The organism is Rheinheimera sediminis, assembly GCF_004005375.1.
Taxonomy (GTDB): Bacteria; Pseudomonadota; Gammaproteobacteria; order Enterobacterales; family Alteromonadaceae; genus Pararheinheimera.
The window spans coordinates 1-57,052 of sequence record NZ_RZUF01000021.1 but is presented as its reverse complement, the minus strand read 5'-3'; the positions used below and the strand labels follow the sequence as shown (position 1 = coordinate 57,052).

The window sequence follows — 57,052 nt, the reverse complement described above, 5'->3', positions numbered from 1 at the left end:
AGTACTAATGTCAAAGGACGTAATTTCAGGCTCATAACAGCTCCAAGATGAGAATAATTATCATTGGAGAGCATTCTGGCGAAACAGCGGGTCAGAACAAAGAACTTTTACAATCGTTACATTTGCGGTAATTCAATTTCCATCACCAAGCCGGAACCTGGTTGATTCAGTGCCCGGATCCGACCACCGCAGGCATTGATTAATCGCTGGGTTAAGGCCAGGCCTAAACCATAACCTTTGCCATAATGCTCAGCACCGGGTAATCGGAAAAAGGGGTCGAATAAACGTTGCAGCTCAGCTTCTGGCACTCCGGGACCTTGATCGCACACCCTTATCAACCAGCCACACTCCGTAGCCTGCACCTGCAGCCGTACTCTGCCTCCTACAGGAGTAAAACGTAAGGCGTTACGCAGCACATTCTCCAGAGCCTGACTCAACCATAAAGTGCGGCCACAGTTGAGTTGCAGTTCTGCCGGATAATCAGTCTCTAACTCCCGATCCGGATATTCAAAACGGGCGTTGTCACACAAGGTGTCTAGTAGCGCTGGTAAATCAGTCTGCTCCGCGATTTGACTTTCAGTTTCACTATCCAGCCAGGCCAACGTCAGCGCATTAGCAACCAGTTGCTGCATAGCCTCTGTTTCCTGGCGCAGCCGCTGTGGTATAGCTTGAGTATGAATACCCTGCTCCAGACAATCCAGAGCCAGACTAAAACGGGTTAAAGGAGTGCGTAATTCATGCGACAAATCAGCCACAAACTGGCGTTGCCTTTGCAGTTGCTGCTGCACTTGCTGCGCCATTTGATCAAAACTATCCGCAAGCTGACTTAATTCATCCTGTCGTTGCCCCATAGCTGGCCGCAATGGTTGATGGGGTAAGCCTTGCTCCATAGTCAGTGCGGCTTGCTGCAATTGCCGGATAGGCCGCATCAAATGCTGATAAATCAGATAACAAAGTGCAAGCAGTAAGCACAAAGGCAACAACAGTTGTAACAACCATTTTAATGGCCGCCAGGCATCACCGGGTCGCAAACGATGCGGCAACTCAATCATTAAATGGCCATCACTGCTGACAAAAGGTAAATCCATCACAGGGTTGTAATCCAGATACAAATGAATAGGCCAATCGATACTGCGCCCCAAAATAAAACCATCGGTAAAACGCGCTTTCAGGTCAGTTTGGTCCACACTATCCACTCTGACATTGGCCACTGTGACCCAGACCTTTTCCTGCTGCCTTAATTGCTGCAACCACAGTGCTAGCTGCGATGGGTCCCGCCGAGATAAAAGTTCCGCCTGATCACGCCAGTCCAGCAATTGCTGACGCGACTCCTCACTGAGCATACTCAGTTCGCGCTCTGTGTTGTCCAGCAGCAAAGCTATGGCCCAGAACAAAGCCACTGTGCCAAGCGCCAGCAACAACCAGAGTTTGAGTAACAGCGGTTTGTTCATATCAGCCGATAGCCTTTGCCATGCACTGTAATCAAGCGCTCAGACGGAAAACCGGCCTGCACCAGCTTACGTTTCAGCCGGCTCCAGTGCATATCCAGACTGCGATCATAGTCGGTCAGGCTGCGCTCCAGCACCAGCGGATATAGCAGACGTTTGGATAATAATTGCTGAGGCTGAGCCATCAATTGCCACAATAATCGGGCTTCAACAGGTGTCAGCTCAACTTGCTGCTCCCCTACCCAGAGTTGTTGACTGCTGATATTTAACTGCAGCTGTTGGTAATTCAGTTGTTGCTCACCTGGAGCTTCTGGCTGGCTGCGTCTGAGCACGGCTTCAATCCGTAACATCAGTTCAGTCCAGTTAAAAGGTTTAGCCAGATAGTCATCAGCACCATGCCGCAATCCGGTGATCCTGTCCTGCTCAGCACCCCAGGCGGACAAAATAATCACAGGAGTACTACGGCGTTGCCTGAGTAGCTGCAAAACACTCAGACCGTCCAACGAGGGTAAGCGGACGTCCAGCAAAATCAGTCCGAAATGTTTTTCCAGCGCCAATTCAGCACCTTGTTCGCCATCCGATGCCTGAGTCACCTCAAAGCCGTGATGCGTTAACAAAGCACAAAGCTGCTGCGCCAATTCAGTATCATCTTCAATTAACAACAATGGGACAGAAACAAAGCGGCGTAAACCACTCTGGGATTGTTCATTAAACGCTGACGCTTCGACTCTGGCTATGTTCATGGATGAGATCAAAAAATCCCGGAGTCTGACACTCCGGGACTTTTATCAGAACTTATACCGCAGGTTAGCGCTGATAGCGCGGCGCTGACCATAGAAACAATCACCACGCACCAGACAGGAGGTGATCACTGTTTTATCCGTCAGGTTTTGTACCTGCAGACTGATATCATAGCGCCCCATTTCATAACCAAGCATTGCATCCAACAAGGTATAAGAAGGAGTGGTCAGCGGGTCGTTCAGCACCACACCATTCATGGCGACAAAAGCGCTGCCATCTGAGGTTTTTCCGACATGGCGTACACCACCACCTACTTTCAAGCCATCAACCATAGCCAGACGCCAGGTGGCCCATACAGAAGCCTGCTGCTCTGGCACGGCTGACAAAGTAGCGCCTTCTTCACCCATGGTATTACTTTGGCTGACATAAGCGTCTGTATAGGCATAGCTAGCGTAAACATCAAGTTGCTGCCATGCCAGTTGAGCTTCCAACTCCACACCTTTAGCTGTGACTTCACCGCCCTGAATTTGACCATTGGGATCAATCAGATCCGGGTCATTCAACTGGCCGGCAGCCAAAGTGGTAGTGCGATTTTGCTCTTTAATCTGATACACAGCGGCTGTTAACAGATGTTCTGTGTTATCAGGCTGATACTTCACCCCTGCTTCCCACTGCTCACCAGTTTGCGGTTTAAAGGCTTTGCCATAAGCATCTGCACCAAGCAGCGGCTCAAAAGACTCGCTGTAGCTGATATAAGGTGACACACCAGCCTCCATCAGATACATCAGGCCCAAACGACCCGTAGTGGCGTATTGAGTTTCAGCATCGGCTCTTTCTGTGCGACTGACAGTGCGATCACGGCGTAGGGCTGCAGAGACCATCCAGCTATCAGCAATTTTCATAGTGTCCTGCAGATACAAGCCACTCTGATACACCTTGTTTGCCGCATAGTCAGTCACATCAGCATCTGTTGGTAAATCTGTTACCTGACCATAGACAGGCTTGTACAGGTCCAGCAAACCGCCGCCTGTGGGTGAGTAAAATGAATCATTGTCTGTGTAGGCATTTTGGTAATCAAAACCCATCACCAGTTGATGTTCCACTGTACCTGTTTGTACCTCGCCATGCAGCTGAACATCACTGGTAACAGCGCGGGCATCGGCATTACTGACGTAAGCCACACGAGAAATAGTGCGGTTATCTGCCTGCAACACCGGAGGCCAGCCATACATAGTGTCGTAATCGGCGTGGCTGTCGCTGTATCGGCTAGCGACTCGTAACTCCCAGTCATCAGTCAGATTGTGCTCCACGATCACGGTAGCAGCTTGTTGCTCTGTGTCATAACGGTCAAAACCTGGTTCGGATACAAAACGGTTGCTTGGGATCTGACCAAATTCATTGGGCAAAACAGTACCTTTATGAGGAAAAAACTGCGTACTGGAGCCAGATTCTTTTTCCTGCCAATTACCCAGCACTGTGACTTTCGTATCGTCGCTAGCTTGCCAGCTAAAAGAGGGGGCCAAAGCTTTGCTATTATCCGGTACAAAGTCAGTCTGAGTATCACTGTCGCGCCATACGCCAACTAAACGGCCTTGCAGTGTTTTATCGTCATTCAGTGAACCAGTGATATCGCCAGCCAATTGTTTACGTGAATAGTTACCCAACTGTGCCCATAACTGACCACTGGTAGCAGCCTCAGGTTTTTTGCTGACTAAATTGACGATACCGCCGATAGACCCCTGCCCATACAACACTGAGCTTGGGCCTTTGAGAATTTCAATTTGCGACAAGGCAAAAGGCTCGGTACGCACATTATTGTAATAACCAAACAAAGATTTCAGGCCGTCCAGATACTGCACAGGCGACACACCGCGGATCACCGACCAGTCGCCTCGGGTATCCAAACCATAAGGCCCATTATATAAACCCGACACATAACCCAAAGCATCCTGAACCGTCAAAGCGCCCAAATCCGCAATGCGCTCTTCGGTCAGTACTGACACAGAAAGCGGAGTTTCAATAATAGGAGTATCAGATTTCGCACCTGACGCACTGATGTAAGAAATCAAACCACGCTGGCTTTTTACCGTGATCACTTCAATTTCTTTTTCATCATTGGTTTTATTAGTTTCCGCCATCAAGACTGTCGAATAACAACCTGCAGCGACAGCCAGAGCAACTAATGACACTTTTTGGAGTTTAAACAACGACATGGCACATTCCTCTAAATATAGTGCCAAAATTCTAAATGAAAATAGCTCTCAATTGCAAAGCAATTAATAACAAATATCATTTGCATTATCCTGCATTGGGATAATGCGTGTCGAATACTCTGGATTTAACCCACTAAATCAGTCAGAGCAGCTAACTTAATCGAGCAGCTCAAGTCTTTCTTCACTGAATGGGCAGATTTTTGCGCTGACCAAGGCGCTATGTCTCAGGCTATAGCAAGCTATCGCCATACAGAGCAACGCAGCGGCGAGAAAATAGAACCAGAGGCTTATTCTGTGACGCTGCTTGCGCCAAATTCATCAGCCTATTCAATACTCTAAAGCGTCTGCTCCTTTCACTTGCTATAGCGACGCATTATGGCAACTTTGCCAGCTTCAAGTTCCAGCACATCCAACGCAGTTTTAGCATAACTAAACTCTGAACCGTCGGCTCGTTTTCCTCTGGCTGCAAACTTGTGTTTAATAACCACAGCATTGTAGCCAACTTCATAACTTATCAGTTCAGCCTTGTATTCAGTATGCACACCTAAATAACGGCTCATTCCCTTACGCATCAACGCTTTGCCGTCAGGCTCGCGAGAATCGTCAGGCGCATTAGGAAAATGCTGATTGCCCACGTCTTCGGTTAAAAAAGACAGGTAATACTCTAAATCCTCTTTGGTTGCGTCTGGCTGCTGAGTCGCCACCTGAGCCTGATAATAAGCTTTTACAAAGGCATCATAGTCAAAATTATCAGCAACAACATGTGCATGATAAAAAGCAACCAAGCCAACCAGCGCTACCACTATCTTTTTCATCTAAACTCCCTTTATTGACTATTAATGACGAACAGCGTTTAACTCACAAGATGTGTCACCATAACTAACACATTTACGCCTTTGGCTTCAACTTTGGTTACAGGTACAAACCCATGACGAGCATACAGGCCTCCCGCCAAATCTTCGGTTTGTAAATACAGCCGTTTTATGCCCAAATGTCGGGCTCGCACCAGCGCTTCCTTCACCAACGCCGAAGCCACACCAGCACCCCGGGCTTGTGCCGTGACATAAACCCCGCCAAGCCAAAATTCGTAGTCTGGAAAGAGTTCCATTTCACGAATTTTAAGCTCGGCGGCACCAACCCACTCTTGGTTAAGTCTGGCTAAAATAAGCATCGGAGCCTGATTTCTGTTGGTTGCAGCCAAAACTTTAGCCAGCACTTGCTCTTTAGTGTAACGACCTGAATCCCGGCACCACTGCTCAAAATACCAGGACGCGACTAGCTCTGCAGCAGAGGGCTCTTCTGCAAGTAATACAAATTCCATAACATCCTTATATAAAACAAGATAGCTAACTGCCTGCTTTACTCTGACTTATCTATCAGTAACTGCAGTTCACTCAGCACCAATTGTGGCTCATCAAACTGCACATAGTGTCCGCTTTTTTTTGTTAATACAGCCCGGCCTTGCGGAAAGGCTGATGCCCATTGCTGCCACATCTCGCCCCACATCTGGCGGGCCTGATCGGTGAAAAACAAGTTGCTTGGCTTATCATGAGTTTTGACCGAAGCAATAACTGTGACTGGCATATCTTTGATTTGCGGGTAATCCGGCAGTGGCCTTTTGCTCCAGAAATCCAGATACTGATTCGACATACCATTGGCCATATCATCCAGCTTAATTTGCGCTATTTCACGATTCGCTCGCTGCAAATCGATGGCGCGCATAATATCCACATCATGTTCAGAGGAAGGGTCTAGCAGCAAGAGTGCTTTCACCTGCGTAGGGTAAGTGGCGGCAAAATCCCGGGCTATACTGCCACCATAGGAATGCGCCACCAGTATGACAGGCGCTGTGATATTCAGTTTGATCAGCAGCTCGCTGGCATACCAGGCGTAGTCACCTGAGGTAAAATGGCGCTTTATAGCAGTGGAGTTACCGTTGCCAGCTCTGGAGTAACGGATCACAGTGGCCTGCTTTGCCATCTGCTGAAATACCGGTTCCCAGTCTGATAGTGCAGCACCACCACCGGCTTCCAGCAAAATAACGGTTTTACCGCTTCCCGCCATTTCATATTCAAGTTCAGCATCTTTCACCTGTACTAATGTGCTGCCTACAGCAGAAAGGGAAAAAGACACCAGTGCACACATCACCAGAATAAACTTCAAACTAACTCCTTACTCAAACTCAAACTCAAACTCAAACTCAAACTCAAACTCAAACTCAAACTCAAACTCAATGATAAAGCACCGACCAGAACAAGGCGCACTCACTAATAACGAATCAAACGCAGAATTTCTTTTTTACTTTCAGCGTTATCAGTGATCAGTAAAGTAGTACAGTCTGGGCTTTTAAGCTGAACTGGCACAAAAGCATTGATATCTGCTGAATAGATATCGCCAGACCAGAGATTAGGCTGCGCAACGTCAGGAAGCAGATTTTTCACCACAGTTAAGCCTTGTGCCCCGGCGTTCAACGAATGCTGTTTCACTTTAATTGTTTGCAGGCTGGTATCAAGCAGCAGAGAAACATCCTTTTCCGCGTGTTTCCAAATGCCGGCAATATCACAGGACTGACTAAATACAGGAAATGACACAAAAGTAATAATCAAACTCAGTGATATAAATGCGTTGTAAAACATACTCCTCCTTGTTTAAACCACTTTGACGGACAGCAAGATTCTATAGTTGAAAAGCGTTCAGGTGAGCGTTTTTTTCTGCTGCTTAGCCAGATAATGTTCAATTTCGAGTGCCGACTGCTGAATAGTTAATCCGCTGCTGTTGAGATGGAAAGTTTCAACTTCAGCTATATCCACAGAAAAATCGAATCTGTTCAGATAATCTTCAAGATAAAGTTTCGACTGAATTTTATTGGTGTTTTTCCGTTGTTCAGACGTCACCCTAATGATGTGCTCTTCCAGATCACAAGATAATCTGACAAAGTCGGCCTTGATCTGATGCTCATTGAGCAGCTCAAAAAGGCCTTCGATAAAGTAATTGCTGGCTGGATAAACATAACAGAAGGTAAAGACGATTCCAGTGACTTTCTTTTCAATCAGCGTTTGGAATGCGTCCAGGCAAATCTTGCGTTGGTACTTTTCAAACCCGGCATTACCAAAGCCCACAACAGCACAAGCAATATCAAAAGCCAGATGCTGAGGAAATAGATGCAAACCATTTCGTTTTGCCAGCTCACGTCCGACGCTTTCTTTGCCAACGCCTGAGGCACCATAAATCATCACAAATTTCACACTGATCATCCTTGAATAATACAACGCCGCCTAATGCACTGAAACTCAGGAGTTGCCGCTACGGCCTTTTGGCCGAACAACAAACCAGCTTGCCAAAACCAGTAAGCCAAAAGCGCTGTACAACAGAATAAATACCCATTCAGGCGCTGTGTAAAACAGCACCTGATGTAACCAGTGCTGAATAAAAGAGCCTGAGTAAGTCACAGCCCCGGCTTCTTTTCGAAGTGCCATTTCCCAAATAGTTAAAGGGCAAATCACCCCCAACCAGGATTGCAGCACCACTATGCCAATAGCAAACAAATGCAGCAACCGAAAGGCCAGGTTTCTGACCCAAAGCCAGTTCAGGAAATACCCCAGATAAATAGCCACAAGCCCAAAGACGATAAAACAGACAAAAAGCACATGCACCAGCAAAATCGCATCTGCCACTACAAGCAGCAACAGTTCTCTGGACATCGCAGTCCCCTCAGTGTCTGTTTATTGGCAGTAACCAGGCAACAAATAAAACTAGTTCAACGTTACACGCGCTGTTAGTACTGCTCTGCACGACGACCAGAGCTCATTAGTCTGAACGGCAACATAATCAGCATATTTAATAACAAAGCCAACACCACACCAAACAGCAAGCCACTTGCGTTCAGCGGTATACCTACTTTGAAATTCTGAAGCACCTCTTTCACCACATGAACTCTGTCGGGGTGCAGCATAAAAATCATCTTCTCTATCAAATTGCCATCGGCAAAGATATCCATACCCTTGGTTAAGTCCTGCAATAACTGAACAGTGTGCTGCTTTTGTTCTGCATCCGTTCTAACACTGGGTTCAGCGTTTTTCAGGTGGTTATCAATCATAGCGTTGACGTCAGCAAACTGATGAGCTTTTGCCGTGGCTTCATAACCATCCACTTGCCATTTGGTGGCGCTGTAAAGGCCAGACAAATACTGATGATAATGATCAACCAGCAAAGGCATTTGCAGCGCTAAAATTAACGCTGCACCAAAAACCAACTTATCGAGCAGTCTTGCAATCAACATTAAGCTTCCTGTATCCAATGTTCGGGTTAGAAATAGTTATGCTGTGAAGGCAAACACCAGGGCCAGCACTAAAACAGCCAGTCCCCAGGGAAATGGCGACGCCCACCAACTGAATAAGTGTTGCCGCGCCGCAATAGAATCTTGTCGCTGTTGTGTTGTTTTTTCGTGAGTGGGTTCAAACTTTGCTTTTAATTGCGGCCCTGGAAATAAGCCAAAGGCAACCCCCAGCACTATCGCATACCAGCCAGCTTTTGAGTGAGCCGGAAAATACCACAGCATAAAGAGGCCAATGCTTAGCAACCCACAAAAGCTTATCAGTTCAATTTTTTTACTAAGCTTCATCATGTTAACCTATCTGCACCAACAGATTAAAAGGCGGCATTTTGTGACACAGGCAGCGCAGGTCTATGCTCTACAAAGGTTGCTTTAACTCTTTTTGAAACGAGCATATACGGGATCCAAATAAGAGCAGCAATCAAAAGTCGCACAAATTCTTTTGTTGTTTCCGGGTCAAACATTTTTTCATTTGGCAACACTTGTGTCAGCAACCAGGCATCAATAGGAATAAACACCAAAGACACGATCATCAAGGCAATGTAAAAACGGGGAAATAAGTAATGCTTTGAAAAGAATAAATAAATCAGATACAAGGAGGCCAGCACAATCAAAGAATTGTATAAAAGCTCTCCCATTAGAAACGCCCCCCAGAGTGGCAGGTACATATCGGAGCCAACAGTCGTTAACCTCTCCCAGGTTCCATCGCTAAATATCTGGGTATACATTGGAATATAAGTAACCAATAACCTGACTGGCGCTAAGATAACTCCTATCGCAACCAAAATAAGCCAGCCACCAAGTCCCTTTAACTCTTTATCGTTATCCATAGTTTTTCTCCATAGTTATTATCCATAGTTATTATCCATAGTTACTCCATTTATTATCGTGCTAAGCATCTCGGTTCGAGACCTCGGCATCGGATAGCTAAGCTGTCAGTGAGTGTTTAACTTGCGACGAATAGCCACACGGATCTGCTTTTCCGTCTCCACAATAGCAAACAAGGCTACACCTATAGCAAATATCAATATGCCATCCAAAAACGGCACTGCCTCTGTGGCAAACACAGTTTGCAGTGCTGGCAGATAGGTAATAGCAAACTGCGCTGCTGTCACGGCAACAACCGCTATTCATACCACTTTTGTGCCACGTATTGCTTTCCAGGTCAACGAAGTGCCATAGATATTTCTGATAAAAAACAGATGAAAAATCTCCATAGCAACCAGGGTGTTAAGCGCTAAGGTACGGGCAAGCTCCACAGAGTAACCTCTTTCTATGGCGAAATAATAAATACCCTAAACGCCAGCTAAGAACAGCAATGAGACAAAAATGATATGCCATATCAGTTTACCGCCTAACAAAGGCTCACTGCCGGACGGGGCGGCCGGCGCATGGTATGATCTTCAGTGGGTTCGAAAGCTAATGCAATGCCCAAAGTAATGGCGGTAATAAGATTGATCCACAGGATCTGTACCGGCGTGATCGGCAAAGCAATACCTAAAAGTAAAGCCACAATAATCACCATGACTTCACCTGCATTGGTCGGCAGCGTCCAGCTAATCACTTTTTTCAGATTGACATTACACAGTGCGGCCGCCTGGGCCAGTTTACCCAATACCCCATAGTCAGCAGGGGACACATGGCTGTCGCCCAGCGACAGCAGACCTTCAGGTGCATAACCTTCACCTTGCAGACTAAACAAGAGCTCCGAAATCAGGACTGAAGTCACCACCATTTTATTGCGGGTTAAAGTTCCGGTTTTATCTGAACACATCACCGAAACAGCCCCGAGGGTTTCGATGGCTGGCAGTCGTTGTACTATCACCTGTCGTTTAGCCATAGCCTGCACACCAACGGCCAGAGTAATAGTCAGTATGGCGGCTAAACCTTCAGGAATAGCGGCAACAGACAAGCCGATCACAGCTATAAACAAATCAGCGAAGGCAGTGTTGGTCACAAAACAACCATAGAGTAGCAAAAGCGCCGCAATACAAAGGATCAGCGCCGTCAGCCAGGTTGCAAAGACACTCATTTGTTTGACCAAAGGAGTGCTCAGGGTTTCTACTTCCGATAAAAGGTGACTGATCCGCCCTATCTCTGTATTTCCAGCAGTGGCGACTACAACTCCCTTGCCCTGACCAGCAACAACCAGAGTTCCGGAAAATGCCATACAGAGACGATCACCAAGAGTAGCATCCGCTGCTACAGCTTTTGCCTGCTTTTGCACAGGCACAGACTCACCTGTCAGAATAGCTTCCTGTACTGACAGGCCATGGACACTGAGCAAACGTAAATCGGCAAGTACCTTATCGCCAGCCTCAAGCAGTACTATGTCACCTGGCACCAGCTTTTCAGCCTTAATACCGGCACGCTCACCACCCCGAATGACATTGGCCCGAGGCGCAAGCATCTGACGAATTGCATCCATTGCTTTTTCTGCTTTACCTTCCTGAACAAAGCCCATAATGGCATTCGCAACCACAACCGCCAGAATAACTCCGGTATCTATCCAATGCCCCAGCACAGCGGTAATAAAGACAGAACCAAGCAAAACGTAAATGAGAATATTGTGGAAATACAGCAGGAAACTCATCAATACATTGCGTTTTGCCGCTTCAGGTAAGCGATTAGGGCCATTTTTTCCAAGACGGGCTTACGCCTCTTGCGCCTCCAAACCTGAAGTAGAGCTGTTCAATTCAGCCAGCGACGACTCACCAGGCTGAGTATGCCAACTGGTTTTCTGCTTATCCAATTCTGAAGTTTGCATTATTTTCCCTGCCTTGTGTTGCACTCTAAAGTGTCAGAGTTATGGATTTTTGTGCGCTCCTGCCTGACAACTAGGTTGTGAAAAACGCAGATAGCTATAAGGCTGCCACAACAGTCACCATAGCCTGTTAGCTAATTTGCCTGGTTGAACTGGATCAATAGAAATTGTGATAAAAACTAACACTACACTGGTCCAAAGCGGATTCCGAGGTACTGCCAGTCTGGGGTATACTGGCTAAAACGTCGGTGCGTTGCCGTACCAGACACTTTGAGATTTAACTGTTCAGCAAAGAAGCAATAACCTTAGTTTGACTGCATGCGTTCCTTAGCTACAACTGAATCACAGCTAACATATCCTCGCCTTCTTCATCCATGCCTACCTCAACAAAACCAAAGCTGGCATAAAAATCCCTGGCTACCGGGTTTTTGGGGTTATAACAAATTTCAATTTGCTGCAGGCCCGGACTTTGTTTTATCTGCTCCAGTGCAAGCTGTAATGCAATCCGGCCTATGCCTTGTTGTTGATGTTGTTGATCCACCATAAAGCGCCAAATTGACACTTTTTCTCTGGACTCTTTTACCCACATCAAAAAACCAACAGGCCTCTGATGCACACAGATGGCTCGGGTTTCATAACCCTCGTTGAACATAGCCTCGACCAGTGACCACATGTTACTGGCCACATAATCCAGCTGATCTTCTGTCACATCGAGATCACACACAGCTTCATAATTTTCTTTAGTAATTTGCTCTAGCGATACCTGCATTGTTTGTCCTTAAACTTTGGAAAAAGGTCACGGCGCATCCGCGCCAGAATGTAAACACAAAATATGCTCCCCATTAGGCCAAAAGTAGCTTTTACTTTACCAAAAGTATCAGAGCACTAATGATAACAATCCGGGCTGTAATAGACCTGTTACAGCAGTATGGCTCCATCGATGTTTGCCTGCCCTGATAATCAGCTGTTCGCGGTAGCCTCAATAAGGCTCTGCCACTCTTCTCTTTCAAGCCTGTAGTGTTTGACAGCACGTTCAGCACTAACATCATCCCTTACATACTGAAAGCCACTTTTGGTGATCACTCTGCCTGAGGCAGGGTTTTCGGCAAGGTGCCTTGCATCAATACGAGACAAAGCGTAGTGATTAAAACCGAACTCAAGGATCCGCATAGAGGCTTCAGTGCAATAGCCCTGCCCCCAATAAGGCAGTCCTATCCAATATCCCAGATTCCCTGCCTGCCCTGAGACTTGCGTAATACTGACAGCGCCTATAAGTTCGCCGGTTTCCCGAACTACAATAGCAAACACAACCGCAGTTCTGTTTTTATACCAGTTTTCATGCAAGCCAATCCATTCCTCCGCCATAGTATCCAGATAAGGATGAGGTATGTTTTCTGTCATATCAGCAATAACTTTTTCACCGGCCAGCAGCTGAACTCTTGGTGCATCTTCAGCTTTAAAAGGCCGGAGAATTAATCTCTCTGTATCTAATCTTGAAATCATTTTGTTCTCAACTCTATCTATCCATGGGTTCATCTAAGGCTGATACCCGCAGATAATAACTTTTGTTTATCCACTGTATATTCGGCTTTAAAGTGAAGATCGATTCTGATTTACACTAAACAGCTGAGCAAACGGGTTGTGATAAGAGGAAACTCCATAGCTCCAGCAAACGCAACAGTAAATACCAAAGCCGTGGCAAAAACCTGACAGGGGCTGGAAGGCGTAAAAAGATGCTCGTTCGGTGGCGTGGTTTATCCCGAGTGCTGGTTACTTATTAAAAACAAAAAGTACCATAACTTAGTAACTGAGTCAGATTATAGACAGAAAAAAGCCCCGAAATCGGGGCCTTTATTCTGATCACTGATTGGCTGACTTAAGCTCGCTCAGGAATACGCTCCAGCACCGCCAGCAATAATTCCCAGTACTGACCTACAGTAGTGATATTCACCATTTCATCCGGACCATGCGGGAAGCGGATAGTCGGGCCTATCGATACCATATCCATATCCGGATAAGGCTTTTTAAACAAACCACATTCTAAACCAGCGTGGATCACCATAATGACAGGCTCTTTGTGATAAATATCCTGATAGGTATTACGCACTATCGCCATCACTGCTGAATCCGGGTTGGGTTTCCAGCCAGGATAAGCACCGCTGAATTTGACTGCTGCGCCTGATAACTGCGCCAGTGAAGTTAACATGCTTTCCACTTGCTCACGGCCGCTGTCAATTAAAGAGCGGATTAAACAAAGCACAGAAATACTCTGATCTTTAGTGCTGATCACGCCCATATTCAGTGAAGTTTCAGTCACGCCTGCCACTTCATCACTCATCCGCATCACGCCGTTAGGGCAAAGATTCAGTAAGTGGATCAGGGTATGTTGCGTTGCTGCTGTCAGTACTTGAATTGGGGTAACCACCTCAGCCAGACTCAGTTTTAATGCTGGCTCAACAGCGGCTAATTCAAACTGCAGCAAGGCTTCAAACTCTGCCACAGCCTGTTGTAACTGGCTTAACTTAGCTGCAGGAACAGTCAGACTTACAGTCGCTTCCCGAGGTATGGCATTACGCAGCGAACCACCGTTAAAACCTGCGATAGCAAGCTCTAACCCTACTGCATGGTCAGCTAAAAAACGTGCCAAAAGTTTGTTGGCATTACCGCGGCCCAAGTGAATATTCACACCAGAGTGGCCGCCTTTTAAGCCTGTTAGACTTAAATCAACAGCGATCACGCCAGTGGCTGCAGCTTGCCATTGTACTGGCACTGTAAATTCAGCGTCCACGCCACCGGCGCAGCCCATATAAATTTCGCCTTCCTGCTCAGAGTCGGTATTGATCAGAATCTCAGCATCCAGCATGCCAGATTCCACACCAAAAGCACCTGTCATCCCAGCTTCTTCGTCTACCGTTAGCAAAACTTCTAACGGGCCATGCTGAATATCGTCGCTGCCTAAAATAGCTAAAGCCGACGCCATACCTATGCCGTTGTCGGCACCAAGGGTAGTACCGCGGGCTTTAACCCAGTCGCCATCAACATAAGCTTCGATAGGATCAGTAGCGAAATCATGAACTTTGTCGGCATTTTTTTGCGGCACCATATCCAGGTGCGCCTGGATCACTACCACTTTACGCTTTTCAAAACCTGGTGTTGCAGGCTTTTTAATGATCAGGTTGCCCACTTTGTCTTCAACAACAGTCAAGCCTTTGTCACGCGCCCAGTGTTGAATATGCAGGCTTAACGCCTGCTCGTGTTTCGACGGATGTGGAATGGCACAAATTTGCGCGAACCATTGCCATAAAGGCTGTGGGTATAAAGATGATAATGCTGACACAACAACTCCTGATTCAAAGGCTCAGCTAAAAAACGCCGGCATCTTAGCACAAAGAGTAGCTGTCGCTGAATGCCATACACGACAGACCGCAGGCACAGTACGAGGGCTGCCTGCCCTTGCTCAGAGCGACAAAAAATCTTAACTAAATTAACGATTAAAACTATATACACATCAAAATCAAGCGGTTAAACCTGATACCCACAACTTGACTGTACCAACAGAATTTCAGGGGCCGGACTGTGATGAGCAAAACTGTGCAATTTTCTTTACTAAGCTTCAGAGGTGCATTGAGTGTAGTGAGTCTGGTCAGCTGTATCGCCCTCGCCAGCTCCGCAGAGCCTGCCACAACAGCTTTAAAGCTTTGGTACAGTCAACCCGCTGCTTTATGGGAAGAAGCGCTGCCCTTGGGCAATGGCCGCTTAGGTGCCATGGTCTATGGCAAGCCAGCAGATGAAACCATTCAGCTGAATGAAAACACCTTTTGGGCGGGTGGCCCACATAACAACATTAATACAGCGGCACTTTCATCACTGCCTGAGATCCGCCGTTTAATAACCACTGGCGACTATGCCGGTGCTGAAGCGCTGGCGGCCAAAAGTATCACCAGCCAGGGCGCTAACGGCATGCCTTATCAAAGCGCAGGCAACTTACACTTAGAGTTTCCTGCTCATACGCAGTATCAGAATTATTACCGCGATTTGGATCTGGCAAACGCAGTCGCCACCACTCGCTATCAGGTGGCAGATGTGGTCTACAGCCGCGAAGTTTTTACCTCATTGGCCGATCAGGTGGTGGTGGTGAAATTAACTGCCAGCAAACCTGGTAAGCTCAGCTTTAAAGCTTATTTGTCCCATCCGTCCAAGGCGGTTTTTTCACAGCAAAACGCCAATACAGTGTTAATGCAGGTACAGGCTAATGATCACGAAGGCATCAAAGGCCAGCTGCAATTAGCCTCACTGCTTTATGCACAACATAGCGGTGGTCACCTAAGCCAAACCAATCAGCAATTAGAAGTTCAAAACGCCGATTCAGTGCTGCTGCTTCTGTCCATGGCAACCAACTTTGTCAGCTATCAGGATATCAGCGCCAATGCGCTTTCCCGTGCACAAGAGTATTTGGCCAAAGCGCAGCAACAGTTTCAGCACCAGCAGTATCCAGCCCGCAAACTAGCCCATAGCAAGGTTTATAAACACTATTTTGACCGGGTGACTTTAGATCTGGGCCATAGCGAGTTTAGCGCAGAGCCGACGGACCAGCGTATCCGTTTATTCGCACAGCGGCACGACCCGGAGCTGGCCAGTCTGTATTTTCAGTTTGGCCGTTATTTACTGATTTCGTCCTCACAACCCGGTGGTCAACCGGCCAATTTACAGGGCTTATGGAATCATAGACAAGACCCGCCATGGGATAGCAAATACACTCTAAATATCAATGCACAAATGAATTACTGGCCGGCGGAAGTCACCCAACTGACAGAGCTACACCAGCCTTTTATCCAGATGATTAAAGAACTTGCAGTCACAGGGCAGCAAAGCGCTAAAACCATGTATGGCGCCCGTGGTTGGATGGCGCATCACAACACTGATATCTGGCGTATCACAGGAGGGGTCGATTACAGCTGGGGTTCCTGGCCTACCAGCAACGCCTGGTTAAGCCAGCATCTATGGCAAAAGTACTTATACAGCGGCGACAAAACCTATTTGGCTGAGGTCTACCCTGTGATGAAAGCTGCAGTGCAGTTTTTTGAAGACTTTTTAATTGAATCGCCGGATAAACAATGGCTGATTGTGTCCCCTTCCATGTCACCGGAAAATGCCCCTAAAGCAACAGGCACGAAAATCGCTGCTGGGGTGACTATGGATAACCAGCTGTTATTCGACTTGTTTTCCAACACCCTGGCTGCCGCCACTATTCTCAACCAAGACCAAAATCTGCTCCCGGGCTGGCAGCAGATCCTATCCCGCCTGCCGCCTATGCAAATAGGACAACACCATCAATTACAGGAATGGCTACAGGATTGGGACGATCCGCAAGATAAACATCGACATATTTCGCACTTGTATGGGCTTTATCCTGGTAATCAGATATCACCGTTGCGCTCGCCTGAATTATTTAACGCGGCCAAAGTGACAATGGAGCAGCGCGGCGACCCGTCCACAGGTTGGTCGATGAACTGGAAAATCAATCTGTGGGCCCGCCTTTTGGATGGTGACCGGGCCTTTAAACTGATGCGTGAACAAATCAAACCTGCCCTGACTGCAGATGGCAAGATTTCCGAAAGTGGCGGTACTTATCCCAATATGTTTGACGCGCATCCACCCTTTCAGATTGACGGTAATTTTGGCTTCACCTCAGGTTTGGCTGAAATGCTGGCGCAAAGCCATGATGGCGCTGTGCATCTGCTGCCGGCTTTACCACAGGAATGGCCCAATGGCAGAGTCACAGGCCTGATGATGCGCGGTGGTTTTGTTTTGGATATGAGCTGGCATAACGGACAAGTCTGTAGGCTAAAAATCCACTCACGCTTAGGTGGTAATTTACGCCTGCGCAGTGCATCGCCTTTGCCTGCAGTCACAGCCTTTAAGCTTTATCAAGCCAGTGACAATTCGACAAACTCCAATCCCTTCTACCAACAGGCACAGATCAAAGCACCACTAAAACACACAAACAAAAACCTGCCCCAACTCTCTTTTTCCAGCAGCTCTTTGATTGATGTACCAACAGAAGCAGGTAAGGATTATCTGTGGAATTGCAAAAAAACTGAAGCACCCTGCTGTGATAAAGCAGAGATGACTCAACACACTCAATGACTGCTGAATGTGGCGCTTCGTCTTATCTGATAAACCTGAGCACGGACTAATGAGCGTCGACCTTCGTCGATTTAACTTTTTAATTCTGACTATATGCAGCCTTGGCTGACTGAGTATACAAATTTTTTGAGACTCAAGGCGCTCTATCTAATTGGCTGAATAGAGCAACGCAGCGAGACGCACAAAGATGTCGATTCAGTGGCGCGGCTTATCCCGAGATCAGGGTAATTAGTTCTTAGCCCTCATTACGCTGGCTAAATCCCCCGTAAAAAGTCCAATCCCTTTGTTACGTAAATCAGAGCTTGTTTTGTAAGGTTCTGAGGTCTGGTAAAGATAGACCTGGCTTTGATTAGCCTGAGCCCTGGCAGCAAACTGTTCAGGCCAACCCCACAAATATTTCCCATATTTTTCGGGAAGAATAATAGTTTTATGGCGGCAAGAGTCAGGATAAAGCCTGGTCCAGCCAAAAAGCAGATAGTCCAGTAAACATTGCTTCGCTATCTGCTGCGAATAAACTTTGGGTACAGAAAATTGTGCAGATATCGCATCATTGATCTGCTGATCACCGATAAAACTAAGCCTGCCCAGCTCAGCGCTAGTTAATCCAGCCAGATAGCCAACTAAGACTTTAATAGCTCTTGGCTGTTTAGTTTTCATATTGATTAGAAAGTCTTTTTCCGGAAAGTGCCGCATCACTTCGGACAATGAGACCATCAATCCAACACCTTTACCCCGAAACGGATACAGCTCGGAACCGACAATACGATAACCATAGCCAAGGTCCAGTGTTTTCAGATAGTCCATGCGTTGTTCGGAGGTAACCCCTTGACCATCGGTGCGACAATCCAAAGTCCAGTCATGGAAAATGGCCAGTTTATTATCCGCAGTCACTTGCACATTCAGATGGATGGTATCAGCCCCCAGCTCAAATGCCCGGGCTATTGCAGGTAGTGTATTTTCAATATAAGGATGCTCCACACGGACCAGTTTGTCCGCGGTGCAGCTATGGCTCTCCACCTCAACATAGCTGGTAGGTTGAACTAACCCCTTGTATGAGATCACTCTTCCCTGTTCAGTCAACTCGATGTTTGGTTGCCGCGCCAGCACAATGAAAAGGACGACAAAGACACCTGAGATCATCCATTTTCTCATTACCTATCCTTCGGCTGAACTAAGTCAGCAATAACCTAAATTTTATACGCCATAAACTGTCCAGGCGGTCTTTTTACACCGGGCCATGGCAGTAATTGCAGTGAAAAAACGCCGAGCATATGTGCCCTTATCAAGCCAAGCCTGCTTTTCTGCAGCATCAGCACTTGTTTGTCAGGAATAACGTGACTGCTCTCGGATGGCTTTGAATAAAAACCGGCCAGACTGCCACAACAGCACTCTTACAACCTCAACACTGCCTAGTTCAAATCCCAATCCAATTGTACTTTCACTCCAATTTCTGTTACTGCGACGCCATTTTCGATCTTTGGCGAGTACTGCCATTTTGACAAGGCACACTTAGCTGGTTCATCAAAAACCCCTGCAGGTTCTGACTTTATCACCTTAATATTGACCGGCTTGCCTTCGGTACTGATATCAAATCCTAATTGAACAAAACCTTCTATACCTTGCCTCGCCGCCGCAATAGGATAACCGCTATCACAGTGCTCTGAATCTATTGCAAAAGCACCAGCACTGAACAAAAGAACATGAACCAGAAATATTCTCATAAGTAAAAATCCTTTTAGAAACCGTCAAAGTGGGCAACAAAAAGCCCAGACCAAACTGCACTGCGGCACTGCAATGCCACAAACCAACACTACTTTCGTCTGCCGCGCTCTTTATCCTGAGCTCAGGTTTCACTCACCATCCCTGTGCAGCACGCTTAGCCTTCACTGCCTTTTACTTTGAAACTTATCTCGACAAAGTCAGGCCCCCAACTTTGTCTTTTCACTTCAAGCATTTTGTCAAAATCAAAATCAGAGATAAGCAGCTGATCATTTTTCAGCCACTGCATGGAATAATCCAAATCTTTTGGATGACCATCAAGCCGAATCACATTATCTGTGCTTTTAGTTCCATCTGATTTTTCGACAAAAATTTGAGTTTGCCAGTTTGTTGTGGCTCCACAGTCCGCATTCACAACAACAGCTCGCATCTTTTTATCCGGAGAATATAATTCCGCATACTCATCAAATGAACAACCACTGATGAGCAGTGAACCAAGACCCCAAATTGCCAAAAACAACACTAAGCCACACCAAAAGATTGCTGCACCAATATTCCACAACAGAGTTAAAAGGGTATTCATCAAAACAATTCCATATAACATATAAAAAGACGGTCAAATGCATCACATCTGCATTGACGATGCACCTACGGGAGCATTAAGGATCTGAGGCAAAGTACAAAGGCCCGGTGTTGCAACGCCCAAAGCAGTAGAAAAATACGCGCAACGGGTTTGAAGCCCAGGCCACACAGTGGCCGTTGCTGACTGGCCTTTTTATGTGAATTTAACCTTTAATCATATACTTACAATTATCTATTGGTAACTTATCAGGATAATCACTCTCTGAAAATCCAAATTTTTCGTAAGCTTTAATGGCAGATTTGTTGTGCTTGAGAACAAACAATGAACAAGTATTAACTTTTAGTTCGGCAGTACCCAATTCACTAAGCCTCATCATTAACTCTTTGGCGATCCCTTTTCCTCGAAAATTGGGATTTACTATCAGCCGGGCTAAATGACACCTATTTAACCGCAAATAATATTGACCAAATGCTAACAGATTAGATTTATCATCGACTAGCGAGAATGCGTTCAATGAATCCAAATTAAGATCAGCACTAAATGAAGCTAAATCGTAAGGATACCTAAAGTTAGGCCCAGTCCAATCTTTTAGTTCTTGTTCACAAGAAAACCATTTCATTAAATTTTCGATATGGCTGGTGTAGGGCTTGATTAATTGCATCTTCGTTAAATACTCATGCATTCACATAACGCTTTGCCTTGGAGCGACCGAAACAGAGCGAAGCCACGTATAGACAGTCCCTGCGGCGCCAACAGCAACTTGTTATACATCACTCTAACTATTTGCTTTGGGGCGGACAATGCACCGCGTTGAGCGTCCCAGATCCGCAGGGGCGACCAACAGCAACTTGTTATACAACTTTTGGTTGCTCATTGAGACTGTTTTTAAAAGACACTTTAAGCGGTTGGAAGAAAGAATAAATCCATAAACCAGGAACGAGAACCACCCATATTACACAGGAGAATACAATCCCAAGCACTGGCCCCATAAAAATGCTGTACAGAAGACCTTCAATACCAGTCCGATAAACTCCATTCCATTGAATCGTCTCAGCTCCAAATGTTGCTGCAATACCACATAAAAGAGAAAAGATAGTTAGTCCCACTGTAAAACCAATAAAAAGAAGTTTGAAAAGTGATTTTTTTGATATTTTTTTGGCAATAACTTCCACGATACATATTCCCTGTTGTTTTATAACGCAACTAATTGGCTGCTGCGTAGCGCAGGTAGCGCCGGTCGAGGCCCGCTTTTTGTGGCCGGAACGAAAGTAAGCAACTTGTTACGTTTTCATTTTAAATACAAAATAACGAAATAGTAAAGCCTGAGCTAAAGCAATACCACCAAGAAACCAAGGTCCTTTAGAAAAGTAACTAATACCAAGGAACAAACCAGGTATTAATGCGTAATAAAAATAAGCCTTGCTGGTAAATCTACAAATGAACCAATGCGTAGGAAAACCGATTAACAACCACCCAAGAAGCGAAATTAAAAGAAATACACCAAAATACAGTAAAAACGTGACTAAAAAACCAAAGAGATATGATGCTTGGATTTCATTAGCGCCAAAAAGGTAAATCACAGGGATTATTAAGCTTGAAATAAATAAGCTTTTGAATAGTGCGCTATCCCATTTACCTAAGTTCAATGATTATCCCCAAAATAATAACACCCAAATATCAGGCGTAAACGCATGAGGCATAATAGCGAAGCGCCCCATATGTTTGGGTCCACGCTCTGGCGCGCGATATAATTTGCTTGTTATTTGCCATTAGTGCCGAGCGCCCCAAGAACGAAGAAAACAAAAACAACTAATGAAATAAACACCCACAATTTTAACCAACGCAAAGACCAAATGGAAAAAGTGTGCTTTTCTGTCTTAGTGTTTTGGTTGATGAACCAGTTTTTCTTTTGCGGTTTTTCTTTTACTTCACTTAAAGTTGCAAGCAATAACGCTGTATAGCTAAGGCAAGCAAACCATGGCTCAAACTTAGAAGTATCAAATTCGACGATATGAACGCCCGCTAATGCAGCTAACAAAACTAAAAATATCGGAAACGCGGCACTTTTAATGATCAAGTGCCAACTATCTGCGTTCGGTTTAATAGCTACCTCCATGGCACATAACGTTCGGTTCAAGCGCAGTTTGTAAGTTGAATTTTTGTGGGAACCTTTTGCGAAGCAAAACCACAAAAGGCAACTTACAAAGTGTCGAGCGCACACCTAGAGGGTCAAGTCTCGCCCTGTGCCCCGTCAAATCAGAACCAACCAAAAATGTTCATAAAATCAAAAAATAGAAAAACATCACCAATTCATTCACAACTAATAATGATGTGTACAACCCCCAAAACATCTTGCCAACATCTAGTTGGCCAAGCTTTGATTTGAAATCAGAGTGATTGTTGCTGATATCAATCAAAGCGGGTTGTTCTTTGCAATTGCACATAGCTTCCCTAGGAATTTAACACAAAGCACACGGGCGACAAAAACGCGTTAGCGGGTTTGGCGTCCCAGCGACCAACGGGAGCGATTGCTGCGTATTGTTAGGCACGATTTATAAGCCCTGCCGTTAAACTTATTAAATATTTTTCCAAACCACACTCATCATTTTGTCCTGAATCAAAGTCGCATGACATTATTTTCATTACCGATTCTAATCCACCACAACAATCAACTAATCGTTGAATCAGCTTAGTTTGACCTGAGATAAGAGTGACATCTTGATCCAACCTACAAACCCAGTTCTGTTTTTGAGAAAAAACATAGTGGTCTGCCGTAAACCGGAAATCACTGCCCAAATATGACAAGAGTGATTCACGATCAGGTTGAACAAATGCAGGTTTTTTATCTAACTCAAGATCTACGAATGAAATGACAACGACTTCTAGATCATTTTCAAACGCCAATAACGCATCCCATAAAAAGTCAGGAGCCAGATCAGTATAAAAATTACGATCGAATGCAAGCCCTGACCAATCACGTTTAAGCAAAGGCATCATTGGCGGATAATCAGGTCGCAAAGTATCAGAAATAAATTTCTTTGGTTGCTCAATCATACCTGCTGTCTTGAAATCCATTTAGTGCCTAACAATTTAATAGAAGGGTTTCTGCCCGCAAGTCGAACATTTTTCCGCCTTCTTTCATGATTTTTACTCATACCAAATTAACGCTGATGTACCTCTATTTCAACAACTTTTTCTGAAATCAGTAAATTTATACCCGACAAAATCTATACAGCCTGTACGCTAGTTGGTGGATTTTTTACTCAAACCGAACCACTGTTTATTTAAACAGTTATTCAGGAGTGGAAAATGGCCTCGCCTTTTTTGGATTACGTCAGGGAGTTTATGGTGTCGCGGCGTTATGCCAAGCGTACCGTCGAAACCTATTTGTATTGGATCCGGTTTTACATTTTGTTTCATCACAAGCAACACCCGAACCAGCTTTCGGATGCAGATGTGGAGAGTTTTTTATCTTACCTTTCCAATCAGCGTACTGTGGCTATTAAAACTCAGGCTACTGCTTTGAATGCACTGAGCTTTTTATACAGACATATTATTTTGCGGCCACTGTCACTGAACCTTAATTTTAATAAGGCTCGGGTAGCGCAGAAACTGCCGGTGGTACTTACTCGTGTTGAAGTTCAGCAGTTGCTGACAGTCATTGAGCCTAAATACAAGTTATTGGCTCAGCTCATGTATGGCAGTGGCTTGCGTTTGATGGAAGCAGTTAGGCTGCGGGTGCAGGATATTGATTTTGATTATTTATCTGTCATGGTGTGGCAAGGCAAAGGTAATAAAAACCGCCGTGTGACTTTGGCACCAGAGCTTATTCCTGCTTTAAAGTTACAAATAGAACATGTAAAACAGCATTTTCAGACGGATCTGCACAACCCCTCTTATGCAGGAGTCTGGTTGCCTTTTGCGTTGGCCCGAAAATATCCAGCAGCGCCAAAAGAGATTGGCTGGCATTATTTATTCCCGTCAGGCCTGCTTAGCCTTGATCCGGAATCAAAGTTAATACGTCGGCATCATTTAGATGAAACTACGGTTAGACGGGCTATTAAAACGGCAGCTAAACTGGCAAAAATCTCAAAAAATGTGACCTGTCACACGCTGCGCCATTCATTTAGAAACTACATCCATGTAGTTTCCCCTGCGGGCCAGCCTGCGGCTGTTCAAATTCATTCCCGATGAATTTGTGCTACTCACTTACTAGAAGCTGGTATTGATATCCGAACAGTCCAAGAACAACTCGGCCATAGCGATGTGAAAACCACGCAAATTTATACCCATGTTTTAAACCGTGGTGGTAATGCGGTGAAAAGTCCGTTGTCTTTATTATTGAACGGGTAAAGGTATAGTGGGTTTCTGACTGAAGGATAAATGGGAGGGTTGCAGGTCTGTGGCTTGTCCCGCCCCGTCAACGGGCACCGCGGTATCCATAGACGGGCGGGCAAGACCCGCCCCTACCGATTACCTTACTATTTCCATCTCAGCCAATAAATTATCAGCGTTATCAACGTATTGCATCATCCACAGCACGTAGCGAATATCCACATGAATAGCGCGGGTGATTTCCGGGTTGAAGTACCAGTCTTTGGTGATGGATTCATAAGTCGAGTCGAAATTTAAGCCGACCAGTTCGCCTTTGCCGTTCATTACCGCAGAACCTGAGTTGCCGCCTGTGGTGTCGGCGCTGGATAAGAAGTTCACCGGCACTGAGTTAAAGGCTTTCACTTCGTTTTTTGGGCAGTTAAAAATGCCGCAGAACCATGGCTCTTTGCTTTGTGCTGCTAAATCGGCATAAAAATAACCTGCAGTTTTACCGGCCTGATAGGCATCCACCAGCTTTTGTGGCGCGTTAAACGGGTAATCAGCCTGGCGTTTGGCGATTAAGCCCTTCACTGAAGTAAAAGGCGTTTTATACACGCCGTCTTTGGCCGGATAACCGTCTACAGAACCATAGGTGATACGCAAGGTGCTGTTCGCATCCGGGTAGACTGGTTTTCCCTGTGCTTTGTTGTAGGCAATAATGGCTTGCATATAAGCTGGGCGTACTTGCGACAACTGGCCTTTCAGTTCTTTATCCTGAGCTTCTAAACTCAGGTTTTTGTCAGAAATAGCCACTGCAATACGAATAAATGGATCTGCACTTTGGGCAAAATCAGCTGGTGTTTTACCCAACCAGGCTTTACGGCCGTCGGTGCTGGTTAAGCTGCTTTGTGGGTACAAGGTTTGTAGTTTTTCTGCAACCTGTGCTTGTGTCATGCCCGCAGTTAAACCTAAAGCTGCGTCTAATTCGGCTACACGCACCGCATCAGGCTGAGCTAAATACTCGGCTAACTGTTCTGACCAAATGGCGATATCCATAGTTGGGTGGAAGCTTTTTTCCATCCGGGCTAAACGGCCTTCAATCATTTTTAAGTCACGTTGCTGAAAGCCCATTTCCCGCTCTGCATCAGGCTTTTGGTTTTCCTGCGCTAAACGATACAGCAGCATTGCCGCTTGTAGTAAATCGCTACGTTTGGCCGCTTCAAAGTAATAGGTTTGCTGGGTAAAAGCCTGTTCGGCGTCTATCACCTGCTTTAATGCATCAATGCTTTGTTGGTACGGAGCGCGCGCGGCATCGGCTTTAATCCAATCCAACAGCGCTTTTTCCTGCATTTCTTTGATAGCCTGAATGTCAGTTACTTTAAAACCGTCCAATAAGCCCTGAAGTTTCTTCATGCGGTTATTGTGGCCTTTGACGGTAGAGGCATATTTCACTTTTAAATCGCCATCAGCCGCGCCTAAGCTGTCTATGGTGTTGATCATTTGCTGATAAGTTTTTACCTGGGCCGGGTATTGCCAATCAGCAGCAAAAGCAATTTCATCGGCTAAACGGTAGCGGCTAGTCTGGCCCGGGTAACCTGCCAATAAAATGCCATCGCCCTGGCGTACACCACTGGCATTTACTTTTAAGAAGTTTTTGCTGCTGTAAGGCACGTTATCTACTGAATAAGGCGCTGGTTTGCCGTCTTTGCCAACATAACCACGGATAAAAGTGTAATCGCCGGTATGGCGTGGGTATTCGAAGTTATCTATATCGCCGCCATAGTTGCCTACTGATTCTGACGGTGCATAGACCAAACGCACGTCCTGCAGCATCAGCTGTTTAATTTGGAAATATTCCATACCATGGTGAAAACTGACCACAGAGCAGCGGTAGTTTGCATCACTTTCACAGTCTTTGATCAGCATCTTGCGGTTAGCTTCTATGGCTTCATAACGCGCCTTGCCTGATAAACCCGCCGCCAAAGAACCGGTAATTTGTGCTGTTACGTCTGTCACAGCTTCGGTGATATACAAGCGTTCCTGCGGCCCAGCTGGCAACTCTTCAGCCATAGTTTTAGCTAAAAAACCTTTATCAATCAGGTTATTGTCTTTAGTCGAATTATTCTGTATCGCGTTGTACGCACAGTGATGGTTAGTCACCACCAGGCCTTTTGGCGATACAAAAGATGCGGAGCAATAGCCAAGGCTGACAATAGCGTTCATAGGGTACTGGCTTAAATCGGCCAGTTGTTTACCCGGAATATCAATGCCTTTGGCGGTTAATTCATGTTGCAGTTCAGCCAGTTGATGCGGTTGCCATTGGCCTTCATCGGCCTGATTGGCAAAACTTATAGCAAGCGCCAATGCGCTGAGCAGGTAGACAGATTTCATAGGATCCCTTGGTTGTCGTTTTTATAATGCAAAAGTTCGGTGCAAATTATCCATGTTAAGCGCTCCGGTGCAACCTCGATTAGTTCAATGCGCAGAATTTAACGCCAACAGCAGGCAAGATTGTTTTATCCGACGGATTGAGCAAAAAGCGGCATCATGCTAACAATAGCGACATAAAAACAACATGATGGATCAACTACTTATGCAAGCATGGAACGAACGTTTCCCACGACTGGCGCAGCTGCATTTTGCGCAGTGCTGTTATTTACTGGCCACTGTGTTTTTTCTTTTGTTTTTGCTGCTGGGAGCAGACAACTCAGTACTGGCTAAAATTGCCGCTGTACTGCTGCTGTTGGCCACAGCCAAAGAGATGTGGCAACGTTTTTCGATTTGGTGGCATAGCTTGCTGGGCAAAGCCTGTATTCTGATTTTTTACGCCATAGTGCTGAATTTCTCTTTTGCTTATGCCGAATCCATTGTCAACGGCGTGATAGGCGTAAGGCCCAATGTGGTGCCTTATAGCGTCAACTTAGCAGCTTTATTGCTCGCTCCAGCCTGGACCTTAATTGGCAGTATGCTGACCTTGCAGTTTTACTCCATGCTGCATTTAATCAAAGTGATGTTGCTGTTGATGCTGCGGCCTTTGGGTGTGCTATCCAAACATCTGCTGGATGACGAAGTATTTCCGGTCTGGACTTTAATGGCCCGTATTGTTTACCTGCCTGTCGTTACTGTGATTTTAGTTTTGACTTTATTTAGCTACTTTAGCGGTCATCCTGAAGAGTTTTTGGACTGGGGTAATACCGAACAGCAACAGCAAAACATTCCAGAATCTTTGCAAAAACAACTGGAAGAAATAAAAAAACGTGAAACACAACTACAACAGCCAAAAGGCCCTCACAGCAAAGTCCCTGAGTTTCAGGTTTTTCTCGATGATGGTTATTTAATGAGTAACAGTGGTTTTAAACTACCCACTATGCTGTGGCTGAATAAACTGGTGGCCTCTTTTAATTACCATATTGAAAGCCTTGGCGCGTCCAGCTGTAAACTCACACCGCCTGAGCATCTGGTGCATATTAACGACTACGAAGTGCTTGTGGTCACGCCGGATGCCACTCAGGCTGTGGGTTATAACTACAAAGTGCGGGTTTGTGATTCGCCGGCTTTTCCGGCTGGTGTAACAGGCCGGGCTTTACCGGTACAACATCAGGAAAAGTAACAGTAAAGGCAAAAATCTTAAGCTGTTACCGCTGGTACTCAGGCATGGGCTTGGTTAAGGTTTGCGCATAGTTAACCAGTCCATCTGTCGCGCTGCAAAGCTCTGGACGTCTGGCAAAGGATCCTGTGCCATGTCTAATATACCTTTACTGCTCAAAGTCTTTTTATTGTTATTAGCGCTGCCTGCTGTTTGTGCTGAGCCTAAACAGCACAGCCTTGCACAGAGTTCAGCAACTAGTTACAGAGAAAAAATTCTGCTGGACCAGGGCTGGCGTTTTTATAAATACCCGGATGGCAGTACTCCGGATGCATTGATTTATGATCTGCGCCCTGAACTGATTTCAGACGAAGATGGTAAAGCCGCAGATGCAGAGCCTACAGCAGCAGTTGCAGTGAAAGCAGACCGGCAGGTGTTAAAACCCTGGATCCTGCCCACGGCCAATGCCTTTATTGCCAACCCAAGTCAACATCATCAACGCCCGGCGGCTAAAGCGCCGGGTGCTGACTTTGCTTTTGTTCAGGCTGATTTTGATGACAGCCATTGGCAAAAAGTAACTATTCCGCACGACTGGGCCATAGCCGGGCCCTTTTATCAGGGCGAAAACGCGGCTGTTGGTGGCGGCATGGGCCGGTTACCAAGCCCTGGCGTTGGCTGGTATCGTCATAAATTTCAATTAGATAAAGCAGATAGCGCGAAGTCGATTTTTCTGGATGTCGACGGCGCTATGTCTTATGCCATGGTCTGGCTGAATGGTCATTTGGTCGGCGGCTGGCCTTATGGTTATGCCTCGTGGCGGCTGGATTTAACGCCTTATGTCAAAGTGGGCGCTGCGAATCAGCTGGCTATTCGTATCGACAACCCTCCGGCTTCATCACGCTGGTATCCGGGTGGTGGTTTATACCGCAACGTCTGGCTAACCAAAACAGATCCAGTGCATATTGCGCACTGGGGCACCAGCGTCACCACCTCTGACGTCTCAACACAACAAGCCACAGTCAACCTGAGTGTTGAGATAAACAATGACAGCCAGCAGCATGCTGAACTGAGCCTTGTCACAGCTCTTTATACTCTGGACGCCGAGGATAAGCCGTCCGCTACAGCGGTCGTCCGCTTGCAGCCACAGCAATTCCAGCTTGAAGCAGGTAAAAAAACCACAGTATCAGGCTCAGTGCTGCTGCAAAACCCCCGGCTTTGGGGCCCCTTACCCAAGCAGCAACCGCATCGTTATCTGGCCGTCACGCAGTTGGTGCAGCATGGCAAGGTGATCGATCAGTACAACACTCCTTTTGGTATCCGCAGTCTGGTGTTTGACGCGAAAAAAGGGCTATTGGTCAATGGTGAGCCTGTGTATTTGCAAGGGGTCAATCAGCATCACGATTTAGGTGCTTTAGGTGCAGCTTTTAATCTAAGAGCAGCACAACGTCAGTTAGAGATGCTGCAAGAGCTGGGGGCTAACGCCATTCGGCTGGCACATAACCCGCCAGCGTCAGAGCTGCTGGAACTGACAGATAAAATGGGCTTTGTGGTGATCAACGAAATTTTTGATAACTGGCAACGTAAAAAAACACCGCTGGATTTTCATTTGATTTTTGACGACTGGTCCGAAGCCGATTTACGTGCTTTTATCCGCCGCGATCGCAACCACCCATCTGTGATTATGTGGAGTGTCGGCAATGAAGTCGGTGAACAATACACGGCAGAGGCAGGAGCCGCAGTCGCCAAACGTCTGCATGATATCGCCAAACAGGAAGACCCCACCCGCCCTACTGCGGCGTCGATGAACTATGCCAAACCTGATATGCCTTTTGCTGCAGTGATGGATAGCATCAGCCTGAATTATCAGGGCGAAGGCATTCGTAACGCCCCTGAATATGCGCATTTACAAGGCATTCGCACAGCGCCGCTCTATCCTGCTTTTCACAAGGCATTTCCGGATAAACTGATTGTCAGTAGCGAAAATGCGGCTGCCGTTAGCTCCCGTGGTGAGTATTTATTTCCTGTGTCGCAAGGTAATAGTGCACCTGTAGCTGATGGTGCAGGCGGTGATCCGGCGACGTTGCAAGTAAGTTCTTATGAGCTTTACACCGCGCCTTTTGGTTCTTCGGCCGACAAGGTGCTGGCTTCGTTACAACAACATCCTTATGTGGCTGGCGGTTTTATCTGGAGCGGCTGGGATTATTTAGGCGAACCTACGCCTTATTATCAGGCGCGCAGCTCTTACTTTGGTGTGATTGATTTAGCGGGCTTTAAGAAAGATCGGTTTTATTTGTATCAGGCCTGGTGGCGGCCTGACTTGCCGATGGCGCATATTCTGCCGCACTGGAACTGGCCGGAACGACTGGGCTTAGTGACGCCTGTGCATGTGTTTACATCGGGCGACGAGGCCGAGCTATTTCTCAATGGCGTCTCTTTGGGCCGGAAGAAAAAGCAGCCGCTGGACGCGCGTTTACGCTGGGATCAGGTGCGCTACCAGCCTGGCGAGTTAAAAGTGCAGGCCTATAAAAATGGCAAAGCCTGGGCGCAAGCGTCAGTTGCCACCACAGCACAAGCAACGGCATTAACCTTAACGCCGGATCGCGCAAAGATAAAAGCCGATGGTCTGGATTTGTCTTTTGTTACCGTCAAAGTAGTGGACCAACAAGGTTTCACAGTGCCCACAGCCAAACAGCAACTGAGTTTTAGTATTGAAGGCCCTGGTGAAATTGTGGCCACCGACAATGGCGATGCTGCCAGTTTAGTGTCTTTTGCTTCCCACCAGCGCCCGGCTTTTAATGGCCTGGCTTTGGTGATTGTCAAAGCCAAACCAGGCCAAAGCGGAGTGATCAAACTCAGAGTTCAATCCAAAGGTTTAACTGGCAGTCAAACCTTGATTCGCAGCCATTGATTAGCAGTGAATAGAGGCTAGAACACCAAGGCCGGAGTGATCGCCGGCCTTGGTTGCTGTCACTGGTTAGTCGTTTTGCGCCTGGCGTATTTGCTTATTCAACAGCGGCGTTAATGCAAACATAAAGATGGCACAACCCACCCCTACCCAGCCCAGAATAGCGAATACATCAGCGTAAATAGCCAAGGCAGTGCCTGTGTCTGTACCAGCAGGCATAGAAGCCAAGGTACCAAAACGGCCTGCTAACATTTCACCAAAGGCCGAAGCTAAAAACCAGACACCCATCATCAGGCTAACCACACGGCTGACCGACAAGGTAGTGACAGCAGATAAACCTATAGGAGATAACACCATCTCGCCTATTTCCAGCACCAGATAGGCCAGAATAAACCACCAAAAACCGGCTAAACCATTGGCTTCAGGGTTAAGTGCGGCGTATTGCAATACAAAGTGCGCTAAACCCGCAAATAACAAACCAAAACCAAATTTGGCAGGGGCAGATGGGTTCCAGCCTTTTTTATCCAGCACAGGCCAGAGCCAGGCAAAAGGAATAGCCAAAGCAAAAATAAACAAGGCGCCGACAGAAGTTAGCTGCGAAGCGTTAGGCGTAAAGTCGCTGACCAACAGGTTGAAGGTGTAGCTGTTCATTACGCGGTCGGAAAACGCCAGCCAGGTGCCATAGGTTTGTTCGTACAAGCCCCAGAACACAGCGGAAATACCAATCAGCACCATCAGCACTATCATATTGGCGCGTTCAACTTTGCTGCACTGCACAAAAATAAACTTAAACCACCAGATCAGTAAGGCGATGGTCATCAGAATAGCCACTACTTCAGTGGCAGTAATTTCGGTGCCTTCAGCCAAACCTAACAGGGTAGCCAAAGCGCCAAAGTCAAAACGGGTTTGCAGAATTTGCTGCACCACCACAACACCAATTAAAGCGCCAAGATAAATCAGCGTTTCACGGCGAATGCCAAAACGTTTTTCTTCCAGAAGCTCTGGGCGGCCTGGTTCGGCCTGGCCTTGTAAATGTTTAGTTTGGGTGACAAACACCAGTAAACCTAAAATCAGGCCAATACCGGCCGAGCCGAAACCATATTCCCAGCCATATTCAATACCAACCCAGCCAACAAACAAGCTGGAGATAAAGGCGCCCATATTGATGCCCATATAAAACACGGTAAAAGCTGAGTCGCGGCGCGGATCATTATCTTCATACAAGCGCCCTACTATGGTGGAGATATTAGGTTTTAAAAAACCAACACCCACAGCCACCAAAGCCAGCGATAAATACATAATTTGCACCGCGACATTGTCAAAGCCCATGTCAGGCGTAGCAGCATGACCCCGATAAGCCATACCCAGCATACCAACAGCCATTAAAACCCCACCAAAGGTGACAGCTTTGCGCATCCCAAGGTATTTATCGGCCAGCAAACCACCGACCACAGGCAAGGCATAAGCTAAACCAGCGTAAGTACCGAGCAGGATATAACCGTCGTTGTCAGAAAATAAATGGTGTTTGGTCAGGTATAAAAACAGCAGGGCTTTTAAACCGTAAAAAGCAAAACGTTCCCACATTTCTGTGAAAAAGCAGACATAAAGGCCAACAGGATGGCCAAACAGCTGTCGCTGTGCGGGTAAAGTCGTTGTTGTCATAAGGGATCCGCTATTGTTGTCATTCTTTGTTTTTTTATTGATATCTCCCAAAAGTCTGTTGCAAAGCGACAACAGGCCAACCAAGCAAAAACAGCAGGTACTATGGGGGGAACCAGACTATTAAAACCGTTGCGCTTTATCGCGGCAAGCTTTTCCTGTGGCGCAATTTGGTCAAAGCCAAAAGTGAAATTCACTATTAAATAGTGAATTTCACAGTTCAGCCTTCAAGCATATAGACTAGATAACTGATTTATATAGCAATTAAAACTGGCCCTAATCTTGTAACCCTTTTGGCATAGATGAAAAAAGGAGAAAGACCATGGGTGCTTTACGACTGATATTTAATATCTTCTGGTTTGTGATGGGTGGCTTTTTAATGGGACTGGCTTGGTGGTGTATTGGTTTGCTCTGTTTCGTCAGTATTATCTTTATCCCCTTTGGCCGCGCTTGTTTTGTTATTGGTGAAATGGCGTTTTGGCCTTTTGGCAACGAGCACGTCAACCGCGAGCGCTTAAACCGTATTTCCGATATTGGCACTGGCCCTTTAGGCTTTGTTGGTAATGTGATTTGGTTTGTCTTTGCAGGTTTCTGGCTGGCGTTGGGTCATTTGTTTCATGCCGTGGCGTGTTTTATTACTATCATCGGCATTCCATTTGGTTTAGCTCACTTAAAACTGGCGACTTTAAGCCTGGCACCTATAGGTCGCACTGTAGTGAACAAAGCCTATTAAGCTGATTGAGGAGTAAGAGTCATTGCCCCGACTCTTACTCTGGCTCTTGCTCCTGCTTTTGCTCTTGTTCCTTTTGACCTAGCCAGGCTTTTTGCTGGGCGCGGTAATAATCCCAGACACAAGGGCAACAGCTGCCACTGCCACAACAATCGCTGCTTTCTGGTGCTACAGGTTCTTCGGTGGGAATACGCAGCCGAATACCGTCAATAGTGGTAAACATAAAAACTCCGGCAAAAAAGGCGGCCGCATTGTAGCATTGTCCGATAAATATCAGCCAGCCGGCGTTTTTAAAGTAGTGATCTGATGCAACAACACCCTTCTAAACAACAAAAGATCTGGCAAACGGTGTTACAAATTCCGGCCGGAAAAATTGCCAGTTATGGTCAGATTGCCGATTTGGCAGGTTTACCTGGCCGCGCTCGCTTAGTGGGTAAAACTCTGGGGTTAGCACCAGATGAACTGCAACTGCCCTGGTACAGAGTGATGCGCTCTGGTGGTCAGTTGGCTTTTACTGCTGGTACACCTCAAGCTTTAGAGCAGCAACAATTGCTACTGGCAGAAGGAGTAATAGTGCGAAATGGCCGCGTAGCCAAAGACTTCTGGTGGCAACCCGATTTAGCTGAGTTATTGTTTAAACTGCAGTATTAACCTACCTAAAGTTCAGGTAAAAGCTTTGGAGCGCAGTAACCAGCGCAGTGGTAACTGAGAAACCAACATACCCAGTAGCATCAGGCCGCAACCTGTCAACGCCCTGCCGCTTAGCTCTTCGCCCAGCAGCCATACACCGCCTATAGCAGCAAATACGGTTTCTAAACTTAAGATAATGGCAGCATGAGCCGGATGGGCATGTTTTTGTGCCATCACCTGTAAAGTGTAAGCAATACCCACAGAGACAACACCTGCATAGAGCACCGACTTCCAGGCCAATAAAGCATTAGTCACAGTAGGCGTTTCGATGCTAAAAGCCACCACCATGCTCAGCGTTCCACAGACCACAAACTGCAGACAAGCCAATAAAATTGGCGGGACTTTTTTGCTGTAATGGTCGATAGTCAGCAAATGCGCCGCCCAGAACAATGCACCTATCAACTGCAATAGATCGCCGAAATTTACTGAAAAGTTGTCACCCACACTCAATATATACAAACCAGAAACAGCAATAACACAGCCGAGCCAAATATTAGCGCTGATTTGATGTTTCAGGAAAACCCCAAAAAGCGGCACCAGCACTATATAAAGCCCGGTAATAAAACCTGCATTGGCGGCCGTAGTGTATAAGAGCCCAACTTGCTGCAATGATGCTGCGATAAAGAGCAGAATTCCAACAGGTAAACCAGCCCAAAACAGTAGCTTCCAGTCTACATCTTGCAATTTGCCCTGATACCTATACCAGCAGATCAAAGGCAATAAACTCAAAGCACCAATAAAAAAGCGCAAGCCGTTAAAGGAATAAGGCCCTAAATGATCCATGCCCAAACGCTGGGCGACAAAACCTAAACCCCAAATCGCAGCGGCCAGTAATAACATCAGATTGGCTTGCATGGTCGACTCCCTGAAAAAGCCTATTGAAATTTTGCGCTGTACTGCTGTGGATTAAAGCGTGTCGCCATTGCCATCAAAAGCACTGCTATAGCGGCTAATAACAACCAGCTGATGCTAAAGCTTTGGCTAAAGTCACGAATAAAACCAGCAATCAAAGGTGAAAAAGCCGCCAGCGTATAACCTATACCTTGTACAAAAGCAGTCAGACTAGCAGCTGAAGAAGGCTGATGCTGATGATCCATAGACACAATTAAAGACAAAGGAAATAAGCCACCAATACCTAAACCCAATAACGAGGCCCATAACAAACCCAGCTGTGGAGCAGCCACTAAACCCGCAAAACCTGTGGCCATCAACACCAGTAAAACCAGCATCACAGGACGGCGGTCGGCTTTACGACTGGCAAGCCAGGGGCTGATAAAACCAGACAGCACTTCCATACAAAGCAATAAGCCCAGTAGCAAACCACTTTTTTGCTCACTCCAACCTTGCTCCACATAATAAGCAGGCAACCAGGCAAGCACACAGGTAAAAGCGCAGGTCACCAAGCCAAAAAACAGCGCTAAGGTCCAGGCTCTGCTGTATTTCGCAAAACTCAGCGGTTTTTGCTGCGACTGCACCACAGGCAAATTTTGAATAGCGTTTTTTTGTGAAAACCACAACACCAGAGCCACTACAGATAAAACCACCCAACCGGATAATGCCACCCGCCAGCTTTGTGCCCAGTCAGCCCAAAATGCAGCTAAAGATGCAGTTAAGGCCGCACCGGCAATAATGGCGGATATATACCAGCCCATCACTAAAGGCGCTTTCGTAGTGAATTTTTGTTTAATCACACCAGGCACTACAGCCTGTACCATGGCAATACCTAAACCTGCCACTATGGCACTTAAGGTTAGATCCAAAGCGCCAACAGCCCAGTAGCGCTGTGCTGTGGCTGCGGCTATAGCGACAGACGCCCAGAAAACGACCTGATAAGAGCCAAACCACAGTGCCAGCTGATGCGCAAAAAAGATGCCTAAACCCATAGCCAGTACAGGCAACATGGTCAGCAACGAAGCCTGAGTAAAAGACAGATGTAATTCAGGTTGCATCAAAGGCAATAAAGGCCCGATAGATGCCATGGAGGGTCTTAAAGTGAGAGCAATCAGCACTAAACTCAGGATCAAAATCCAGGTTTTCGCGGTAAAGCTTTGTGTTTCAGTCATATCAGTCTCATAAATCAAATCAGCGGCCCTAATGCAAAGCAAATCACCTATACAGGGCGAAAAAGTCGCGCAGATTAACATAATTCTTACGCCCTGATCGACCAGAAGCAAAAGATCAGAAAACCCTGACTTTACCCTTGCGATCCCAAACAGATCTTTTATACTGTTTTTATATACAGTACTTTGAGATAGAAATCATGAATGCTCTGCTGCAACAGCTACAGAACAGACAACTGATCTGGCAGGCCAGTCAAACCGAAGCGCCTTATGAACAGTGCCAAAGCACAGGCTTTACCGCTTTGGATAAGCTTCTGGGTGGCGGCTGGCCACAGCATAACGTTGTTGAATTACAAAGCCATGGCGCTTGTGCTGAAGTGCAATTGATCCAAAAAGCGTTGGAAGGATCCGGAGCTGAGCTGCTGCAAATCTGGATCAATCCACCAGCCACTCTCTGCGCTGAATACCTGCTGCAACAAAAGCGGCCTTTGCATCAGGTATTGCAACTCAATGCCCCCCGCTTTGCTGACGCACTCTGGGCAGCAGAACTCTGCTTAAAAAGTGGCAGTTGTATGGATGTGCTGCTCTGGCAAAACAGCTTAAATTTAACCCAGCTCAAACGTTTGCAGTTAGCGGCAGCACAAGGCCAAAGCCAGTTGTATTTTTTCCGTCCAGCAATGGCTGAGCAACAACTCTTACCCTGGGCTTTAAGCTTACAACTGACTCCCTCTGCAGGTGGCTTACAGATCCGTATTCTGAAACGCAAAGGTGGCTGGCAACAGCAAGAACTAGTGTTGCCATGGGCAGAGCTTTATCCGCAGTTTATCAAACCGGAGTTACAGCAAAAGCACTATTCAAATCCGCCTTTGTCCAGAGCTGGCTGAGGAGATTCGCTATGCCTGATCGGACAGAGTTTTGGTTGTATTTATATTTCCCGCAAATGCAGCTGGATAAGCTGTTATTGCAACAGCAGAGCTCAGTGGTCGCAGAACAACACAAATCAGTAGCCCACCAAAAAAGTACAGCCAAAAATACCTTATCAAGCAAGAGCCATAGCACTACTTTACTTGATTTAACAGCACCTCTGGCGATAGTAGGCGCTGACCATCAGTTGCTGCAACTTAACTCTGCAGCAAGAGAGGCGGGCTTAACTTTGGGTATGGGATTAGCTTCAGCCGCCTCTTTGTGCCATCAACTGCAACTGGTGGCTCATCAGGCAGTGCAAGAACAGCAACAACTAGAGCAGTTAGCCCAGCTTTTATATCAATACTGCGCTGATATAGCCTTGCAGCAGGATACCGCTTTAGTGCTGAAATTAAGCCCTATGTTGGCCTTGTATGGTGGCGCTATGCAATTCTGGCAGCAAATACAACAAGTACTGCAACAAACTGGTTATCAGTATCATTTTGCCACAGCTCAATACCCCTTAGTCGCGCGTCTACTGGCACTACAAGGCTGGGATCAATTTCTGTTGCAAAACGATAAAATTCAGCAGCAACTCAACGTCTTGCCACTGCAACATGCCCAATTACCAGACAAGCTACAGGAACAATTACAGCGGCTTGGGCTGACACAGCTTGGTGATCTATTGAAGATCCCACAGGCGGAACTGGTGCGGCGTTTTGGTGTTGAAATGCTGCAGTATTTACAGCAACTGACAGGAACCAAACCTGCTTTGCTGCAGTTTATTCAACCCGCAGAACAGTTTGAGCAGCAGTTAGAGCTGCTGTACGAAATGGAGCGCAGCGACCAGCTACTTGGGCCACTGCAGCACTTGTTTGGCTTGTTGCAGCTGTACTTGCAACAACGGGATCAACTGGCTTACCAGTTAGAACTTTGCTTACTGCAGCGCCAGGATCAGCAGCAACAGCTGCAATTGCATTCAGCTCAGGGCGAATACCAAACTAAAGACTGGTTAAAGATTAGCGAACTACAGCTAGAGCGCTTAAAACTGAATAAGCCTGTGATCCAGCTGAAGCTAATACTAGGACGTGCCGGGCCGCGTTACGCTCAGTACAAAACCTTATTTACAGGCCATTTAGGTGCAGGCAAAGAGCAGTTGTATTCAGCCCTGCAACTCTTGTCATTACTGCAGGCTCGTTTGGGGAAAGATCAGGTAACAAGCCCTTGTTTGCTCAATGATCTGCTGCCAGAACGGGCCAGTAGTTATGCGTCTGCTTTAGAGCCACAAGCCGCTATTGCCGGTACTTTAGCTGCGGTGCGGCCCGCATTTTTAGTGGACCCACCTTTGGCTTTGGATGCAGAGCAACAACAGCAGTTGAAACTACAGTATGGCCCTGAACGCTTAAGCAGTGGCTGGTGGCAACAGCAGAGCCAGCATCGTGATTATTATGTTGGCCAAAATGCACAAGGCCAATGGTTGTGGTTATTCCGTGATTTGCAGCAGCCAGAGCAGCTCTACCTGCAGGGGTATTTCAGCTGATGAAAATCCCTGCCTCCATTAAAAACTACTGCCCTCCGCAAAGTAATTGGAGTTACGACGCGGCGACAAATGCACTAGGCCCCACGAGCATAGGGCTACTCTGTGATAGGGACGAGTAAATGCAGTCAACAAAGCAGCAGCTTCAAGCAAGAAGAGGATATTCGGAGCTATTTTGTCAGAGTCATTTCTCTTTTCTGCAGGGGGCTTCCAGTCCGGCTGAATTAGTGCAGCAAGCCGCAGCTTTAGGCTATAAAGCCTTGGCTATTACTGATGAATGCTCGCTGGCAGGCGTAGTACGTGCTCACCATCAGATCAAAGAAAAACAGTTGCCGCTGACACTAATCATTGGATCCTTGCTGGTACTGAACCCACAGTTACGGCTGGTATTGCTCTGCCCGGACAAAACAGCCTATAGCGAGTTATGCCGTATTATTACCCAGGCCAGACGCCGCGCCGAAAAAGGTGAATATCAGCTGGCCGAATGGGATATTCAGCGTGTTCAGCATTGCCAGATCCTCTGGCTACCCAGTGGCGATCAGCAAACCGACCAGTACTGGGGCCATTGGTTACAGCAACATCATGCTGAGCGCTTATGGCTTGGAGCCAGCCGCAAATTACAAAGTAAGGATCAGTTTTATCTGCCTTATTGCCAGCAGTTGGCAGAACAACTGCAACTGCCCTGCTGCGCTACAGGTGAGGTGTTAATGCATCAGGCCAGTCGTTTGCCTTTGCAGCATGCATTAAGTGCTATTAAAGCTGGTAACACCGTGCCTGCTATGGCGCGGCAGCTATTAAGTAACGCTGAACAAAGCTTAAGACCTATTAAAAAACTCCAGCAGTTATTTCCAACTGAGCTTTTGGACAACAGCCAAAAACTGGCTGACTTATGCCATTTTTCATTGGATGAATTAAGTTACCAGTACCCGGCTGAACTGGTGCCTGCAGGCAAAACCGCCATGCAGCATTTACGTGATTTAGTCAAAATCGGCGAGAAACAACGTTTTCCTGAAGGCGTACCAAGAGATATTCAGCAAACCATCAACAAAGAGCTGAATTTAATAGAGCAACTGAACTACCCCTACTATTTTTTAACTATTCACGATTTAGTGCTGTTTGCACAAAAACAACAGATTTTGTACCAGGGCCGTGGCTCAGCAGCGAACTCAGTGGTCTGTTATTGCCTGGCTATTACTGCTGTGGACCCACGCCAAATTCAGGTCTTAATCGAACGCTTTATTTCCATAGAACGGGCAGAACCTCCTGATATAGATGTAGATTTTGAGCATGAACGCCGTGAAGAAGTGATCCAGTATATTTATCAGAAATACGGCCGTGAACGCGCAGCCTTGGCTGCCACTGTGATTTGTTATCGCTTTAAAAGTGCCTTTCGCGATATCAGTAAAGCTTTGGGGTTTGAGCTGCATCAGGTGGAGTTTTTCTTAAAAAACCTGCATAGAAGGGATAAAAATCAACACTGGAGCAGTCAGTTGATTCAACTTGGGCTGGACCCAGAATCAAAAAAAGCTCAGCAGTTGGTGCAACTGGTACAGCAGTTAGTCGGCATGCCACGGCATTTATCCCAGCATGTAGGTGGTTTTTTAATTTCACAAGGGCCTTTGTACGACTTAGTACCAGTGGAAAATGCAGCCATGGCCGATCGCACTGTGATCCAATGGGATAAAGATGATCTGGAATCATTAAAGCTATTAAAAGTAGATGTGCTGGCTTTGGGTATGCTAAGCGCAATTCGCAAGACGTTTGATTTGGTCAGGCGTTACCAGAGTACGGAATTAAGCATAGCGGCCATAACCAAAGCAGGTGACGACCCTGCGGTCTATAAAGCTATTCAGCAAGCCGATACTGTCGGCTTATTTCAGATTGAATCGCGGGCTCAGATGTCGATGCTGCCAAGGCTTAAGCCCAAGACCTATTACGATTTAGTGATCCAGATTGCTATAGTGCGGCCAGGCCCTATTCAGGGCGATATGGTGCATCCTTACTTAAAACGCCGCAATGGCGAAGAAGCAGTGTCTTATCCTTCAGTTGCTGTGCAACAAGTGCTGGAACGCACTTTAGGTGTGCCTATTTTTCAGGAGCAAGTGATTAAACTGGCAATGGTGGCCGCAGGTTTCAGTGGTGGTGAAGCCGATCAGCTGCGCCGCGCTATGGCCAGTTGGAAAAAAACCGGCGAGCTGATTCAGTTTAAACAAAAACTGATAAACGGCATGTTAAGCAGAGGCTATCAGCAAGACTTTGCCGAACGTATTTACCAGCAAATTTGTGGTTTTGGTGAATATGGTTTTCCTGAGTCGCATTCAGCCAGTTTTGCTGTCTTGGCTTATGTCTCGGCTTATTTAAAGCATTATTACCCAGTGGCTTTTTATGTTGCTTTGCTCAATAGCCAGCCTATGGGGTTTTATGCTCCCAGCCAGCTGATTCAGGATGCCCGTATACATAATGTAGAAGTGTTGCCTATTTGTGTGAATCTGTCCGATTGGGATCATTTAATGCTAGCTGCCCCCTCCACAACTAACTCAGGCTTTGCAATTCGTTTAGGCCTTAGGTTGGTAAAAGGATTAAGCCGGCAAGGTGCTTTGCTTTTGTTAAAACACAGGCCAGAGGGTGGTTATCAGCAACTTGCTGAAGTGGCGCAGTCTGGCCTAAGTGATGGTGATTTAACAGCCCTTGCCAGTGCCAATGCCTTACAACAACTGTCAGGGCAACGTTATCAGGCCCGCTGGCAATTACTGGATCAGCAACATAAATTACCATTATTAGCAGCCGAACCTTACCAAACCCAGTACCAGTTGCCGATGTCCTCTGAGCTCTCAGAAGTGGTGGAAGATTATCAAAGCACAGGCCTGAGTTTACGCACTCATCCTGTTCAATTATTAAAGCAACAAGGGCTGCTGGGGAAATTTGCACAGGCAGCAGAGCTTGCTGCACTGAACCATAAGTCAGTGGTGACTGTAATAGGTTTGGTCACAGCGAAGCAAAGCCCTGGCACTGCTTCTGGTGTGACTTTTATTACGCTGGAAGATGGTACAGGTTTTAGTAATTTAGTGGTCTGGTCGGCTACAGCTTCGGCACAGCGCCAGCCGTATTTAAAATCTAGACTACTGAAGGTCAATGGTATTCTGGAGAAAAAAGAGGGCGTAATTCATATTATTGCCGGGCGTTTAACCGACCTGACGCCACTACTTGGCTCGCTTAAAAGTTACTCCAGAGACTTTCATTAATTAACACTAAAGAATACAAGCGATGTGGACACCTAAAAGCAATAAACAAAACAGACCCTACAGGGTGAAAAAGACCGGTATTAAAGATGAAAACATCGATCGGCAAATTTTGGTATTGCATCAGGCTATAGCAGCCAAATTATTAGCAGAGCCAGCTTTAGTTGAACAAGTAAAAGCCAAACTTGAAGAACGACGGGATAACGGCCAACTAGGCTATGGTGCTTATTTGCATTGGGTTTCTGTGCTGGAGTTATATCAGCAGCAAGAACAATTTTACCAAGGCATTACTGAAGATAGTCCCTACTTGCGAAAGTTACGCCGCCGTACTCCTTTTGTCGGCATTTTAACTGAACAGGAACGGCAACAGGCATTGTCACAGCACAGCCTGGGTACTTTGGATCAGGTACTAACAGGTTTTTAACAGCAACATAAAAGATAGCCTTGCTATATCAGTCGCTTGCCGAGACAATTAACCAAAGCTTTTCAATCTGGTGTGCTATGCACGATCAAAGTCTATTGCACAAAGTCCGCTCTCGTCTGGCGCATCAGCTAGACCCTGTATTATATTCAGGCCGCGGCATGTCTCCGCTCAATATAGTTATAGCACTGGTGATACTTGCCGGTATTCTGCTAGCTATAGTGCAAACAGAACCCAGCATACGTCTGGGCCATGAACACTGGTTTCGTTACACTGAGCTGGCTTTAGGTTCACTGTTTTTAGTGGAATATCTGGCAAGGCTCTGGACCTGTGTTGAAAATGATTCAGTAAAAAACCGCTGGCAGCATTTCTTTTCCTTTTTTGCCATGACCGACTTATTGGCAATAATAGTGGCCTTTTCGCTTTATATGGGCAACGGTGGTGTCATTTTACGTCTGGTGTTGTTAATCCGTGTAGTGCGCTTAGCACGACTTGGGCGCTTTTCTACGGCTCTGGAGTGCATAGTAGTCGCCATTCGCAGCCGCACTTATGAGTTACTGGTCAGTGGTATTTTTGGCTTGGTTATTTTGCTCTTTGCCGCCACTTGCCTGTATTTAGTCGAAGGTCATATTCAACCTGAAGCTTTTGGCTCTATACCCAGAGCGACATGGTGGGCCGTCGCCACTTTAACCACCGTAGGTTATGGCGATGTGTACCCTATCACAGTACTTGGCCGTGTTTTGGCGGGCATCACCGCAGTCACGGGAATTTGTATGATTGCAGTACCTACCGGCATTCTGGCGTCCGCTTTTAGTGATGCTATTAAGGAAGCCAAAGAAAAACATCGTCGCTTGCCGAAGGTGTTGGATCATGAGATTTAGTAGCAGCCTAAAATCGGGCCAGCAATGGCCCTTTTGTTCAGAACCGCAGCAACGCCTTGCGGCCCAGACTTAACACAGCACTAAATACCATCAAAAATAAGCCAAGCAGTTGCAGTACAGTGTTGCCAGTGCGGCTAACAAGGCCGACCGTTTTATATTCAAAAGTACGGCTACCGCCATCCACAGTGCGAATGTAATATTGGCCCAGATATTCAAAACTATGTTCGGTCAGTTGAGCGAAACGCTGATACATCAACTGTTCTTTTTCAGCCCTGTTTTTCATCGACTGCCGCATCTCTTCACTAGTACCGGTCAGTATTGGGAAGTTTTGATCCCAGTCAGTAAATACAAAAGCGGATTCGCCCGGTAACACAACGCCCTGGGATTCATACTGATGAAAGCGCTCAGGAAAACACAACGCCTGAAATCCCGCATAAAAACAGGCGGCCCCCAAGGCAAATACAAAACTTAAACTCAGCACTAACCAACCGGAGTGGCGTTGTTGCTTGTTGCACTGCTGTTTCAGATAAAACTCGACATCCGCTATGGCGGTCAGCTGTTGTATTTCCTGCGCAGAAAAAGCCGCAACAAATGCAGGTAAGGATAGGTTCAAAGCTGTCAGAAGACGACGGAATACATCGTTGGATGGCAGGGATTTATCGTTTTCCAATTTGGATAAATAAGACTGCTCAATGCCTATTTGCTCAGCCAGTTGTGGTTGGCTTAACTGCATTGTTGCACGCTTGTCTTTAATATAATCGCCTAAGGTCATAACAGTTCCTTGTGTGTTGAAGTCCTGGTAATGCTCGGGAATTCCCACAGAAATAGGAAGCTGAATATACCGGAATACTAATGAATCTCAGGAATAGCTCAGAATTTACAATGCGTTTTGTGCTACCTGATGTTGTTTGACCAGTTCTAACAGTTTTTTCTGTATCAAGCGCCGCTGCATTTTTTGCTCCAGAAAAGTACAGAAAAAAGCCCCTGCCAGCACGGCACAAACAGCTTCTGCAGACCAAAAGAATCCTTGCGCAGAAACCTCCAACAGCGGCTGACCAATAAAACCAGACAGCAGGGTAAAACAAAAAAACCAGGCGATCATCAGCAGTATTTCCAGCCTTTTACAAGGCTGTGTTGCTTTGGCTTGCTGAATTAAGGCAAAGGAGTCCACGGACGGCCATGTCTGTGTTTCCGGACATTGTTGATGTAACCACTGGGTGTAACTCATATGACTGCTCCTTCAGGCACTGTTAAACAAATGTTAGAAACATAATGCCTAAAAGTCCAGAACAGAGTGCTATGCGTCAGGCTGTTAACCAGTCTGCGAGCTCCAGCAGATCGTCTACCACCAGATCTGCCAACTCTGCATAAATATGGTTATCGCCATAACGGTATAAACAGCAATAAGCGCCGGCATTACGGGCAGTTTGAATATCAAACAGATAATCGCCCACATAAAGTATTTCTTTGGGCGCTACAGCCAATTGCTCGGCGATCAGCCATAAGCCTTCAGGTTGAGGTTTAGCCGGAGCATCGTCGCGGGTCAGCACCAGCTCTATAGGAATATTCAGCGCCTGCATACACAAGTCTGTAGCCTGACGCATATTACGGGTTAAGATTGCCATCGGCATATTTTGGCGCTTCAATTGCTGCAGCAACACCTCAGCATTAGGCATCCAACTGGCACGACGCGCTCCTTCCAGTTCAAAGTCGATAATAATCTGCTCTGCCTGCTGTTTTTTCACTTCACAGTCTAAAGTGGCTAAATGCTCCAGGATCAAGCTTTGCTCAGGCCAGCCTAAACGGCGGCGCAGTTCAGAAAAATCCAGTTTGGAGTCCACCAAAGTACCATCTAAATCAAACACTACTGCTTTAATTTTATTATTCAATGCCCATCTCTTTCACTTTGTGTTGTTGGTATCAGGCTACGTGCAAAACCATAACATAGCCCAGTCTGATCAGGTAGCTGACCAGACTTTTAGCCAGGGGTAATGGCTAAAAGCTTCACTAAACCACTGCAGTGCTTTGCCCTGACTTTGTTTTTGCCAGGCCAGATACAACATCGCCTTTTCACGTGGAATGCTGGTTTTTTTGGCGATTAATAAGCCTTTGGCTAATTCATCCTGAATTAAATGCTTTGGTAAAAAACCTACCCCTAAACCCTGTACCTGAGCGGCAATTTTCGCTTGCATTGAACTCACTTTCAACACGCGGCGGGTAGCAAATAAACCTGAACTTCGTTTCGGTGCATCTAAAGCCGAATCCGACACTACGATGGCCGTTTCCTGCTCCACATCCGCCAAATCAATCTGTCTATTGATATTGGCCAGCTCATGCTGGGGTGATAAAGCAAAGACAAATTCGACTTCCCCCATAGGCACCAGTTCGTATTTACCTTTGGGCATATCAGCCGACACCCCTATCGCAATGTGTGCCCGACCTGTTTCCAACGCTTCCCAGCCACCGCCCAATACTTCTTCACGCATACTGACTTCCGTCATTTTGCCCAGTGCCATAAATTGATCAATAAGGCTTAGCACAGGTGGATACGGCACTATGCTGTCTTTGGCTATAACAAACTGAGTTTCCCAACCTGTGTCCACTTGCTTAATCGCATCTTGTAATCGACTGGCGGCCTGCAATAATTCGCGGCCCTGCTGTAATAACAGCTGACCTGCCGGTGTCAACTGCGCTTTTTGTTTGGAACGATCAAACAACTGTACTTCAAGGTCAGCTTCAAGTTTTGCAATGGTATAGCTAAGAGCTGAAGGCACTTTGTATAGGTGTTCAGCCGCAGCGGCAAAACTTCCCTTGCGATCGATAGCGTCCAGTGCACGCAAAGCGTCCAGCGTCAGAATAGGATGATTAGCCATAGAACCTTTATTTTCATGTTCAAATATTTTGAATTATGAACTCAGTTTATTCCGCTTTTTTAAAAATACAAGCCGCTCTAAAGTACAGACATCGGAACTGACAAGCGGTTTAACGCAGTCTGACAACCCCAATTAATAGTCAATTTATTTAACGGTGAATACGATGAGCAACGCAACTTTACAGAAAATTTTTGGTACTAACGCAGGTTTTGGCGCTTTAGCTTTACGAGTTCCAGTCGGTATTATTTTTGCGGCGCACGGTGCTCAGAAATTATTTGGTTGGTTTGGTGGCTACGGCTTAGAAGGCACTGGCGGCTGGATGGAAAGCATAGGCCTGGCTCCTGGTGTACTGATGGCGTTTTTAGCTGGTGCAGCTGAGTTTTTTGGTGGTCTGGCATTAGTCTTTGGTGTACTGACCCGTCCTGCTGCAGTGACTTTAATTATCGCCATGTTAGTGGCCATCTTTAAAGTCCATGTTGCCAACGGTTTCTTTATGAGCACTAACGGCTACGAATTTGCTTTAGCCCTGTTAGCCGCCAGTGTTTCGCTGCTGTTCAGCGGTGCAGGTAAAGCTTCAATCGACGCCATGATTGCGCAGAAACTGAACTAATAATCCACTCAAATGGATACTCTCTGCAAAGGGAGTGTCTAGCGGAGTATAAAATGATTGAACTAAGATATTCCACCGACCGCGGTATCGCTAATTTTGGCTGGTTGAAAAGCAAACACAGTTTTTCTTTTGGCCGTTATTATGACCCTGCTCATATGGGTTTTTCAGCGTTAAGAGTGATAAACGATGACCAAGTCGATGCAGCCGCAGGCTTTGATACCCATGGCCATCAGGATATGGAAATCATCAGTTATGTGCTGGAGGGACAAATTGCCCACAAAGACTCAGCCGGTAATGTAAAAACTTTACCTGCTGGTGAGTTTCAGCTGATGAGTGCAGGCAAAGGTATTTATCACAGCGAATTTAACGCCAGTGATAAAGACAACTTAAAATTTTTGCAGATTTGGATCCAGCCAAACCAATTTGGCGGAGTACCAGGTTATCAGCAAAAAGAGTTTAAAGCTGAACCTGGCTTAACGCTGGTGATATCGCCGGACGGTCGTGACGGTACGCTGCAGATTAAGCAGGATGCCTATTTATCACAGCTACTGCTAAGTGAGCATGATGTTGTTGAGTTACCTGTGAGGGTTGAACGGAACTTCTATCTACATTTAATTTCAGGCGAGTTAGAGCTAAACGGCACAGCGATGCAACCAGGTGATGGTGCAAAAATTAGTAAAGAAACTGAACTAAAAGCTTTAGCCACTCAAGGCCCGGTTAAAGCCTTGTGGTTTGATTTGCCTTAAACTTCAAGCAGGGAGCATTTTTGCTCCCTGCTTTTATTGTTGTGGCTCTTACTAAAAAAATGCCTTCATTAGTTAGGCGTTTGAATTTAGCAGCCTGAGCTTTACTCCAGAGCACGTAATTCCAATATTGTTGGTAGGCTATTGAACCCACAGTGCTGAACTCAACAAAGATATTGTGGTGTTTCCTTTTCACCTCATAGATTTGCCAGCCCATTTACTTGAGAACGTTATCATGACCATCTTCAATGCTTGCCATCCAGAGTAACTTTAATGAAGTAAAATAAGTACCCTTTGCCAACCCCAACCATCCCTCTCAGACATCAACAAAATCCGACCAATGCTGAAGATTACATCAGAAGCACAAATTATCAATTTGTTGACTTTGTCCCTTATGTCCTGTAACTTTATGCGCAAATCAGGAAAAAATCTTCTGGTTACTTTTTCAGCTGACATAACTAGAGCGCCAACTGGTGATTCAGTTCTAAGCTAATAATCTACGAGAGGCTTTGTTTATGTTGAGCGCTATTTTAAGATTCCTAAAACAAGCTCCTCAGCCTGTAAAAGCCTCACCTGAAGCCTTATTTTACGACGCAGTTAAAAAACAAATTCCGTTGATAGTTTTTGATCCTCAGGGATTGATTTTGCAAGCCAACGACTTGTTTCTTGCCGTTGTAGGCTACAGTCAGGAAGAAATAGTAGGGCAACATCATAAAATGTTTTGTGATATGCATTATGCCCGAAGCTCCGACTACACAAAATTCTGGCAAAGCCTCTCACAAGGTATTCCTCATTCAAAAACCTTCACACGCTATAAAAAAGATGGCTCTGCTGTGGCGCTGGAGGCAACCTACTTTCCAGTGATTGAAGATGACAAAGTCATACGTATTGTAAAATTTGCCAGTGATGTGACGGAAAAAACAACACAACTGAAAGACCAGCACGCCATTATTCTGGCTTTGCATAAATCTCAGGCAGTGATTGAGTTCGAACCAGACGGTACTATTATTAACGCCAACGACAATTTTTTGCAGACTGTGGGTTATAAGCTGCAGCAGATCAAAGGCAAACATCATAAAATATTCTGTACCGACGACTTTTATCAGCGATACCCGTATTTCTGGTCTGAATTGGCCAAAGGACAATTTAAGTCAGGCCGCTTTATGCGACTGCAGGCATCCAAACAGCCGATTTGGCTTGAAGCGACCTACAACCCTATCTACGGTGACAATGGCAAAATCATTAAGGTAATAAAGTTTGCTTCTGATATCTCTTCGGACATTAAAAAGGAACAAGCAGTAGAACATGCAGCAAGTGTAGCAATGGACGCGTCCGTGAAAACAGTCGAGGTCGTGGTATCCAGCAAAATACAAATGCAGGATTTGGTAGAGAATTCAACTCTCATTTCAAACGAGATCGCAGAAGCAACCCATCAAATCTCTAATCTGAATGAAGACTCCAGGCAAATATCAGCCATAGTCACCAGCATCAGATCGATCGCCGATCAAACCAACTTGTTGGCCCTGAATGCAGCTATTGAAGCCGCCAGAGCCGGTGAACATGGCAGAGGTTTTGCGGTGGTCGCTGACGAAGTTCGTAATCTTGCATCGCGAACCAGCACTTCAACTCAGGAGATAGAATCTGTTGTACTCAGAAACATGCAACTGACAACACAAGCTATGCAAAAAATGGCCAACGTCAGTGCTTTCGCTACTCAGGGTACTGTCCTTATTGAAGAGGTGCATCAATCGCAAAACCAGATAGAACAAGTTTCCAGAGCAGTAACAAACACCATAGCAGCCCTGACTCAGCAGCCGCTGTAGGCTATCAAATAAAACCTTATTCAGTCTGTGGATAGACGAGAGTAAAGCCATAAACTTAAAAAATGACCGCTTGAATTGGCTAAAATGACTGGTTAAAGTGGCGGCTTTGTGAATACGCCCTTGAACAGCACTTCTATGCTTTTATCGCCCTATCGCTACTTTTATATGGCCGCTTTAGCTGCAGCCCTGATGGCTACTATTGGTTTCATAGCACGCTTTAGTGCGTTAGATCCAGCCAGTCTTACATTTTACCGCTTGGGTTTAGGGGCTGTAATACTCGCTCTGTATTTAGCCTTCACTGGCCAATTGCACCTATTGGCCAGTAAACCACCAGCCTTGGTTATATTGAACGGGGTGTTGTTAGCTGGTTTCATTTTGTGTTTTCTATCAGCTATTCAAAGTATGTCACTGACCTTGGCTATTCTACTGGTGTATCTGGCTCCTGCTTTGTCGGCCATTATGGCCCACTTTGTTTTCAAAGAACGTCTGACAAGCAGGACCTTGCTGCTAATCATCACTGCTTTTTTCGGCTTTTTTATGCTGCAGGAATTTCAGATCAATGCCAGGGTCGAGCAGCAACAAGGACTTTGGTTTGCGCTGTTGTCTCTATTTACCTACACAGCCTTTATTTTATTGAATAAAAAAGTACCTGACACAGTTCCTTTGTATCAAAAAAGTTTTTATCAGCTACTGGTAGGGGCGCTTTGTGTTCTGCCCCTGTTGATTAACAAGCCAATACCAGAAGCGGAACAGTGGTTATGGTTAATGGCGGCCGGTTTATTTCCCGGGTTTTTGGCCTTGGTATTTGCATTGCAAGCGATCCAGCATTTGCCCACCAGAGTGTTTGGGACTTTGGCCTATCTGGAACCTGTGGTCGTTATTATCGGTGCATGGATGCTTTTTGCTGAACCTATGTCTGTGTTGCAATGGTTTGGGGCATTACTTATTTTAGTGTCTGGCGTCGCTCAAGCCTGGTTAAGTCACCACCCCAAGGAGGCTGGTTAAATAACCTACTGAGCAACATCCAGCGATACTCTGTTGCGTAAAACTACGTCTTCACCAGCACTAAATAAATCGGTGTTATGCAGATATAACTCCAGATACATACCAGGTGTAATACGGAAAGGCCGCTCCAGTATATAACGTTTGGTACAAGGCAAACTAAGTAGCAGCTGGTCCCGAAGTTTTATTTCTAACTCACAATGGATACCTTTAGGGATCACACCTGTCATACTGAAAGCGATTAGGTCCGATTGTTGTTGCGGCCATTCTGGTTGATGCAGTAAGCGACTACGCTGACCTGCTATCAGTAGTTTTTCTGCAGTCCAGCTGAGGTCCATAGGGGCAGATAGCGCCAGCAGTGGCACCCATAGTAATAGCCCCCATAAAACCCTCATCTGCAGCTCTCCTCATTCAGTCTTGTGTTAACCACCCAGTTGGATCAAACTAAGTTGCAACTCAGCTTGTTTTAAATCACGCTTTAACTGGCCTTGCATCTGGTTCAGCTCTCGCAGTTGACGCTGTAAACTACGGTTTTCGTCCAACAGTTTTTGTTTCTGCTGCTTGTCTTTCAGTGCACTCAACTCTTTAGTGTTATCGTCGATGCGTTGTTCTAACTCATCTATGGTACCGGCGTTCTGGCGCAAGCTACTTTCTAAATTACGCAGTGCGGATTCAGCCTGGTACCATTGACGGCCACGGTCGTAGCCTAAACGAAACTGCGGTTCTAATGCACCTATACAAACTTTATTAAAAGCGCCTCCACTCTGGCCTAGCGCTCTGCCTTCATCATAAGTGCAATACAGTATCACGCCTTGTGCGTGGCCTTGTTCATAGGCTTTAAAATCAGCACCTACGCCATATTCAGCACACTCTTTTTGATAACTACGAAACTTAGTACTGGAGAAGCCCTGCTGACCATCAGTTTTGCCAATGGCAAACCAGTCTCCCATCTGACATTCCTGCGGACTAATGCTGCTGCAACCAACAAGACTCAACGCAGCTAGCAGTAAAACCCCTTGTTTCATATCACTTATTCCTTGGTATTTCAGACCTCTACTTATAGCGTATTAGTTCAGCAAATACATCTTTTTTGCCTTAGACTAGACGCAGTTTTTGCATAAACTCCGTGGTGTAATGAATTATCTGGCTCATCTGCTATTCGCACAACCCAACACCAATTCCCGTATTGGAAATTTATTGGGTGACTTCTATCATGGCATCAATCCGGAGTTATTAAGCCCAGCAGTGACTGCAGCTTTATACAACCACAGAGCTGTAGACTGGTTTACCGATCAAGATCCGGATGTTCGCGCAGCCAGGTTATTGTTCAGCCCTGCAATGCGACGTTTCGCCCCAATAGCTCTGGATATGTTGTTTGATTTTTGCCTGATTAAGCACTGGCCAGAGTTTTTTGATTCTGATTTTAATGACTACAAGAAGCGGCTATATCAAAGCTTAACAGGCGACTTACCCTTGATGCCAGACGCTATGGCAAAAACCGTTAAAGCCGTGACTGAACAAGACTGGTTTGGTCATTACGCTGAACTGGCGGGGATCCAATATTCGCTGCAACGTATGGCAAGCCGTGGCCGCTTTACGGCACGCTATGCCGCTATTGCAGACGAATTACCAGAGCTTCAATTACAAATAGAGCAGGTCTTTTTGCGCTTCTTTCCCAAGTTGCAGCTTTTTATTCAACAATCGGCCATAGAGCAGAACCCTGCTTTGGCTTTTGAGCGTTACAACAAAGCCACAGGTAAAGACCACAGCAGCACCGCCTGACCAGGGCTCAGTTCCAGCGCGGTAATGGAAGCCTTTTTAATAAAAAAATGTTCAGGCTCCGTATCCAGTAACAGCGCTAGCAAGGCAGAAATATCAGGCTCATGCCCTACACAGCACACAGAACTAACGCCTTGTTGCATCAACTCCGTCAAAGCCCTCAATTGAACTTCAGGCAAGGTATCAATAATAAGCCAGGCCTGTTGTTGAGGTTCAGGCCATTGAGCGTGCTGATGCAATAAAACCGCAGTTTGTTCAGCCCGCGCTAAAGGGCTGGTCAGCAGTAACTCTGGGGTTAATTGCTGTTTTTTGCAAAACTCCGCTAGCTTTTGCGCTTGCTTGATGCCTTTATCAACCAGATGCCGCATAGGATCAGCTATGCCTAAAGCTCTGTCCTGCGCTGTGGCATGACGCACTAAATACAGCAGCATCAGTGACTCCTTTTGCTACCAGGCACAACAAGGAGTTGCATACGAAGTAAAACTGATTTCATCTGTATAGGTCCTGCGACTAGAAGGCTACAGAGTCTGCAACTATCCATGATAGGGGTCAAGTTCAATACCAGATTGCGATACCCAGAGTGCTGAAAATATTGCTATAATCCGGCCACTTGCCGCACTGGACCAACCGGGTCGGCCTATTAACCTGATGTGGAGAGCGGACCATGCAATTTCCTGATGACGGCAATGGCGATATGCTGCGTGCCTTAATGGACGCCGGAATAGATTTAAGCCAGCCTCTGGCCATCGATTTTTATCTGGTATTTAAAAACAAGGACCAGGCCGAAAAAGCCATGGCGGCCTTAGTAGCCTCGGATCTGCAAGGTGAAGTGGAATTGCACTTCAATGATCTGGAACAGTGGGAGCTGATTGTCAGCCAAACCATGCTGCCAGAGCACGAAGCCATTACAGCACGCGAAGCAGAACTGGATAAATTCGCCAAAAAATTTGGCGGCCATAATGACGGTTGGGGCGTGATGCAACATCAGGACGGCGATGACGATTTTGATGATGAACACGGCGACGACTGCGACCATGATTGTGGTCACCAGCATTAATTTTTACTGATACAGATACGAGAGAGAAGCAATGGGCGCTCAATGGAAAGTTAAACATAAAGCAGATGCCTCGGCTGCAAAAGGCCGTATTTTTACTAAGTTAGCCAAAGAAATTATGGTTGCAGCCCGTAACGGTGCCGACCCTGATATGAACTCCAAATTACGTGTTGCGGTGGAAGCGGCGAAAAAAGCCTCAATGCCACGTGAGACTTTAGAGCGCGCTATTAAAAAAGGTGCAGGTTTACTGGACGGCCCGGCTAACTACGAAACTGTTGTTTATGAAGGTTTTGCCCCACATCAGGTGCCTGTGATTGTTGAATGTTTAACAGACAACAAAAACCGTTCGGCCCAGAGTATCCGCGTGCTGTTCCGTAAAGGTCAGTTAGGCGGTTCAGGTTCAGTGTCATGGGACTTCAAATACTTAGGTGAAATTGTCGCTCATGCTGTTTCACCTGATGCTGATTTGGAAGTAGCAGCTATTGAAGCAGGTGCGCAGGACTTTGAAGAAGGTGAAGACGGCGATAGCGTATTCCTGACCGAACCTACCGATCTGGATGCCGTCAGCAAAGCTTTACCTGCTTTTGGTTTTAACGTGACTTCAGCCAAGCTGGTGTATCGTCCAAATAACCCTGTGACTTTAGATGACGCCGCTCGCGCCGAAGTAGAAGCCTTTTTAGAAGCCATTGACGCCGATGATGACGTACAGCACGTCTACGTTGGTTTAGCAGGTTAACACTGCTGGTATTGAATAAAGGCGGCACTGGCCGCCTTTGTTTTTTCTGCAATTTAGCTTTTGAAATCAATAGGTATTTCGATGATAAAAATACGAGTTGCCTCTGCTAATCCAGCCAAAATTAATGCGGTCGCCTCAGCTTTTGCAGAGGTATTTAATCATGAAGCTTTGGACGTGCAAGGTATAGCTGTGCCCAGTGGTGTGGCAGATCAGCCGATGAGCAGCGAAGAAACCTTGCTGGGAGCTATGAACAGAGTCGCGGCTCTTGTAAACGAAGATGCTGATTATCGTGTTGCGATCGAAGCAGGCTTAGATGGTGATTTTACTTTTGCCTGGATGGTGATTGAACATCAGGGCAAAATTGGCAAGGCCCGTTCTGCCAGCTTAATGTTACCGCCAGTGGCTTTAGCAGAGCTAAAGCAAGGTAAAGAATTGGGCGATGTGATGGATGCTCTTTTTGATCAGACTAATGTCAAACAAAAAGGCGGCGCTATAGCTCTGTTGACTCAGAACAAACTCAGCCGCAGTTCTGTGTATCATCAGGCCCTGATTCTGGCGATGATTCCTTTTTTAAATCCTGCAATCTTTTAAATCAGCTTGTCATTTCATTGCTTCAGACTTAGTGTAGAGTCAGACTTAACGCCGAGGAAAAACCCATGTCCGGATTAAAAGTACTAGCACTTTGCGGTAGCCTGAGAGCAAAATCAACAAACAAAGCCCTGCTCGAATATGCCATAGCGCATGCACCCGACGGCATGCAGATCGAACTTGCAGATCTGACGGATCTACCTTTTTATAATTCAGACCTCAAAGTTCAACCCTTGGCTGTACAGAGTCTGCTTGCTCAATTTGCACAAGCTGATGCTTTTTTACTGGCCTGCCCTGAATACAACTACTCTATTGCCCCAGCGCTGAAAAATGCGCTGGATTGGGCATCACGTGAGCCTGATAACGCGTTAATGGCCGGAAAAGTAGCGGCTATTTTAGGCTCGGGTGGTGGTATGGGGACCTCGAGAGCTCAGTATCACTTACGTCAGGTATGCGTATTTTTAGACCTGCACCTGGTGAATAAACCCGAAGTATTCTGCAACGCTTTTGCCAATACCTTCGATAGCGATGTAAAGCTGACGGACGAACGGATTCAACGCCTTATAGTTCAGCTGTTGGGTGCCTTACAAGAGTTGGCATTAAGGTTTAAAAAATAAATGCCTGAGCATCTATTAGAATAGTGCTGAGTCGTTAAAACCAGTTTAATGTAATGCTGAGTCTGTGTTCTTAATGTCAGTATCCAAATCCGTCATCATAAGTCTGACCCTGGGTGTGTCATGCTCTGGGATCGAAAAACAGAGGTATGCTTGTTACAGCGCTTAAAAGACAATTTCCATCTGTCGATGATTACTTTAGTTGGCGTAATAACTGGCTGTACTTTATTGCCTTACGCTTTATACCGTTTGGCAACAGGCAGCTATTTAGTCGGCATAGTGGATCTGCTTATGATAGCCGTCAGTACAACTTCAGTCAGAATGGCCTGGCGCACCGGAGAGACTGAAAAACCAGGCTTTTTGATGGCTACCATATTTTGTTTTGGTGCTGTTCTGGTCTGTATGGAGCTCGGGCAAGACGCGCTGTTCTGGATTTACCCTTTGATGGTGTTTATCTTCTTTTTAGTAGCCCCCATCAAAGCGCTACTTTTACTGTTATTAATGGTCAGTGCTATTGTATCGATCCATTTTGCCGGGCAATCCAGTATTTTTAATACTAAGGTCCAACTGCTGGCTTTTATTACCACTACGTTAATCACCTGTATTTTCGCTTACATTTTCGCCTATCGTACTCATTTACAGCGGCAAGAATTGAGGCATTTAGCCAGCACAGATCCACTCACAGGTGCAGCAACTCGTTATTCTTTAGCCGACGAACTGACAGCAGCCATTGAGCACTACCAGCAGAAAAATATGGTAAGCGGTTTAATGCTGTTGGATTTAGACCATTTTAAAGCGATCAATGATAATTTTGGCCATCAGTCTGGCGATCTTATTCTGACTCAACTGGTGCCTTTATTAAAACAAATGATCCGCCAACAAGACTCGGTGTTTCGTTATGGCGGCGAAGAATTTGTACTATTGATTAAAGACATTCAACTGGCGGATTTACATCGTTTAGCAGAAAAAGTCCGACATGCCGTCTGGCATCAACTGTCACGCCCTGATGGCTCAGCCCTGACAACCTCTATTGGTATTGCCACAGTGCAGCAAGCCACTGACTGGGAGAGCTGGCTGCATCAGGCTGATGTAGCCTTGTATAAGGCCAAACATCAGGGCCGTAATCAGGTGGTAATAGCAGCAGAGGACATTCCCAAAGCTAAGCAGAGTTAGACTTAAGTCGAAGCGCCATTTAACTGCCAATGCTTTAATCTGATTTCATTTAGTTTAGGTAGGTGCCTTTTATGTTGTCTTTTATTATCAGCCGCTTTTTTGCGTTTCAAATTCTGGTGCTGTTGGTACTGGCTTTGGCCAATTATTTTTCAGCCATTAAACTTGGATTTATTCAGGATGTTGTGTTGTTGCCAGCCCTGACTATTTTTCTGGTCTATCAATACTGTAAAAAACAAAATGCGTTTTTAACAACTGAACAAAGTCAGAAGGTGGTTTACGCTCTGATTTTAAGTGATGCACTGATCCAGGCGGTACTCACTTTCAGCAGTCCACAAGGCATTATTGCTGCACAGCACTTTACCAACGCCGCTTTAACTTATGCAGCTGTGATGGTGTTCCATAGCCTGATGATTTACTTCGCTGTGGGTTACAGTAAAAGCTTATTTGAAAAGCGACAAGCTTTAAACGGATAAAAGCATCAAGGGTAGTAAAATCGACTTCTATTCACAGGAACTTATTGCTAAATAATCTGATGTTCGGGATAAGCCTTGTCACTGAATAGGCATCTTTTTACGCCTTTCTGCGTGGCTCTGTCTAGCCATAGCCGGCTATGGCCAGACAGCGCGCCTTCAGATCCAGAAAAATCTGAGTATTAAGTCAGTGAAAATGAGAACAATGAACCTGCTTCTTTGATTTAATTAGTTACATCAAAGAGGGTCGATACACATCATCCACTAACTCAGGCTAAGAAAAAAAACTGATAACCCAACCAGGCAAGAATAGACATAGTAACCAACACTGAGAGCAGTTGTTGAAATAGCAGTGAAGAGAGTAAAGGCCTTTTAAAGGCCGGATCCGGCGCAAAACATTGTCCTGCTTTATAAGCCAACACAGCTATAGGTTTGCCTTGCAGGTCGACCTCCATCTGAAAAAAAATCTGGTCACCATCTTTTAGCTGATTTGGCTTTTTACGAAAGCTACAGCTACAAATTCGAATAAGTGGACCCGCTTTTTCCTGCTGTAGAAAACCAGTACCTTGTATAGGATCCCAATCCTGTAACTTTCCCTGATGTAACATCTCAACGTCCTGTTGCAGTTATGTTATTAACGTCCTCATTTAAGCTAAATCAGCCTTGTTTTACAAGTAGGAACTAAAGTAAAGAATCCACCTTCTGAAGAAGGTG

General features: G+C 46.1%; 60 protein-coding genes and 1 pseudogene (1 of these 61 cut by a window edge). 22 read left to right on the top strand and 39 right to left on the bottom strand.

Annotated elements, in window-relative coordinates:
• The 18 genes from EMM73_RS14985 to EMM73_RS14905 form a co-directional block, all read right to left on the bottom strand.
• Positions 1–35 carry the start of a TonB-dependent receptor plug domain-containing protein gene (locus EMM73_RS14985; RefSeq protein ID WP_186435244.1) on the bottom strand. Its footprint begins 1,903 nt before the window's first position, so the window shows 35 of its 1,938 coding nt (coding positions 1–35); its start codon is at positions 33–35; its stop codon lies off the left edge, out of view.
• Positions 36–116: 81 nt separating this feature from the next.
• Entirely contained in the window at positions 117–1,451 is a 1,335-nt protein-coding gene (locus EMM73_RS14980) for a HAMP domain-containing sensor histidine kinase (RefSeq protein WP_127687610.1), read from the bottom strand.
• Positions 1,448–2,191: a response regulator transcription factor gene (locus EMM73_RS14975; RefSeq protein ID WP_127687609.1), complete on the bottom strand. Its 744-nt coding sequence runs from the start codon at positions 2,189–2,191 to the stop codon at positions 1,448–1,450. Before EMM73_RS14975 ends, EMM73_RS14980 begins: the two co-directional genes overlap by 4 nt.
• Before the next feature lie 45 nt (positions 2,192–2,236).
• Positions 2,237–4,402: a TonB-dependent siderophore receptor gene (locus tag EMM73_RS14970; protein ID WP_127687608.1), complete on the bottom strand. Its 2,166-nt coding sequence runs from the start codon at positions 4,400–4,402 to the stop codon at positions 2,237–2,239.
• Between the two features lie 353 nt (positions 4,403–4,755).
• Positions 4,756–5,217: a nuclear transport factor 2-like protein gene (locus tag EMM73_RS14965; protein WP_127687607.1), complete on the bottom strand. Its 462-nt coding sequence runs from the start codon at positions 5,215–5,217 to the stop codon at positions 4,756–4,758.
• 38 nt (positions 5,218–5,255) lie between these two features.
• Positions 5,256–5,723 carry a GNAT family N-acetyltransferase gene (locus EMM73_RS14960; protein ID WP_127687606.1) on the bottom strand — a complete coding sequence of 156 codons (468 nt, stop codon included), beginning with the start codon at positions 5,721–5,723 and terminating at the stop codon, positions 5,256–5,258.
• Positions 5,724–5,761: 38 nt separating this feature from the next.
• A complete protein-coding gene (locus EMM73_RS14955) occupies positions 5,762–6,565 on the bottom strand; it encodes an alpha/beta fold hydrolase (protein WP_127687605.1) in 804 nt (267 codons plus the stop codon).
• 104 nt (positions 6,566–6,669) lie between these two features.
• Positions 6,670–7,038: a hypothetical protein gene (locus tag EMM73_RS14950; RefSeq protein WP_127687604.1), complete on the bottom strand. Its 369-nt coding sequence runs from the start codon at positions 7,036–7,038 to the stop codon at positions 6,670–6,672.
• Between the two features lie 57 nt (positions 7,039–7,095).
• Positions 7,096–7,656: an AAA family ATPase gene (locus tag EMM73_RS14945; RefSeq protein ID WP_261373453.1), complete on the bottom strand. Its 561-nt coding sequence runs from the start codon at positions 7,654–7,656 to the stop codon at positions 7,096–7,098.
• Positions 7,657–7,692: 36 nt separating this feature from the next.
• Entirely contained in the window at positions 7,693–8,103 is a 411-nt protein-coding gene (locus tag EMM73_RS14940) for a DUF2784 domain-containing protein (protein ID WP_127687602.1), read from the bottom strand.
• A 74-nt stretch (positions 8,104–8,177) separates the two neighbouring features.
• The gene (locus EMM73_RS14935; RefSeq protein WP_261373452.1) at positions 8,178–8,681 is read right to left on the bottom strand and encodes a DUF2937 family protein; all 504 of its coding nucleotides are present in this window, start codon (positions 8,679–8,681) and stop codon (positions 8,178–8,180) included.
• Positions 8,682–8,717: 36 nt separating this feature from the next.
• Complete coding sequence (locus EMM73_RS14930) at positions 8,718–9,023, bottom strand: hypothetical protein (protein ID WP_127687601.1); 306 nt, start codon at positions 9,021–9,023, stop codon at positions 8,718–8,720.
• A 26-nt stretch (positions 9,024–9,049) separates the two neighbouring features.
• Entirely contained in the window at positions 9,050–9,565 is a 516-nt protein-coding gene (locus EMM73_RS14925; RefSeq protein WP_127687600.1) for a DUF2569 domain-containing protein, read from the bottom strand.
• A 105-nt stretch (positions 9,566–9,670) separates the two neighbouring features.
• Entirely contained in the window at positions 9,671–9,865 is a 195-nt protein-coding gene (locus EMM73_RS20385; RefSeq protein ID WP_409994311.1) for a cation transporting ATPase C-terminal domain-containing protein, read from the bottom strand.
• Positions 9,866–10,089: 224 nt separating this feature from the next.
• Positions 10,090–11,328 (bottom strand): HAD-IC family P-type ATPase, encoded by a 1,239-nt coding sequence (locus EMM73_RS14920; protein ID WP_261373449.1) that lies wholly within the window; start codon positions 11,326–11,328, stop codon positions 10,090–10,092.
• A gap of 502 nt (positions 11,329–11,830) precedes the next feature.
• Complete coding sequence (locus tag EMM73_RS14915; protein ID WP_127687599.1) at positions 11,831–12,268, bottom strand: GNAT family N-acetyltransferase; 438 nt, start codon at positions 12,266–12,268, stop codon at positions 11,831–11,833.
• Positions 12,269–12,459: 191 nt separating this feature from the next.
• Positions 12,460–13,002 carry a GNAT family N-acetyltransferase gene (locus tag EMM73_RS14910; protein WP_127687598.1) on the bottom strand — a complete coding sequence of 181 codons (543 nt, stop codon included), beginning with the start codon at positions 13,000–13,002 and terminating at the stop codon, positions 12,460–12,462.
• A 373-nt stretch (positions 13,003–13,375) separates the two neighbouring features.
• Entirely contained in the window at positions 13,376–14,836 is a 1,461-nt protein-coding gene (locus EMM73_RS14905) for an aminoacyl-histidine dipeptidase (RefSeq protein ID WP_127687597.1), read from the bottom strand.
• Between the two features lie 242 nt (positions 14,837–15,078).
• Between EMM73_RS14905 and EMM73_RS14900 the strand changes: the two genes are divergently transcribed.
• Complete coding sequence (locus EMM73_RS14900; RefSeq protein WP_127687596.1) at positions 15,079–17,646, top strand: glycoside hydrolase family 95 protein; 2,568 nt, start codon at positions 15,079–15,081, stop codon at positions 17,644–17,646.
• A 228-nt stretch (positions 17,647–17,874) separates the two neighbouring features.
• On the opposite strand, the gene EMM73_RS14895 is transcribed toward EMM73_RS14900, so the two are convergent.
• The 8 genes from EMM73_RS14895 to EMM73_RS14855 all read right to left on the bottom strand — a co-directional run bounded on the left by EMM73_RS14895 (position 17,875) and on the right by EMM73_RS14855 (position 23,023).
• Positions 17,875–18,798 carry a glycerophosphodiester phosphodiesterase family protein gene (locus EMM73_RS14895; RefSeq protein ID WP_127687595.1) on the bottom strand — a complete coding sequence of 308 codons (924 nt, stop codon included), beginning with the start codon at positions 18,796–18,798 and terminating at the stop codon, positions 17,875–17,877.
• 257 nt (positions 18,799–19,055) lie between these two features.
• Positions 19,056–19,367, bottom strand: a complete 312-nt coding sequence (locus EMM73_RS14890) for an energy transducer TonB (RefSeq protein ID WP_127687594.1) — start codon at positions 19,365–19,367, stop codon at positions 19,056–19,058.
• A 155-nt stretch (positions 19,368–19,522) separates the two neighbouring features.
• Complete coding sequence (locus EMM73_RS14885) at positions 19,523–19,948, bottom strand: hypothetical protein (protein ID WP_127687593.1); 426 nt, start codon at positions 19,946–19,948, stop codon at positions 19,523–19,525.
• A 202-nt stretch (positions 19,949–20,150) separates the two neighbouring features.
• The gene (locus tag EMM73_RS14880; protein WP_222422675.1) at positions 20,151–20,630 is read right to left on the bottom strand and encodes a GNAT family N-acetyltransferase; all 480 of its coding nucleotides are present in this window, start codon (positions 20,628–20,630) and stop codon (positions 20,151–20,153) included.
• Positions 20,631–20,799: 169 nt separating this feature from the next.
• Positions 20,800–21,120, bottom strand: coding sequence for a hypothetical protein (locus EMM73_RS14875; RefSeq protein WP_127687592.1), 321 nt, complete (start codon positions 21,118–21,120; stop codon positions 20,800–20,802).
• A 108-nt stretch (positions 21,121–21,228) separates the two neighbouring features.
• On the bottom strand, positions 21,229–21,594 hold the full coding sequence (locus EMM73_RS14870) for a hypothetical protein (RefSeq protein ID WP_127687591.1): 366 nt from the start codon (positions 21,592–21,594) through the stop codon (positions 21,229–21,231).
• 113 nt (positions 21,595–21,707) lie between these two features.
• Positions 21,708–22,064 (bottom strand): hypothetical protein, encoded by a 357-nt coding sequence (locus tag EMM73_RS14865; RefSeq protein WP_127687590.1) that lies wholly within the window; start codon positions 22,062–22,064, stop codon positions 21,708–21,710.
• Positions 22,065–22,489: 425 nt separating this feature from the next.
• Positions 22,490–23,023: a hypothetical protein gene (locus EMM73_RS14855; protein ID WP_127687589.1), complete on the bottom strand. Its 534-nt coding sequence runs from the start codon at positions 23,021–23,023 to the stop codon at positions 22,490–22,492.
• A gap of 234 nt (positions 23,024–23,257) precedes the next feature.
• Here EMM73_RS14855 and EMM73_RS14850 point away from each other — a divergent pair.
• A pseudogene (locus EMM73_RS14850) lies at positions 23,258–24,301 on the top strand (integron integrase).
• Between the two features lie 120 nt (positions 24,302–24,421).
• On the opposite strand, the gene EMM73_RS14845 reads toward EMM73_RS14850, so the two are convergent.
• Positions 24,422–26,653 (bottom strand): S46 family peptidase, encoded by a 2,232-nt coding sequence (locus EMM73_RS14845; protein WP_127687588.1) that lies wholly within the window; start codon positions 26,651–26,653, stop codon positions 24,422–24,424.
• 202 nt (positions 26,654–26,855) lie between these two features.
• Here EMM73_RS14845 and EMM73_RS14840 point away from each other — a divergent pair, with 202 nt between their 5' ends.
• On the top strand, positions 26,856–27,872 hold the full coding sequence (locus tag EMM73_RS14840) for a hypothetical protein (protein WP_127687587.1): 1,017 nt from the start codon (positions 26,856–26,858) through the stop codon (positions 27,870–27,872).
• A gap of 130 nt (positions 27,873–28,002) precedes the next feature.
• Positions 28,003–30,756: a beta-galactosidase GalB gene (galB, locus tag EMM73_RS14835; protein WP_127687586.1), complete on the top strand. Its 2,754-nt coding sequence runs from the start codon at positions 28,003–28,005 to the stop codon at positions 30,754–30,756.
• A gap of 66 nt (positions 30,757–30,822) precedes the next feature.
• Here galB and EMM73_RS14830 read toward each other — a convergent pair whose 3' ends face one another.
• Entirely contained in the window at positions 30,823–32,415 is a 1,593-nt protein-coding gene (locus tag EMM73_RS14830; RefSeq protein WP_127687585.1) for a peptide MFS transporter, read from the bottom strand.
• A 319-nt stretch (positions 32,416–32,734) separates the two neighbouring features.
• Here EMM73_RS14830 and EMM73_RS14825 point away from each other — a divergent pair, with 319 nt between their 5' ends.
• The gene (locus EMM73_RS14825; protein ID WP_127687584.1) at positions 32,735–33,145 is read left to right on the top strand and encodes a YccF domain-containing protein; all 411 of its coding nucleotides are present in this window, start codon (positions 32,735–32,737) and stop codon (positions 33,143–33,145) included.
• Positions 33,146–33,179: 34 nt separating this feature from the next.
• On the opposite strand, the gene EMM73_RS14820 is transcribed toward EMM73_RS14825, so the two are convergent.
• Positions 33,180–33,365: an oxidoreductase-like domain-containing protein gene (locus EMM73_RS14820; protein WP_186435243.1), complete on the bottom strand. Its 186-nt coding sequence runs from the start codon at positions 33,363–33,365 to the stop codon at positions 33,180–33,182.
• Between the two features lie 83 nt (positions 33,366–33,448).
• On the opposite strand from EMM73_RS14820, the gene EMM73_RS14815 reads away from it, so the two are divergent.
• Positions 33,449–33,793 (top strand): MGMT family protein, encoded by a 345-nt coding sequence (locus EMM73_RS14815; RefSeq protein WP_127687583.1) that lies wholly within the window; start codon positions 33,449–33,451, stop codon positions 33,791–33,793.
• Between the two features lie 12 nt (positions 33,794–33,805).
• Here the strand turns inward: EMM73_RS14815 and EMM73_RS14810 are convergent, their stop codons facing one another.
• Together EMM73_RS14810 and EMM73_RS14805 are read right to left on the bottom strand one after the other, a co-directional pair.
• Positions 33,806–34,687, bottom strand: a complete 882-nt coding sequence (locus tag EMM73_RS14810; protein ID WP_127687582.1) for a DMT family transporter — start codon at positions 34,685–34,687, stop codon at positions 33,806–33,808.
• A 20-nt stretch (positions 34,688–34,707) separates the two neighbouring features.
• Entirely contained in the window at positions 34,708–35,895 is a 1,188-nt protein-coding gene (locus tag EMM73_RS14805) for an MFS transporter (protein WP_186435242.1), read from the bottom strand.
• 197 nt (positions 35,896–36,092) lie between these two features.
• Here EMM73_RS14805 and imuA point away from each other — a divergent pair, with 197 nt between their 5' ends.
• From imuA to EMM73_RS14780, 5 genes are all read left to right on the top strand, one after another.
• Positions 36,093–36,776 carry a translesion DNA synthesis-associated protein ImuA gene (gene imuA, locus EMM73_RS14800; RefSeq protein ID WP_127687580.1) on the top strand — a complete coding sequence of 228 codons (684 nt, stop codon included), beginning with the start codon at positions 36,093–36,095 and terminating at the stop codon, positions 36,774–36,776.
• A gap of 11 nt (positions 36,777–36,787) precedes the next feature.
• Positions 36,788–38,335 carry a Y-family DNA polymerase gene (locus tag EMM73_RS14795; RefSeq protein ID WP_186435241.1) on the top strand — a complete coding sequence of 516 codons (1,548 nt, stop codon included), beginning with the start codon at positions 36,788–36,790 and terminating at the stop codon, positions 38,333–38,335.
• 119 nt (positions 38,336–38,454) lie between these two features.
• The gene (locus EMM73_RS14790; protein ID WP_127687578.1) at positions 38,455–41,574 is read left to right on the top strand and encodes an error-prone DNA polymerase; all 3,120 of its coding nucleotides are present in this window, start codon (positions 38,455–38,457) and stop codon (positions 41,572–41,574) included.
• A 22-nt stretch (positions 41,575–41,596) separates the two neighbouring features.
• Positions 41,597–41,995 (top strand): hypothetical protein, encoded by a 399-nt coding sequence (locus tag EMM73_RS14785; RefSeq protein ID WP_127687577.1) that lies wholly within the window; start codon positions 41,597–41,599, stop codon positions 41,993–41,995.
• Between the two features lie 77 nt (positions 41,996–42,072).
• On the top strand, positions 42,073–42,873 hold the full coding sequence (locus EMM73_RS14780; RefSeq protein ID WP_127687576.1) for an ion transporter: 801 nt from the start codon (positions 42,073–42,075) through the stop codon (positions 42,871–42,873).
• Between the two features lie 37 nt (positions 42,874–42,910).
• Here the strand turns inward: EMM73_RS14780 and EMM73_RS14775 are convergent, their stop codons facing one another.
• The 4 genes from EMM73_RS14775 to EMM73_RS14760 form a co-directional block, all read right to left on the bottom strand.
• Positions 42,911–43,645: a helix-turn-helix domain-containing protein gene (locus tag EMM73_RS14775; RefSeq protein WP_127687575.1), complete on the bottom strand. Its 735-nt coding sequence runs from the start codon at positions 43,643–43,645 to the stop codon at positions 42,911–42,913.
• Positions 43,646–43,750: 105 nt separating this feature from the next.
• A complete protein-coding gene (locus EMM73_RS14770) occupies positions 43,751–44,101 on the bottom strand; it encodes a hypothetical protein (RefSeq protein WP_127687574.1) in 351 nt (116 codons plus the stop codon).
• Positions 44,102–44,177: 76 nt separating this feature from the next.
• On the bottom strand, positions 44,178–44,762 hold the full coding sequence (locus EMM73_RS14765; RefSeq protein WP_127687573.1) for an HAD family hydrolase: 585 nt from the start codon (positions 44,760–44,762) through the stop codon (positions 44,178–44,180).
• A 69-nt stretch (positions 44,763–44,831) separates the two neighbouring features.
• A complete protein-coding gene (locus EMM73_RS14760; protein WP_127687572.1) occupies positions 44,832–45,746 on the bottom strand; it encodes a LysR family transcriptional regulator in 915 nt (304 codons plus the stop codon).
• A 163-nt stretch (positions 45,747–45,909) separates the two neighbouring features.
• Here EMM73_RS14760 and EMM73_RS14755 point away from each other — a divergent pair, with 163 nt between their 5' ends.
• The 4 genes from EMM73_RS14755 to EMM73_RS14740 all read left to right on the top strand — a co-directional run bounded on the left by EMM73_RS14755 (position 45,910) and on the right by EMM73_RS14740 (position 49,927).
• Positions 45,910–46,356: a DoxX family protein gene (locus tag EMM73_RS14755; RefSeq protein ID WP_127687571.1), complete on the top strand. Its 447-nt coding sequence runs from the start codon at positions 45,910–45,912 to the stop codon at positions 46,354–46,356.
• Positions 46,357–46,409: 53 nt separating this feature from the next.
• Positions 46,410–47,102, top strand: coding sequence for a pirin family protein (locus EMM73_RS14750; RefSeq protein WP_127687570.1), 693 nt, complete (start codon positions 46,410–46,412; stop codon positions 47,100–47,102).
• 512 nt (positions 47,103–47,614) lie between these two features.
• The gene (locus EMM73_RS20480) at positions 47,615–48,922 is read left to right on the top strand and encodes a methyl-accepting chemotaxis protein (RefSeq protein ID WP_127687569.1); all 1,308 of its coding nucleotides are present in this window, start codon (positions 47,615–47,617) and stop codon (positions 48,920–48,922) included.
• 108 nt (positions 48,923–49,030) lie between these two features.
• A complete protein-coding gene (locus EMM73_RS14740; protein ID WP_261373447.1) occupies positions 49,031–49,927 on the top strand; it encodes a DMT family transporter in 897 nt (298 codons plus the stop codon).
• Positions 49,928–49,932: 5 nt separating this feature from the next.
• On the opposite strand, the gene EMM73_RS14735 is transcribed toward EMM73_RS14740, so the two are convergent.
• Both EMM73_RS14735 and EMM73_RS14730 read right to left on the bottom strand, forming a co-directional pair.
• Complete coding sequence (locus tag EMM73_RS14735) at positions 49,933–50,319, bottom strand: hypothetical protein (protein WP_127687567.1); 387 nt, start codon at positions 50,317–50,319, stop codon at positions 49,933–49,935.
• Positions 50,320–50,346: 27 nt separating this feature from the next.
• Complete coding sequence (locus tag EMM73_RS14730; protein ID WP_127687566.1) at positions 50,347–50,949, bottom strand: DUF2799 domain-containing protein; 603 nt, start codon at positions 50,947–50,949, stop codon at positions 50,347–50,349.
• 88 nt (positions 50,950–51,037) lie between these two features.
• Between EMM73_RS14730 and EMM73_RS14725 the strand changes: the two genes are divergently transcribed.
• Entirely contained in the window at positions 51,038–51,706 is a 669-nt protein-coding gene (locus EMM73_RS14725; RefSeq protein WP_127687565.1) for an acyl carrier protein phosphodiesterase, read from the top strand.
• Here EMM73_RS14725 and sixA read toward each other — a convergent pair.
• Positions 51,664–52,134, bottom strand: a complete 471-nt coding sequence (gene sixA / locus EMM73_RS14720; protein ID WP_127687564.1) for a phosphohistidine phosphatase SixA — start codon at positions 52,132–52,134, stop codon at positions 51,664–51,666. The two genes, EMM73_RS14725 and sixA, sit on opposite strands and share 43 nt — an antisense overlap.
• 233 nt (positions 52,135–52,367) lie before the next feature.
• On the opposite strand from sixA, the gene EMM73_RS14715 reads away from it, so the two are divergent.
• The 6 genes from EMM73_RS14715 (at position 52,368) to EMM73_RS14690 (ending at position 56,341) form a co-directional block, all read left to right on the top strand.
• Positions 52,368–52,760, top strand: coding sequence for a ribonuclease E inhibitor RraB (locus EMM73_RS14715; protein ID WP_127687563.1), 393 nt, complete (start codon positions 52,368–52,370; stop codon positions 52,758–52,760).
• Between the two features lie 31 nt (positions 52,761–52,791).
• Positions 52,792–53,493, top strand: a complete 702-nt coding sequence (locus EMM73_RS14710; RefSeq protein ID WP_127687562.1) for a YebC/PmpR family DNA-binding transcriptional regulator — start codon at positions 52,792–52,794, stop codon at positions 53,491–53,493.
• An 81-nt stretch (positions 53,494–53,574) separates the two neighbouring features.
• Entirely contained in the window at positions 53,575–54,084 is a 510-nt protein-coding gene (gene yjjX, locus EMM73_RS14705) for an inosine/xanthosine triphosphatase (protein WP_127687561.1), read from the top strand.
• A gap of 65 nt (positions 54,085–54,149) precedes the next feature.
• The gene (locus EMM73_RS14700; protein ID WP_127687560.1) at positions 54,150–54,698 is read left to right on the top strand and encodes an NADPH-dependent FMN reductase; all 549 of its coding nucleotides are present in this window, start codon (positions 54,150–54,152) and stop codon (positions 54,696–54,698) included.
• Between the two features lie 150 nt (positions 54,699–54,848).
• The gene (locus EMM73_RS14695; RefSeq protein WP_127687559.1) at positions 54,849–55,868 is read left to right on the top strand and encodes a GGDEF domain-containing protein; all 1,020 of its coding nucleotides are present in this window, start codon (positions 54,849–54,851) and stop codon (positions 55,866–55,868) included.
• 71 nt (positions 55,869–55,939) lie between these two features.
• Positions 55,940–56,341, top strand: a complete 402-nt coding sequence (locus tag EMM73_RS14690; protein WP_127687558.1) for a hypothetical protein — start codon at positions 55,940–55,942, stop codon at positions 56,339–56,341.
• Between the two features lie 266 nt (positions 56,342–56,607).
• On the opposite strand, the gene EMM73_RS14685 is transcribed toward EMM73_RS14690, so the two are convergent.
• A complete protein-coding gene (locus EMM73_RS14685) occupies positions 56,608–56,946 on the bottom strand; it encodes a hypothetical protein (RefSeq protein WP_127687557.1) in 339 nt (112 codons plus the stop codon).
• Positions 56,947–57,052: the final 106 nt, after the last annotated feature.

Excerpts from the sequence above, each read along its gene's own strand:
- EMM73_RS14785 (WP_127687577.1), top strand. The coding sequence starts at position 41,597 with ATGTGGACACCTAAAAGCAATAAACAAAACAGACCCTACAGGGTGAAA.
- EMM73_RS14865 (WP_127687590.1), bottom strand. The coding sequence starts at position 22,064 with ATGGAGGTAGCTATTAAACCGAACGCAGATAGTTGGCACTTGATCATT.
- EMM73_RS14910 (WP_127687598.1), bottom strand. The coding sequence starts at position 13,002 with ATGATTTCAAGATTAGATACAGAGAGATTAATTCTCCGGCCTTTTAAA.
- EMM73_RS14855 (WP_127687589.1), bottom strand. The coding sequence starts at position 23,023 with ATGGATTTCAAGACAGCAGGTATGATTGAGCAACCAAAGAAATTTATT.
- EMM73_RS14810 (WP_127687582.1), bottom strand. The coding sequence starts at position 34,687 with ATGCAAGCCAATCTGATGTTATTACTGGCCGCTGCGATTTGGGGTTTA.
- EMM73_RS14755 (WP_127687571.1), top strand. The coding sequence starts at position 45,910 with ATGAGCAACGCAACTTTACAGAAAATTTTTGGTACTAACGCAGGTTTT.
- EMM73_RS14975 (WP_127687609.1), bottom strand. The coding sequence starts at position 2,191 with ATGAACATAGCCAGAGTCGAAGCGTCAGCGTTTAATGAACAATCCCAG.
- sixA (WP_127687564.1), bottom strand. The coding sequence starts at position 52,134 with ATGCTGCTGTATTTAGTGCGTCATGCCACAGCGCAGGACAGAGCTTTA.
- EMM73_RS20480 (WP_127687569.1), top strand. The coding sequence starts at position 47,615 with ATGTTGAGCGCTATTTTAAGATTCCTAAAACAAGCTCCTCAGCCTGTA.
- EMM73_RS14945 (WP_261373453.1), bottom strand. The coding sequence starts at position 7,656 with ATGATCAGTGTGAAATTTGTGATGATTTATGGTGCCTCAGGCGTTGGC.
- EMM73_RS14825 (WP_127687584.1), top strand. The coding sequence starts at position 32,735 with ATGGGTGCTTTACGACTGATATTTAATATCTTCTGGTTTGTGATGGGT.
- EMM73_RS14730 (WP_127687566.1), bottom strand. The coding sequence starts at position 50,949 with ATGAAACAAGGGGTTTTACTGCTAGCTGCGTTGAGTCTTGTTGGTTGC.
- imuA (WP_127687580.1), top strand. The coding sequence starts at position 36,093 with ATGAATGCTCTGCTGCAACAGCTACAGAACAGACAACTGATCTGGCAG.
- EMM73_RS14790 (WP_127687578.1), top strand. The coding sequence starts at position 38,455 with ATGCAGTCAACAAAGCAGCAGCTTCAAGCAAGAAGAGGATATTCGGAG.
- EMM73_RS14935 (WP_261373452.1), bottom strand. The coding sequence starts at position 8,681 with ATGTTGATTGCAAGACTGCTCGATAAGTTGGTTTTTGGTGCAGCGTTA.
- EMM73_RS14840 (WP_127687587.1), top strand. The coding sequence starts at position 26,856 with ATGCAAGCATGGAACGAACGTTTCCCACGACTGGCGCAGCTGCATTTT.
- EMM73_RS14700 (WP_127687560.1), top strand. The coding sequence starts at position 54,150 with ATGTCCGGATTAAAAGTACTAGCACTTTGCGGTAGCCTGAGAGCAAAA.
- EMM73_RS14760 (WP_127687572.1), bottom strand. The coding sequence starts at position 45,746 with ATGGCTAATCATCCTATTCTGACGCTGGACGCTTTGCGTGCACTGGAC.
- EMM73_RS14980 (WP_127687610.1), bottom strand. The coding sequence starts at position 1,451 with ATGAACAAACCGCTGTTACTCAAACTCTGGTTGTTGCTGGCGCTTGGC.
- EMM73_RS14770 (WP_127687574.1), bottom strand. The coding sequence starts at position 44,101 with ATGAGTTACACCCAGTGGTTACATCAACAATGTCCGGAAACACAGACA.
- EMM73_RS14820 (WP_186435243.1), bottom strand. The coding sequence starts at position 33,365 with ATGTTTACCACTATTGACGGTATTCGGCTGCGTATTCCCACCGAAGAA.
- EMM73_RS14965 (WP_127687607.1), bottom strand. The coding sequence starts at position 5,217 with ATGAAAAAGATAGTGGTAGCGCTGGTTGGCTTGGTTGCTTTTTATCAT.
- EMM73_RS14880 (WP_222422675.1), bottom strand. The coding sequence starts at position 20,630 with ATGCATGAGTATTTAACGAAGATGCAATTAATCAAGCCCTACACCAGC.
- EMM73_RS14960 (WP_127687606.1), bottom strand. The coding sequence starts at position 5,723 with ATGGAATTTGTATTACTTGCAGAAGAGCCCTCTGCTGCAGAGCTAGTC.
- EMM73_RS14735 (WP_127687567.1), bottom strand. The coding sequence starts at position 50,319 with ATGAGGGTTTTATGGGGGCTATTACTATGGGTGCCACTGCTGGCGCTA.
- EMM73_RS14775 (WP_127687575.1), bottom strand. The coding sequence starts at position 43,645 with ATGACCTTAGGCGATTATATTAAAGACAAGCGTGCAACAATGCAGTTA.
- EMM73_RS14690 (WP_127687558.1), top strand. The coding sequence starts at position 55,940 with ATGTTGTCTTTTATTATCAGCCGCTTTTTTGCGTTTCAAATTCTGGTG.
- EMM73_RS14885 (WP_127687593.1), bottom strand. The coding sequence starts at position 19,948 with ATGAATACCCTTTTAACTCTGTTGTGGAATATTGGTGCAGCAATCTTT.
- EMM73_RS14710 (WP_127687562.1), top strand. The coding sequence starts at position 52,792 with ATGGGCGCTCAATGGAAAGTTAAACATAAAGCAGATGCCTCGGCTGCA.
- EMM73_RS14915 (WP_127687599.1), bottom strand. The coding sequence starts at position 12,268 with ATGCAGGTATCGCTAGAGCAAATTACTAAAGAAAATTATGAAGCTGTG.
- EMM73_RS14830 (WP_127687585.1), bottom strand. The coding sequence starts at position 32,415 with ATGACAACAACGACTTTACCCGCACAGCGACAGCTGTTTGGCCATCCT.
- EMM73_RS14940 (WP_127687602.1), bottom strand. The coding sequence starts at position 8,103 with ATGTCCAGAGAACTGTTGCTGCTTGTAGTGGCAGATGCGATTTTGCTG.
- EMM73_RS14845 (WP_127687588.1), bottom strand. The coding sequence starts at position 26,653 with ATGAAATCTGTCTACCTGCTCAGCGCATTGGCGCTTGCTATAAGTTTT.
- EMM73_RS14925 (WP_127687600.1), bottom strand. The coding sequence starts at position 9,565 with ATGGATAACGATAAAGAGTTAAAGGGACTTGGTGGCTGGCTTATTTTG.
- EMM73_RS14780 (WP_127687576.1), top strand. The coding sequence starts at position 42,073 with ATGCACGATCAAAGTCTATTGCACAAAGTCCGCTCTCGTCTGGCGCAT.
- EMM73_RS14890 (WP_127687594.1), bottom strand. The coding sequence starts at position 19,367 with ATGAGAATATTTCTGGTTCATGTTCTTTTGTTCAGTGCTGGTGCTTTT.
- EMM73_RS14950 (WP_127687604.1), bottom strand. The coding sequence starts at position 7,038 with ATGTTTTACAACGCATTTATATCACTGAGTTTGATTATTACTTTTGTG.
- yjjX (WP_127687561.1), top strand. The coding sequence starts at position 53,575 with ATGATAAAAATACGAGTTGCCTCTGCTAATCCAGCCAAAATTAATGCG.
- EMM73_RS14815 (WP_127687583.1), top strand. The coding sequence starts at position 33,449 with ATGCAACAACACCCTTCTAAACAACAAAAGATCTGGCAAACGGTGTTA.
- galB (WP_127687586.1), top strand. The coding sequence starts at position 28,003 with ATGTCTAATATACCTTTACTGCTCAAAGTCTTTTTATTGTTATTAGCG.
- EMM73_RS14685 (WP_127687557.1), bottom strand. The coding sequence starts at position 56,946 with ATGTTACATCAGGGAAAGTTACAGGATTGGGATCCTATACAAGGTACT.
- EMM73_RS14805 (WP_186435242.1), bottom strand. The coding sequence starts at position 35,895 with ATGACTGAAACACAAAGCTTTACCGCGAAAACCTGGATTTTGATCCTG.
- EMM73_RS14750 (WP_127687570.1), top strand. The coding sequence starts at position 46,410 with ATGATTGAACTAAGATATTCCACCGACCGCGGTATCGCTAATTTTGGC.
- EMM73_RS14715 (WP_127687563.1), top strand. The coding sequence starts at position 52,368 with ATGCAATTTCCTGATGACGGCAATGGCGATATGCTGCGTGCCTTAATG.
- EMM73_RS14900 (WP_127687596.1), top strand. The coding sequence starts at position 15,079 with ATGAGCAAAACTGTGCAATTTTCTTTACTAAGCTTCAGAGGTGCATTG.
- EMM73_RS14895 (WP_127687595.1), bottom strand. The coding sequence starts at position 18,798 with ATGAGAAAATGGATGATCTCAGGTGTCTTTGTCGTCCTTTTCATTGTG.
- EMM73_RS14795 (WP_186435241.1), top strand. The coding sequence starts at position 36,788 with ATGCCTGATCGGACAGAGTTTTGGTTGTATTTATATTTCCCGCAAATG.
- EMM73_RS14970 (WP_127687608.1), bottom strand. The coding sequence starts at position 4,402 with ATGTCGTTGTTTAAACTCCAAAAAGTGTCATTAGTTGCTCTGGCTGTC.
- EMM73_RS14920 (WP_261373449.1), bottom strand. The coding sequence starts at position 11,328 with ATGAGTTTCCTGCTGTATTTCCACAATATTCTCATTTACGTTTTGCTT.
- EMM73_RS14930 (WP_127687601.1), bottom strand. The coding sequence starts at position 9,023 with ATGAAGCTTAGTAAAAAAATTGAACTGATAAGCTTTTGTGGGTTGCTA.